General features: G+C 71.1%; 50 protein-coding genes (2 of these 50 only partly in view). 24 read left to right on the forward strand and 26 right to left on the reverse strand.

Annotated features, from left to right (window positions below):
• The 7 genes in view from IEZ09_RS03315 to IEZ09_RS03345 are tightly spaced (at most 52 nt apart) and all read right to left on the reverse strand, a layout consistent with a single transcriptional unit that may run on beyond the window.
• Window positions 1–309, reverse strand: partial view of a D-sedoheptulose-7-phosphate isomerase gene (locus IEZ09_RS03315; RefSeq protein WP_189251986.1) — the 5' portion only. It extends 267 nt beyond the left edge of the window; the window shows 309 of its 576 coding nt (coding positions 1–309); the start codon lies at window positions 307–309; its stop codon lies beyond the left edge, outside the window.
• Entirely contained in the window at window positions 306–1,505 is a 1,200-nt protein-coding gene (locus tag IEZ09_RS03320; RefSeq protein WP_189251987.1) for a glycosyltransferase, read from the reverse strand. The genes IEZ09_RS03315 and IEZ09_RS03320 overlap by 4 nt, the downstream gene beginning before the upstream one ends.
• Window positions 1,502–2,371 carry a glycosyltransferase gene (locus IEZ09_RS03325; RefSeq protein ID WP_189251988.1) on the reverse strand — a complete coding sequence of 290 codons (870 nt, stop codon included), beginning with the start codon at window positions 2,369–2,371 and terminating at the stop codon, window positions 1,502–1,504. Before IEZ09_RS03325 ends, IEZ09_RS03320 begins: the two co-directional genes overlap by 4 nt.
• On the reverse strand, window positions 2,368–3,342 hold the full coding sequence (locus tag IEZ09_RS03330) for a glycosyltransferase family 9 protein (protein ID WP_189251989.1): 975 nt from the start codon (window positions 3,340–3,342) through the stop codon (window positions 2,368–2,370). The genes IEZ09_RS03325 and IEZ09_RS03330 overlap by 4 nt, the downstream gene beginning before the upstream one ends.
• A complete protein-coding gene (locus tag IEZ09_RS03335; protein WP_189251990.1) occupies window positions 3,339–3,854 on the reverse strand; it encodes a D-glycero-alpha-D-manno-heptose-1,7-bisphosphate 7-phosphatase in 516 nt (171 codons plus the stop codon). The genes IEZ09_RS03330 and IEZ09_RS03335 overlap by 4 nt, the downstream gene beginning before the upstream one ends.
• Before the next feature lie 52 nt (window positions 3,855–3,906).
• Window positions 3,907–4,899 carry an NAD-dependent epimerase/dehydratase family protein gene (locus IEZ09_RS03340; RefSeq protein WP_189251991.1) on the reverse strand — a complete coding sequence of 331 codons (993 nt, stop codon included), beginning with the start codon at window positions 4,897–4,899 and terminating at the stop codon, window positions 3,907–3,909.
• A complete protein-coding gene (locus IEZ09_RS03345) occupies window positions 4,896–5,291 on the reverse strand; it encodes a ChaB family protein (protein ID WP_189251992.1) in 396 nt (131 codons plus the stop codon). The genes IEZ09_RS03340 and IEZ09_RS03345 overlap by 4 nt, the downstream gene beginning before the upstream one ends.
• 45 nt (window positions 5,292–5,336) lie before the next feature.
• Between IEZ09_RS03345 and IEZ09_RS03350 the strand changes: the two genes are divergently transcribed.
• Complete coding sequence (locus IEZ09_RS03350; protein WP_189251993.1) at window positions 5,337–6,689, forward strand: aldehyde dehydrogenase family protein; 1,353 nt, start codon at window positions 5,337–5,339, stop codon at window positions 6,687–6,689.
• On the opposite strand, the gene IEZ09_RS03355 is transcribed toward IEZ09_RS03350, so the two are convergent.
• Genes IEZ09_RS03355 through IEZ09_RS03380 form a run of 6 tightly spaced genes read right to left on the reverse strand, consistent with a single transcriptional unit; the run spans window position 6,673 to window position 13,273 of the window.
• Window positions 6,673–7,902, reverse strand: coding sequence for a UDP-glucose dehydrogenase family protein (locus IEZ09_RS03355; protein WP_189251994.1), 1,230 nt, complete (start codon window positions 7,900–7,902; stop codon window positions 6,673–6,675). The two genes, IEZ09_RS03350 and IEZ09_RS03355, sit on opposite strands and share 17 nt — an antisense overlap.
• Window positions 7,854–8,735 carry a glycosyltransferase family 9 protein gene (locus IEZ09_RS03360; protein WP_189251995.1) on the reverse strand — a complete coding sequence of 294 codons (882 nt, stop codon included), beginning with the start codon at window positions 8,733–8,735 and terminating at the stop codon, window positions 7,854–7,856. The genes IEZ09_RS03355 and IEZ09_RS03360 overlap by 49 nt, the downstream gene beginning before the upstream one ends.
• Window positions 8,732–9,631: a glycosyltransferase gene (locus IEZ09_RS03365; RefSeq protein WP_189251996.1), complete on the reverse strand. Its 900-nt coding sequence runs from the start codon at window positions 9,629–9,631 to the stop codon at window positions 8,732–8,734. The genes IEZ09_RS03360 and IEZ09_RS03365 overlap by 4 nt, the downstream gene beginning before the upstream one ends.
• The gene (locus IEZ09_RS03370) at window positions 9,628–11,223 is read right to left on the reverse strand and encodes a carbamoyltransferase family protein (protein WP_189251997.1); all 1,596 of its coding nucleotides are present in this window, start codon (window positions 11,221–11,223) and stop codon (window positions 9,628–9,630) included. The genes IEZ09_RS03365 and IEZ09_RS03370 overlap by 4 nt, the downstream gene beginning before the upstream one ends.
• Window positions 11,224–11,232: 9 nt before the next feature.
• The gene (locus IEZ09_RS03375; protein WP_189251998.1) at window positions 11,233–12,150 is read right to left on the reverse strand and encodes an NAD-dependent epimerase/dehydratase family protein; all 918 of its coding nucleotides are present in this window, start codon (window positions 12,148–12,150) and stop codon (window positions 11,233–11,235) included.
• A complete protein-coding gene (locus IEZ09_RS03380; protein ID WP_189251999.1) occupies window positions 12,140–13,273 on the reverse strand; it encodes a zinc-dependent alcohol dehydrogenase in 1,134 nt (377 codons plus the stop codon). Before IEZ09_RS03380 ends, IEZ09_RS03375 begins: the two co-directional genes overlap by 11 nt.
• Before the next feature lie 90 nt (window positions 13,274–13,363).
• On the opposite strand from IEZ09_RS03380, the gene IEZ09_RS03385 reads away from it, so the two are divergent.
• From IEZ09_RS03385 to IEZ09_RS03400, 4 genes are read left to right on the forward strand one after another with little or no spacing between them, the layout of a single operon-like run.
• Window positions 13,364–14,338: a cation diffusion facilitator family transporter gene (locus tag IEZ09_RS03385; protein WP_189252000.1), complete on the forward strand. Its 975-nt coding sequence runs from the start codon at window positions 13,364–13,366 to the stop codon at window positions 14,336–14,338.
• Window positions 14,339–14,372: 34 nt separating this feature from the next.
• The gene (locus IEZ09_RS03390; RefSeq protein ID WP_189252001.1) at window positions 14,373–16,655 is read left to right on the forward strand and encodes a molybdopterin oxidoreductase family protein; all 2,283 of its coding nucleotides are present in this window, start codon (window positions 14,373–14,375) and stop codon (window positions 16,653–16,655) included.
• Window positions 16,655–17,116, forward strand: coding sequence for a hypothetical protein (locus IEZ09_RS03395; RefSeq protein WP_189252002.1), 462 nt, complete (start codon window positions 16,655–16,657; stop codon window positions 17,114–17,116). Before IEZ09_RS03390 ends, IEZ09_RS03395 begins: the two co-directional genes overlap by 1 nt.
• Window position 17,117: 1 nt before the next feature.
• Window positions 17,118–18,608, forward strand: a complete 1,491-nt coding sequence (locus IEZ09_RS03400) for an MFS transporter (RefSeq protein ID WP_189252003.1) — start codon at window positions 17,118–17,120, stop codon at window positions 18,606–18,608.
• Here IEZ09_RS03400 and IEZ09_RS03405 read toward each other — a convergent pair whose 3' ends face one another.
• Window positions 18,609–19,181: a hypothetical protein gene (locus IEZ09_RS03405; protein WP_370467629.1), complete on the reverse strand. Its 573-nt coding sequence runs from the start codon at window positions 19,179–19,181 to the stop codon at window positions 18,609–18,611.
• 140 nt (window positions 19,182–19,321) lie between these two features.
• On the opposite strand from IEZ09_RS03405, the gene IEZ09_RS03410 reads away from it, so the two are divergent.
• A complete protein-coding gene (locus IEZ09_RS03410; protein ID WP_189252005.1) occupies window positions 19,322–20,803 on the forward strand; it encodes a zinc-binding metallopeptidase family protein in 1,482 nt (493 codons plus the stop codon).
• On the opposite strand, the gene fusA is transcribed toward IEZ09_RS03410, so the two are convergent.
• Both fusA and IEZ09_RS03420 read right to left on the reverse strand, forming a co-directional pair.
• On the reverse strand, window positions 20,769–22,757 hold the full coding sequence (gene fusA / locus IEZ09_RS03415; RefSeq protein WP_189252006.1) for an elongation factor G: 1,989 nt from the start codon (window positions 22,755–22,757) through the stop codon (window positions 20,769–20,771). The two genes, IEZ09_RS03410 and fusA, sit on opposite strands and share 35 nt — an antisense overlap.
• Window positions 22,758–23,008: 251 nt before the next feature.
• The gene (locus tag IEZ09_RS03420) at window positions 23,009–23,350 is read right to left on the reverse strand and encodes a hypothetical protein (RefSeq protein ID WP_189252007.1); all 342 of its coding nucleotides are present in this window, start codon (window positions 23,348–23,350) and stop codon (window positions 23,009–23,011) included.
• Between the two features lie 176 nt (window positions 23,351–23,526).
• On the opposite strand from IEZ09_RS03420, the gene IEZ09_RS03425 reads away from it, so the two are divergent.
• Window positions 23,527–26,316, forward strand: coding sequence for an AfsR/SARP family transcriptional regulator (locus tag IEZ09_RS03425; RefSeq protein ID WP_189252008.1), 2,790 nt, complete (start codon window positions 23,527–23,529; stop codon window positions 26,314–26,316).
• Between the two features lie 5 nt (window positions 26,317–26,321).
• Here IEZ09_RS03425 and IEZ09_RS03430 read toward each other — a convergent pair whose 3' ends face one another.
• The gene (locus IEZ09_RS03430) at window positions 26,322–26,948 is read right to left on the reverse strand and encodes a hypothetical protein (protein WP_189252009.1); all 627 of its coding nucleotides are present in this window, start codon (window positions 26,946–26,948) and stop codon (window positions 26,322–26,324) included.
• A gap of 51 nt (window positions 26,949–26,999) precedes the next feature.
• On the opposite strand from IEZ09_RS03430, the gene IEZ09_RS03435 reads away from it, so the two are divergent.
• The 4 genes from IEZ09_RS03435 to IEZ09_RS03450 all read left to right on the forward strand — a co-directional run bounded on the left by IEZ09_RS03435 (window position 27,000) and on the right by IEZ09_RS03450 (window position 31,336).
• Complete coding sequence (locus IEZ09_RS03435) at window positions 27,000–27,596, forward strand: SGNH/GDSL hydrolase family protein (protein ID WP_189252010.1); 597 nt, start codon at window positions 27,000–27,002, stop codon at window positions 27,594–27,596.
• Between the two features lie 68 nt (window positions 27,597–27,664).
• Window positions 27,665–28,816: a xylose isomerase gene (gene xylA / locus IEZ09_RS03440; RefSeq protein WP_189252213.1), complete on the forward strand. Its 1,152-nt coding sequence runs from the start codon at window positions 27,665–27,667 to the stop codon at window positions 28,814–28,816.
• A gap of 1 nt (window position 28,817) precedes the next feature.
• A complete protein-coding gene (xylB, locus tag IEZ09_RS03445) occupies window positions 28,818–30,200 on the forward strand; it encodes a xylulokinase (RefSeq protein WP_189252011.1) in 1,383 nt (460 codons plus the stop codon).
• The gene (locus IEZ09_RS03450) at window positions 30,197–31,336 is read left to right on the forward strand and encodes an ROK family protein (RefSeq protein WP_189252012.1); all 1,140 of its coding nucleotides are present in this window, start codon (window positions 30,197–30,199) and stop codon (window positions 31,334–31,336) included. The genes xylB and IEZ09_RS03450 overlap by 4 nt, the downstream gene beginning before the upstream one ends.
• On the opposite strand, the gene IEZ09_RS03455 is transcribed toward IEZ09_RS03450, so the two are convergent.
• Window positions 31,293–31,610: a DUF6223 family protein gene (locus IEZ09_RS03455; RefSeq protein WP_189252013.1), complete on the reverse strand. Its 318-nt coding sequence runs from the start codon at window positions 31,608–31,610 to the stop codon at window positions 31,293–31,295. The genes IEZ09_RS03450 and IEZ09_RS03455 overlap by 44 nt on opposite strands.
• A gap of 131 nt (window positions 31,611–31,741) precedes the next feature.
• Between IEZ09_RS03455 and IEZ09_RS03460 the strand changes: the two genes are divergently transcribed.
• A complete protein-coding gene (locus IEZ09_RS03460) occupies window positions 31,742–32,827 on the forward strand; it encodes a sensor histidine kinase (RefSeq protein ID WP_189252014.1) in 1,086 nt (361 codons plus the stop codon).
• Window positions 32,824–33,477 carry a response regulator gene (locus IEZ09_RS03465; RefSeq protein WP_189252015.1) on the forward strand — a complete coding sequence of 218 codons (654 nt, stop codon included), beginning with the start codon at window positions 32,824–32,826 and terminating at the stop codon, window positions 33,475–33,477. Before IEZ09_RS03460 ends, IEZ09_RS03465 begins: the two co-directional genes overlap by 4 nt.
• On the opposite strand, the gene IEZ09_RS03470 is transcribed toward IEZ09_RS03465, so the two are convergent.
• Complete coding sequence (locus IEZ09_RS03470; protein ID WP_189252016.1) at window positions 33,444–34,289, reverse strand: patatin-like phospholipase family protein; 846 nt, start codon at window positions 34,287–34,289, stop codon at window positions 33,444–33,446. The genes IEZ09_RS03465 and IEZ09_RS03470 overlap by 34 nt on opposite strands.
• A gap of 155 nt (window positions 34,290–34,444) precedes the next feature.
• Here IEZ09_RS03470 and IEZ09_RS03475 point away from each other — a divergent pair, with 155 nt between their 5' ends.
• Together IEZ09_RS03475 and IEZ09_RS03480 are read left to right on the forward strand one after the other, a co-directional pair.
• Entirely contained in the window at window positions 34,445–36,982 is a 2,538-nt protein-coding gene (locus tag IEZ09_RS03475; protein ID WP_229812209.1) for an MGH1-like glycoside hydrolase domain-containing protein, read from the forward strand.
• Window positions 36,979–38,406 (forward strand): alpha-amylase family glycosyl hydrolase, encoded by a 1,428-nt coding sequence (locus IEZ09_RS03480; protein WP_189252017.1) that lies wholly within the window; start codon window positions 36,979–36,981, stop codon window positions 38,404–38,406. The genes IEZ09_RS03475 and IEZ09_RS03480 overlap by 4 nt, the downstream gene beginning before the upstream one ends.
• Here IEZ09_RS03480 and IEZ09_RS03485 read toward each other — a convergent pair.
• Window positions 38,348–39,358, reverse strand: a complete 1,011-nt coding sequence (locus IEZ09_RS03485; RefSeq protein ID WP_189252018.1) for an AI-2E family transporter — start codon at window positions 39,356–39,358, stop codon at window positions 38,348–38,350. The two genes, IEZ09_RS03480 and IEZ09_RS03485, sit on opposite strands and share 59 nt — an antisense overlap.
• Complete coding sequence (locus tag IEZ09_RS03490; protein WP_189252019.1) at window positions 39,358–39,783, reverse strand: DUF7144 family membrane protein; 426 nt, start codon at window positions 39,781–39,783, stop codon at window positions 39,358–39,360. Before IEZ09_RS03490 ends, IEZ09_RS03485 begins: the two co-directional genes overlap by 1 nt.
• A gap of 149 nt (window positions 39,784–39,932) precedes the next feature.
• Between IEZ09_RS03490 and IEZ09_RS03495 the strand changes: the two genes are divergently transcribed.
• Genes IEZ09_RS03495 through IEZ09_RS03505 form a run of 3 tightly spaced genes read left to right on the forward strand, consistent with a single transcriptional unit; the run spans window position 39,933 to window position 42,762 of the window.
• Complete coding sequence (locus IEZ09_RS03495) at window positions 39,933–41,759, forward strand: glycoside hydrolase family 15 protein (RefSeq protein ID WP_189252020.1); 1,827 nt, start codon at window positions 39,933–39,935, stop codon at window positions 41,757–41,759.
• Between the two features lie 35 nt (window positions 41,760–41,794).
• Entirely contained in the window at window positions 41,795–42,280 is a 486-nt protein-coding gene (locus IEZ09_RS03500; RefSeq protein WP_189252021.1) for a DUF1269 domain-containing protein, read from the forward strand.
• On the forward strand, window positions 42,277–42,762 hold the full coding sequence (locus tag IEZ09_RS03505; RefSeq protein WP_189252022.1) for a potassium channel family protein: 486 nt from the start codon (window positions 42,277–42,279) through the stop codon (window positions 42,760–42,762). Before IEZ09_RS03500 ends, IEZ09_RS03505 begins: the two co-directional genes overlap by 4 nt.
• Here the strand turns inward: IEZ09_RS03505 and IEZ09_RS03510 are convergent.
• From IEZ09_RS03510 to IEZ09_RS03520, 3 genes are read right to left on the reverse strand one after another with little or no spacing between them, the layout of a single operon-like run.
• Window positions 42,728–44,017, reverse strand: a complete 1,290-nt coding sequence (locus IEZ09_RS03510; protein WP_189252023.1) for an MFS transporter — start codon at window positions 44,015–44,017, stop codon at window positions 42,728–42,730. The two genes, IEZ09_RS03505 and IEZ09_RS03510, sit on opposite strands and share 35 nt — an antisense overlap.
• Window positions 44,014–44,718 carry a hypothetical protein gene (locus IEZ09_RS03515; RefSeq protein ID WP_189252024.1) on the reverse strand — a complete coding sequence of 235 codons (705 nt, stop codon included), beginning with the start codon at window positions 44,716–44,718 and terminating at the stop codon, window positions 44,014–44,016. The genes IEZ09_RS03510 and IEZ09_RS03515 overlap by 4 nt, the downstream gene beginning before the upstream one ends.
• The gene (locus tag IEZ09_RS03520; RefSeq protein ID WP_189252025.1) at window positions 44,715–45,716 is read right to left on the reverse strand and encodes a hypothetical protein; all 1,002 of its coding nucleotides are present in this window, start codon (window positions 45,714–45,716) and stop codon (window positions 44,715–44,717) included. The genes IEZ09_RS03515 and IEZ09_RS03520 overlap by 4 nt, the downstream gene beginning before the upstream one ends.
• A 135-nt stretch (window positions 45,717–45,851) precedes the next feature.
• Here IEZ09_RS03520 and IEZ09_RS03525 point away from each other — a divergent pair, with 135 nt between their 5' ends.
• Together IEZ09_RS03525 and IEZ09_RS03530 are read left to right on the forward strand one after the other, a co-directional pair.
• The gene (locus tag IEZ09_RS03525) at window positions 45,852–46,070 is read left to right on the forward strand and encodes a hypothetical protein (protein WP_189252026.1); all 219 of its coding nucleotides are present in this window, start codon (window positions 45,852–45,854) and stop codon (window positions 46,068–46,070) included.
• 55 nt (window positions 46,071–46,125) lie between these two features.
• The gene (locus IEZ09_RS03530; RefSeq protein WP_189252027.1) at window positions 46,126–48,717 is read left to right on the forward strand and encodes a winged helix-turn-helix domain-containing protein; all 2,592 of its coding nucleotides are present in this window, start codon (window positions 46,126–46,128) and stop codon (window positions 48,715–48,717) included.
• Window positions 48,718–48,988: 271 nt separating this feature from the next.
• Here the strand turns inward: IEZ09_RS03530 and IEZ09_RS03535 are convergent, their stop codons facing one another.
• A complete protein-coding gene (locus IEZ09_RS03535; RefSeq protein WP_189252028.1) occupies window positions 48,989–50,215 on the reverse strand; it encodes a glycosyltransferase 87 family protein in 1,227 nt (408 codons plus the stop codon).
• A gap of 169 nt (window positions 50,216–50,384) precedes the next feature.
• A complete protein-coding gene (locus IEZ09_RS03540; RefSeq protein WP_189252029.1) occupies window positions 50,385–51,614 on the reverse strand; it encodes an aspartate aminotransferase family protein in 1,230 nt (409 codons plus the stop codon).
• Between the two features lie 77 nt (window positions 51,615–51,691).
• Between IEZ09_RS03540 and IEZ09_RS03545 the strand changes: the two genes are divergently transcribed.
• From IEZ09_RS03545 to IEZ09_RS03560, 4 genes are all read left to right on the forward strand, one after another.
• Window positions 51,692–52,561, forward strand: a complete 870-nt coding sequence (locus IEZ09_RS03545; protein WP_189252030.1) for a LysR substrate-binding domain-containing protein — start codon at window positions 51,692–51,694, stop codon at window positions 52,559–52,561.
• 4 nt (window positions 52,562–52,565) lie between these two features.
• Entirely contained in the window at window positions 52,566–53,549 is a 984-nt protein-coding gene (locus IEZ09_RS03550) for a LacI family DNA-binding transcriptional regulator (RefSeq protein ID WP_229812210.1), read from the forward strand.
• A gap of 100 nt (window positions 53,550–53,649) precedes the next feature.
• On the forward strand, window positions 53,650–56,460 hold the full coding sequence (locus IEZ09_RS03555) for a glycoside hydrolase family 2 TIM barrel-domain containing protein (protein WP_229812211.1): 2,811 nt from the start codon (window positions 53,650–53,652) through the stop codon (window positions 56,458–56,460).
• A 66-nt stretch (window positions 56,461–56,526) separates the two neighbouring features.
• Window positions 56,527–56,970: the start of an LLM class flavin-dependent oxidoreductase gene (locus IEZ09_RS03560; protein WP_189252031.1), read on the forward strand. The gene runs 558 nt beyond the window's last position; only the first 444 of its 1,002 coding nucleotides appear in the window; the start codon lies at window positions 56,527–56,529; the stop codon falls past the right edge of the window.

Here is a 56,970-nt window from a genome sequence, read left to right on the forward strand (position 1 = left end):
GTGTGCCGTCACCTGACGCGCGAACACCTGGTCGTAGCCGTAGTCGTTGGCGATGGCCGTGACGCTGGACGTCTCGGAGCACAACGCCAGTGCGGAGAACGCGGCGCGGTCGTGCCGATACCGCCCGACGAGCTCGGCGGTCAGGTGCTGGGCCTCCGCGGCCGATCCGCCGTTGCCCGCGGCGAGCAGCCTGCCGCCGTCGGTCAGCAGGCGGGCGAGCTCGCCGCCCCAGCGGTTGATCCGCGAGGCCTGCGCCCGCAGACCGGTCAACGTCTCGTTCAGTCCGGAGAGATGGCTTTCGACGGTCACCGAGCCACCGCCAAGCCGTCGTTCGCGGACACCCGGCGGTAGACGTGCTCGCACCGGGCCGCCACCTCGTCCCACGTGTACCGGGCGTCCACCCGGTCCTGGCCCGCGATGCCGTACGCCATGCCGCGCGAGGGATCGGCGAGCAACCTGCGCAGCGCCCGTCCGAGAGCCTTCGGGTCACGTGGCGGGGTCAGCACGCCCGTGACGCCGTGGACCACGGTGTCGGTCAGGCCGCCGACGGCCGACGCGACAACCGGTACACCACACGCCATCGCCTCCAACGGCACGATGCCGAACGGCTCGTACCACGGCACGCACGCCACCACGTCGGCAGAGCGCAGCAGCGCCGGCATGTCCGTGCGTGCGACCTGCCCGATCAGGTGCACGCGGTCCGACACTCCGTGCGCCTCGGCGCAGGCGAGCAGTCGTTGCGCCTCAGGGTCATGCCGGAGGTCGGCCGAGCCGCCCGCGATCACCAGTTCGGCGTCCGGCACCAGTGCCAGCGCGGCGATCAGGTCGTCGAACCCCTTGCGCGGCACCAGCCTGCCGACCGACACGATCCGGTGCTGCGCGGTCCGCGGTGCGACCGGGCCGACCGACTCGAACAGCTTCGTGTCCACCCCGCACGGCACGACCGTGATCTTGTTCCGCTTCAGCCCCATCGCCATCAGCTCTTCGACCTCGTCGTCGCACGTGGCCGCGATGGCGTCCACCTCGTGCCCGACGAGCCGTTCGACGGCGATCCGGTCGGTGGGGCTGGTGTCCTGCGCGCCCTGGTGACGGCGCTTCACCGTGCCCAGCGCGTGGTAGGTGTGCACGACGGGGACGCGCTCGCGGCGCGCCGCCAGCACCGAGGCCAGGCCGGACATCCAGAAGTGGCTGTGCACCACGTCCGGCCGCTGGTCCTGCCAGTCGTGCATCAGAAACCGGGAGAAGTCGGTCATGTGCGGCAGCAGGTCGTCCTTCGGGATCTGCTTCGCCGGTCCGGCGGGCACGTGCACGACCTCGTAGCCGTCCGAAGTGTCGACCCGGCGCGGCAGACCGCGCGCGTCGCGTCGCGTGTAGACCGCGACCTCATGACCACGTCGCACCAGAGCCGCCGCGAGCGCGGCCACGTGCACGTTCTGTCCTCCCGCGTCGGCACCACCCAGAGCCGCGAGCGGGCTGGCGTGCTCCGACACCATCGCGATCCTCATCCGATCACCTCCTTCAGCACCACGTCCCAGTTGCGCAGGAACGCATCGAGCCCGTACCGGGCCAGCGCGAACTCGCGGGCCCGTTTCCCTTTCTCGTGCGCGAGAGCCGGATCCGAGACCAGCTCCCGCGCTGCCGCCGCCAACTCCTCCACGTTCGTCGAGATCGCGCCCACCTCCGCGGACACGGCACGCAACGCCTCCGTCGACGCGAGCGCGACCACCGGCATGCCGATGTGCATCGCCTCCAGCAGCGAAAGCCCCAGCGACGTCCAGCGCGCGGTGTGCACGTAGACGCGGCGGCGGGCCAGTTCCCGGTGCAGGACCGGAAGTTCGTGGTCCCCCAGGCCACCGATCTGCTCGGTCCCCATGCCGAAGACGTCGACCGGTTCGAACCGCGGCAGCAGGTCGGTGCCGACGATCCGGCCGCGGCGGACCGGTTCGTTGATCACCGCGGCCGCGCGCGGGAGTTCGCCGGTGTACAGCGGACCGGGATCGACGACGCCGTGCTCGATCACGACGGTCCTGGTGGTGCCGCAGTCCCACATGAGGTCGTTGAAGTGCGTGACGTGGACGATCGTGCCGTCCCAGCCCGCCAGCGGGTGTTCTTGGCCGGGAGCGCGCGGCGTGTTGTGCTCCAGGTACACCACCGGGATTCCGACCGGTACCTGCGAGAGCTCCTCGACCCGTTGCACGACGGCGATGTCGGCGCCAGCGGAGTCCACTTCGGATAGATGAACCTCCGTCGCGGACCACGGCCGCCCGGCGAGCCCGATGCCCTCCGGCGGGCCGGGGATCAGGTAGTCGTGACCGCCCTGGACGAACGCGTGCGTCCAGGAACCGTGCACGTGCCACAGCAGAATCCTCATGCCGTCACCTCCGCAACAGCCGCGACGACGTCGGCCGGGTCGATCAGGTCGAGACACGGGTGGCCGGGTACCGGGCACTCACGGGCCCTGGTGCCGGCGCACGGCGCGTTCAGGTCGCCGAGCAGCACGTGTTTGCCGTGCGGGGCCCACCTGGACGCCGGAACGACCGGGGCGAACAACGACACGACGGGGGTGCCGACCGCGGCCGCGAGGTGGGCGGGCCCGGTGTTGCCGACGACGACGGCGTCGGCACCGGCCAGCACCCCGGCCAGCTCGCGGAAGCTGGTGCGCCCGCCGAGATCGTGTCCGCACGCGCCCGCGACGTGCTCGGTCAGCCCGGCCTCTGCCGGACCTCCGGTCACGACGACGCGATACCCGGCCGCGGTCAGCGCGACCACGGCTTTCGCCCACCGGTCAGGCGACCAGGTGCGGGCGGGCGCCGTCGCACCGGGGTGCACCACAACGTACGGACGGCTCAGTGGGGTCTTCGGCGGCTCGACCACGGCGAGACTGCTGTCCGACGCCGGGAAACCCGCCGCTCGCGCGACCTCGAGCGCTCGTTCCGCCTCCGGGATGTCCGGGTCGTCACGCAGCCGGACGTCCAGCAACGAGCCGGGGTAGTCGACCGACCGCGCGACGATCTTCGGCACACCCGCCAGCCGCAGGACGAGGGCCAGCGGCAACGGACTCTGGTGGAACGAGGTGAGGATCAGCGCCACGTCGGCGCGGACACCGTGCAGCAACGCCGTCATGGCCTCGATGTCGAAGGGGCGGACGTCCGGTGCGGGGTTCGCGATCCACGGGCACTCCCACTCGATGATCCGGGTGACGCCGGGCAGCATCTCGGCTGCCTGGACGCCGCCGGGACCGCACAGGAAGACGACCTCGCCCGCCGTCGCGGCGGCGCGCACAGCGGGTCCGGACAGCAACACGTCACCGTCGCTGTCGAGCCGGGCGATCAGGGTCCTCACCGGATCATCCCCGCCACGGCGTGCAGGTCGGGGGCGACGCGCGGGGCGCGCTCGACCTCTTCCGGCCTGGTCACCTCGGTCGGCACCAGCACCGGCACGGCGCCGGCGGCCTCGGCGGCCGCCACGTCGGCCCCGATGTCCCCCACGACGAGCGTGCGTTCCGGGCGGACCCCCAGCGCCGCACAGGCGGAAATCACCAGGCCGGGTGCCGGTTTGCGGCACGCGCACCCCTCGTCGGGGTGGTGCGGGCAGATCTGCCAGGTGCCGAACCGGCCCAGCAGCTCCTCGACCCGTGCGTTCACCGCGGCGACCTGTGTCTCGGTGAGCAGCCCGCGGCCGATGCCGGACTGGTTGCTCACCACACCGGTGCGCACGCCGTGGGTGCGCAGGTCCCGCAGGATCTCGCGGGCACCCGGCATCGGTACGACGCGCTGAGGGTCGCCGTTGTACGGAACGTCGCGAATGAGTGTTCCGTCGCGGTCGAAGAGCACCGCGTCGAAGGCCTGGTCCATAGAGGAGATTTAGCCGCCAGAAGCGGCTTGAAACGCTACTCCGCGAAGCGATTCACAGCACCGGGCTGGCCGGAACGTGTTTACCTTCCCCAATTCCCCGGACAAGTGCTTGAAGCGTCTCCTGCGCGTCGAAAGCGGGCTTCCAGCCGAGTTCCGTCCGGGCGCGGGCCGCGTCCAGCAGCGGCGCCGTCAGCGCCAGATCGACCCATCCCGGTGGAGTCGGCTGCAGACGCAATCGCCAGGTGACGTTCGCGAGTAGACGCAACAGCCACGGCGGAACCGGGAGGTGCCTTCCCCCGAGCAGCTCAGCGAGAACACGGGGAGTGACGACGGGCTCGGCCACGAGGTTGACCGGACCGTGCAGACGGTGCCGCAGGATGAGTGCGACGGCGTCGGCGACGTCAGCGGAGTGGACGAACTGCAGCACCAGGTCGTTCGGCAGCGGAAGGACCGGGATCCGGTGCCGGAACAGCGCTTTCGGCACCAGGCTGCCGAGGAAGTAGTCGTGCACCTCCGTGCCCGCGTCGGGCTGCAGGATCAGGCCGGGCCGCGGCCGGGAGATCAGCATGCTGGTCTCGTACTGGTTCAGCATGTGCTCCACGGCGGCCTTGTGCCTGCTGTAGAACGACGACGACACGCCGTCGACCGGCCACGACTCGTCGACGCGGTGGTCCTTGCGGGTCGGTGAATAGGCGCCGACGGACGACATGTGCACGAGGTGCGGCACGCCGGCCCTGGCCGCGGCGTTGAAGACGCGCGACGATCCGGCGACGTTCGTGCGGTAGAGCTCGCGCTGGTCGTGGGACGGCTGGATGAGCCACGCGAGGTGGACCACCGCGTCGGCGCCCTCGAACGCGATGTCGAGCAGCTCTTCGGCGCCGGGCTGACCGATGTCGATCGGCGTCCAGTCGACGCCCTGGTACGGCGGCGCGTCCGCGGGTGGCCGGCGGGAGATGCCGTGCACCCGGACGTCCGGCTCCTCGGCGAGCCTGCGCAGGAGGGCGGTGCCGACGTTGCCGGTCGCGCCCGTGACGACGACCTTCACGATCGCGCTCGCGCGGTCTCGCGGTTGTTCGCCTTCTCGATCGCCTCGACGAGCTCGTCCTTGGTCATCTGCGACCGGCCCTCGATCTTCAGGCGCTTCGCGATGTCGTAGAGGTGCTGCTTGCTCGCGTTGGCGTCCACACCGCCGGCCGTCTCGCCCTGGGCCGGTGTGCTGCGCTCGGCCTGCCGGTCGGACGGCCCCTTCTCGGCCTTGGCCTCCCAGTGGTCGCCGACCTTCTCGAAGCTGTGCTTGAGTGCCGAGAAGGCGGTGCGGTGCGCCCGTTCGCCTTCGCCGTACGTCTCGACGGCGGAGTCGTGCGCCTTGATCCACGTCCGCTGTGCCTTCTTCGACGAACGTGCCACCGTGCTGGGCAGTTCCTCGCGTCCGGGCATGGCTCCTCCAAGGTTTCGACCTGCGCCAACGGGTACCCGCGAGCCATGACCGCCATGCACGCCATCGATGTCCACAGCCCCCTCGACGACCAACTGGTCGGTTGGCTTCCCGCCGCCAGGGAGGACGACGTGACCGCCGCGCTCGCGGCCGCCCGCGCCGCCTGGCCGGACTGGGCGGCGACACCCGCCGCGGAACGGGGCGCGGCGGTCAAGGCGGCCGCCGCGGCGCTGCGGGAACGGGCGAGCGACCTGGCGACGGTGATCGAGACCGAGACCGGGCGGCCGTTCGCGTCGGCGCGTGAGGGCGTGCTGGCGGGTGCGGGGACGCTGGAGCAGTACGCCGAGCTCGGTCCAGTCCATCGTGGACGGTCGTTGCTCGGCTCCGCCGTCGACTTCATGGTTCCCGAACCGCGCGGCGTGGTCGTGGCGCTGACGCCCTGGAACGACCCGATCGCGGTGGCCTGCGGGCTGCTGGGTGCGGCGTTGGTGACCGGCAACGTCGTGGTGCACAAGCCGAGCGAACGCTGCCCGCACACCGGACTGCTGCTCGCCACCGTTCTTCGGCCCTGTTTCCCCGCCGGTGTGCTGCAGACGCTGGTGGGCGACGGACAGGTGGGCTCCGCACTGGTGAGTTCCTCCGAAGTCGACGTCGTCGCACATGTCGGCAGCACCGCCACCGGCCGCGCGATCGCGCAGGCTTCCTCCGCGAAGTTGTTGCTGGAGAACGGAGGCAACGACCCGTTGCTCGTCGACGACGACGTCGACCCGGTGTGGGCGGCGGCGCAGGCGGCGCTGGGCGCCTTCACCAACGCGGGCCAGCTGTGCACCTCCGTCGAACGGATCTACCTGCACAAGGCGATCGCCAAGCCGTTCCTGGAGGCGCTGTGCGCCCAGGCGCGGTCGTGGAACGAGAATCCGCAGCCGCTGGTCGACATCCGGCACCGGTCGTTCGTGCACTCGCAGGTCGCCGACGCCGTGGGGTCGGGGGCCACGGCGCTGGTCGGCGGCTCGGTTCCGGAGGGCCGTGGCGCCTACTACCCGGCGACGGTGCTGGCGAACTGCTCGTCGGCCATGCGGGTGATGTGCGAGGAGACGTTCGGCCCGGTCGCGCCCGTGCAGCTGGTGTCGTCGTTCGACGAGGGCCTGGCCGAGGCGTGCTCCGGTGAGTACGGCCTGGCCGCGACCGTGCTGACCAGCTCGATGGAGCACGCCCAGCGGGCGTGGCGGTCGCTTCCGGTCGGCACGGTGAAGGTCAACGCCGTGTTCGGCGGTGCCCCCGGTGGCGCGGCCCAGCCGCGCGGCGCGTCCGGCACCGGATTCGGTTACGGCCCCGAGCTGCTGGACGAGATGACCACGACCAAGGTGGTCCACCTCGGTCTGCCTAACGGCCTGTCCTGATCAGGTGGAACCCGGCCTCGCGCACCTTCTCCTCCGGCAGCACGTTCCTGGTGTCGAAGATGCGCGGGCCGGCCATCCGCCCGGCCAGCTCCGGCCAGTCCAGTTCGGCGAACTCCGGCCACTCGGTCAGCACCACCAGCATGTCGGTGCCCGCCGCCGCCTCCTCCGCGGTGCTCCTGGTGCTGATGTTCGGCCGGTCCTCGCCGACGCACGGGTCGTAAGCCGTGAGCTCGGCGCCTTCCTGCGCCAGCAGCCGGGCTACGACGAGCGCCGGTGAGTCGCGCAGGTCGTTCGTGCCCGCCTTGAACGTGAGGCCGAGCAGCCCGATCTTCGCGCCGTGCAGCGTCCCGAGCTCCTCGCGGATCCGGTCGACGACACGCTGGGGCTGATGGCGGTTGGCGCTCACCGCGGCTTCGAGGGTGGCGAAGTCGACGCCGGCGGCCTTCGCCGTGGCGAGCAGTGCGAGAGTGTCCTTGGGCAGACAGGATCCGCCCCATCCAGGGCCGGGCTGCAGGCACGACGCGCCGATCCGGTCGTCCAGCCGCATGCCCTCGGTGACGCCGTCGATGTCGGCGTCCAGGTGCTCGCACAGCTCCGCCAGCGTGTTGACGTAGGACAACTTCAGCGCCAGAAAGCAGTTGCTCGCGTACTTGACCAGCTCTGCGCTCGTGTTGTCGGTCAACACCGCCGGTGCCTTCGTCGGCGCGTAGAGCTCGGCCACCTCGTGGGCCTGTCGTTCGTCCTGCGCTCCGATCACGATCCGCTGGGGCCGCAGGAAGTCCTCGACGGCGTGGCCTTCCCTGAGGAACTCCGGGTTCGACACGACACCGGGGTGCTTTGCCGCCGTGCCGACCGGCACCGTCGACTTCAGCACCACGCGGGTCCCGGCCGGCACCTCGCTCAGCACCTGCTCGACCGCCGACAGGTCGGCCGCGCCGTCGGGCCCGGTCGGCGTCGGCACGCAGACGAAGGCGAAGTCCACATCGGACAACGCGGAGGCGTTGTCGGTGACGAACTCGAGCCGCTCGCGGTTGCGCGCGACCAGTTCGCCCAGCCCCGGCTCGTGCAGGCCGATCTCGCCCGCCTTCAGGGCCTCGATCTTGGCCGCGTCCGCGTCGGCGCAGATCACGCGATGGCCGAGGTGCGCGAAGCACGCGGCCGTCGTCAGGCCGACGTAGCCCGCGCCGACGACGCCGATTCGCTTTGCTCGCACAGGACACCTCCTACCGCGTCGAGAACTTCGTCCACTGTGATCCGGAGCAGCCCCGGATCGGGTTCGTCGGCGAACGTGTCGCCGGTCTCGCCGTGCCACAGCACCTGGTGCGGGCCGCGGCGCGGGCCCCAGAGACGGGGCGGGACCGGGCCGAACAGCAACACCGACGGTGTGCCGTAGGCGGTGGCGACGTGAGCCACGCCGGTGTCGCCGCAGATCACCAGGCGGGCGGTGCCGACCAGGTCCATGAGCTCGGCGAGAGTGCCGGAGAACGGCTCGGGGCCGACCCAGCGGGCCAGGTCCCGCTCCCCCGGCCCGGCGGTGACGACCACCTCGGACTCCAGTGCCCGCGCGACGGCCGCGTACCTCTCCACCGGCCAGCGCCTGGCTCCGGTGCTCGCACCGGGATGGATCACGACCGGACCGGTCCGGTCGCCGACGGGCTGCAGCCGGAAGTCGTCCGGATCGCACCGGATCCCGTTGCGCTGCAGCAGATCGCACCACCGCAGCACCTCGTGCCTGCCGACCGGCCAGTCCCAGCCCTCGTAGGTGATCAGCTCGCGCGGCCTCGTCGCGAGCAGCCTCTCGACGCTCTGCGGTCCCCTGCCGTGCAGGTTCACCGCGAGGTCCGGCCGCTCGAACGCGATCGGCGCCAGCTCCTGCGTCGGCAGCAGCCGGTCCACCGCCTCGATCCGGTCCACCGCGTCGCGCAACCACTCCGGCGCCGCCAGCGTGATCTCCGCGCGCGGGAACGCCGCCCGCAACCCGCGCAGCGCGGGCACGGCGGTCAGCAGATCACCCAGGCCGAGGGCCCTGAGCACGAGAATTCTCATGACCGCACCCGCCGATACCGCAGCTCGCCCCTCAGCCGGTGCACACAGGCGGCGGGCGGGATCAGGGCACTGGTCACCACCATCCGCACCACCTCGTCCGGTGTCCGCGGCCCTGGCGCGATCCGCTCGGCCGCGAACCACCCGGTCAGCGCGGCCCACGCCGCGCTGAGCCCCACGGCCGCGCGCCGCCACCCCAGGAGTCCACAAAGGACAGCGCAGAGGCCCGCCGCCGTGGTCACCACGTGAGTCCGGAGCCGTCCTCGCTGACCGCCGATCCGCGAGCGCCAGCGCGATCCGACCAGCCGCCGCATCAACGCGTCGTCGGCGTTCCCGCGCTGCTGGTCCACACTCGTCATGAACGTCGCGGGCTTCACCGGGTGTGTCGTGACCCGTGCGCCGCGCACGATCCGGTAACCGAGTTCCTGCACGCGCAACGCCAGCTCGGCGTCCTCGCGGTAAGCCCGCCGGAACCGCTCGTCGAAGCCGCCCGCCCGCGCCAGCGCCTCCCTGCGGTACGCCATGTCGGCGGTGATCCAGCGGGCCGTGGCGAGACCTGCCGTGCCGCGTTCGGCGTCGGTCGGGCGGCGATCAGCCGGCAGCGGCACGACGATCCTGGCCTGGCTCGCGCCCACGTCGTCGGGCAGATCGGCCAGGTCCGCGTGCAGCCGGGCCTTCCAGTCGGGCGGGATCACCACGTCGTCGTCGAGGAACGCCACCCAGTCGCCGCGTGCCTCGCGCCAGCCGGTGTTGCGGGCGGCGGCGGGGCCGAGGCCGGTCTCGCGGTCGTCCACCACGATGATCTCGCACGGTTCCGGTCCGTCGCCGGAAACCAGCGCGTCCAGCAGGACGTCCAGGTTCGGGCGGCCGACGGTCGGGATCACGACGGAATAGCTCATCGGCGCACCACGTACGGGCCGATGGCGAGCAGGTCGATCGGGGACGAGCCGAAGCACTCCAGCGCGTCGCGCGGGCTGTCGACCATCGGACGGCCCGCGGTGTTCAGGCTCGTGTTCACGACGACGGGGACACCGGTCCGCGCCTCGAACTCGCGCAGCATGCGTTCGAGCAGCGGGTCGCCGGCCACCGTCTGGGCCCGCGCGGTGCCGTCGACGTGCACGACCGCCGGGATCCGCTCAGTCCACTCCGGACGGACGTCGTGCACGAAGAGCATGTAGGGGCTGGGAATCGGGCCGCGCGAGAAGATGGCCGCGGCCCTCTCGGCCAGCACCATCGGGGCCACCGGGCGGAACTGTTCGCGGCCCTTCACGTCGTTCAGCCGGGTCAGGTTCTCGGCGAAGCACGGGTTCGCGAACAACGAGCGGCGCCCCAGCGCCCGCGGGCCGTACTCGCTGCGGCCCTGGAACCACGCCACGATCCTGTTCGCGGCGAGCGCCTCGGCCACCTCCACCGCGACGTCCGCCGGCTTCTCGAACGGCACGGCGGCGGTCCGCAGCACCGATTCGATCTCCTCGTCGGAGAATCCCCGGCCGAGATCGGCGCCCGGCATCGCCTCGACCCGGTCGGAGGAGATGGCCAGCGCCGCGCCGAGAGCCGTTCCGGCGTCACCGGCGGCGGGCTGGACCCACACCTCGTCGAACGGTCCCTCCGCGAAGATCCGCGTGTTGGCGACGCAGTTCAGCGCCACGCCGCCGGCCATCGTCAGCCGCTGTTCCCCTGTGCGGTCGTGCAGCCACCGCACCAGCTCCAGCAGCACTTCCTCCAGCCGCACCTGCACGCTCGCGGCCAGTTCGGCGTGCTCCTGCGTCAGCTCGTCGTCCTTCTTGCGCTGCTTCGCCAGGGAGTTCCAGTCCAGCGGCCGGATCTCGAAGCCGCCGTCGTGCACCAGCACATGTTCCCGCATCAGGTCGAGGTGCACCGGCTTCGCGTGCGACGCCAGCGCCATGACCTTGTACTCGTCGCTGGATCGCAGGAAGCCCAGGTGCTCGGTCAGTTCCTCGTACATCAGCCCGAGCGAGTGCGGCAGCCGTTGCGACGCGAAGGTCGTCAGCTCCTGGTCGACGTACCGCCCGGCGAGGTGGGAGCCGCACTCGCCGCGTCCGTCCGAGACGAGCACCGCGCAGTTCCCGCCGAACGGCGCGGCAAGCCCGGTGGACGCGGCGTGCGCGACGTGGTGCGGCACGAACCGCACGATCTCGGGATCCAGACCCGGCAACGACGTCGCCAGGAACTGCGGCGCCTTGCGGGCGTACGTCGTCCGCAGGTCCTCCCACGGCGCGTACTCCGCGTCCACCAGGGACGGATCGTAGGAATACGCCACCGCGTCGAGGTCGGACGCGCTCAGCCCGGCCTGCTCCAGGCACCAGCGCGCGGACAGCTCCGGCTGTTCCCACGCCGAGAACGGCACGGGGCGTTTGCCGTGCTTGCGGCGGGAGAACCGTTCCTCCTCCGCCGCCGCGACGATCTTGCCGTCGACCACCACCGCCGCAGCGGGGTCGTGGAACACCGCGTTGATCCCGAGAACTCGCATGAACTGCGGCTACCCGGCGAACTCCCGGGCAAACGAGCGAAGTCCTTCCTCCAGCGGAACGGTCGGCCGCCAGTGCAGAACCTCCTGCGCGAGAGTGATGTCCGGCCGGCGTCGCCGCGGGTCGTCGGTCATCGACTCGACGTGCCGCACCACCGACGAACTTCCGGTGACCTCGATCGTCTTGCGGGCGACGTCCAGCACCGTGACCTCGGCGGGGTTGCCGAGGTTGATCGGGCCGGGATGATCGCTGCGCGCCATCGCGAGCAGCCCGCGCACGAGATCGTCCACATAGCACAGCGACCGGGTCTGCAGCCCGTCGCCGTGCACCGTGAGCGGCTCACCGGCGAGGGCCTGTCTCAGGAACGTCGGGATCATCCTGCCGTCGTTCGCCCTCATCCTGGGCCCGTAGGTGTTGAAGATCCGCACGATCCCGGCGTCGACACCGTGTTCGGCCCGGAACGCCACCGTCATCGCCTCACCGAACCGCTTGGCCTCGTCGTAGACGCTGCGCGGCCCGATCGGGTTCACGTGCCCCCAGTAGGACTCCCGCTGCGGATGCTCCTCCGGGTCCCCGTACACCTCGCTGGTGGACGCGACGACCACGCGAGCACCCTTGCGGCGGGCCAGCTCCAGCGCGTGGTACGTGCCGAAACCACCGGCGCGCAACGTGTCCAACGGCATCCGCAGGTAGTCGGCAGGCGACGCGGGACACGCGAGGTGCAGGACGAGGTCGACGGGGCCGAGCAGGTCCAGCGGGCGGGACACGTCGGCGGCGACGACTCCCACACCGTCCGGCACGTTCTCCCGCGATCCGGTGCGGAAGTCGTCGACGCACACGACCTCCGCGCCCTCCGCCAGCAGCGCCTCGCAGACGTGCGAGCCGAGAAAACCTGCACCGCCCGTGACGACGACCCGCTCAGGCGACATCGAGCACCGTCTTCAGCCAGCCGTCCTCGCGCAGGTCGAAGGACCGGTAGGCGTCGATCGCGGAGGTGGGCTTCTCGTGCCTGGTGATGAACGCGGTCGGGTCCACCGATCCGGTCTGCACCATCGTCAGCAGGCGCGGCAGGTACCGGCGGTGGTTGCAGTTGCCCATCCGCATCGTGAGGTTCTTGTTCATCGCCTGGCCGATCGGGAAGTCGTCGAACCCCGGCGGGTAGACGCCGATGATCCCGATGGAACCGGCCTTGGCGACCAGCTCGACCGCCCAGTCCAGCGCCAGTCGCGGCGCGTCACCCGGCTTCCACTGCTCGTCCGTGCGCCGCCCCGGCTCCTCCGCGTCGACCCCGACCGCCTCGATCACGCGATCCGGTCCGATCCCGCCGGTCAGGTCCCGCACGACCTCGACGGGATCCTCCTCGTTGAAGTTCACGGTCTCGGCGTTCTGGCCGCGCGCCAGGTCCAGCCGCGACGCGATCCCGTCGACGACGATCACCCGTCCGGCGCCCTGCCGCTTCGCCGACGCGATCGCGAACTGCCCGACCACGCCCGCGCCCAGCACGAGCACGGTGTCACCGGAGCCGACCTCGGCGAGGCGTGCGCCGAACCACGCCGTCGGGAAGATGTCGGACAGCAGGATCGCCTGGTCGTCGGTCACCCCGTCCGGCACCCGCACCAGCGTCGTCATCGCGTGCGGGATCCGGGCGCGCTCGGCCTGCAGGCCGTTGACCGGCCCCGTCGCCTTGGGCCCGCCGAAGAAGCACGTGCCGGCGGAGGGTCCGTTCGGGTTCGCGGTGTCGCACTGGGCGAAGTACCCGGCACGGCAGTAGGAGCACGTACCGCAGCCGATCGTCGACGTCACCACCACGCGGTCGCCCGGCGTGAACCCGCGCACGGCGCTGCCGACCTCCTCGACGACGCCGACGGCCTCGTGCCCGAGAACCGTGCCCTCGACCATGTCCGGCATGGTGCCGCGCACCATGTGCAGGTCGGTGCCGCAGATCGCGCTGCGGGTGATCCTGATGATCGCGTCGGTCGGCTCCTCGACGCGCGGATCGGCCACCTCGTCCAGCCTGATGTCGCCCACGCCGTGCCACACGACAGCCTTCACTTCGCTTCTCCTCCCGTTTGTCGGCTGGTTCCCCCAGATCGGCGGCGCAAACACGTGTCGCCGTGGCCGTCGACGGGTAGCCGGGGGCACATGGCCGGATCCGACCGCAGCAGGTTCACCGTCCTGCTCGCCCTGCTGGCGAACGCCGGTGTCGCGATGCTGAAACTCGTCGCCGGGCTGCTGTCCGGCTCCGGTGCGCTGCTCTCGGAGGCCGCGCACTCCGCCGGTGACACGTCGACCCAGATCCTGTTGCTGACGGCGGTCAGGAGATCGGAACGGCCCGCCGACCAGCGCCACCCGTTCGGGTACGGCAAGGAGCGGTATTTCTGGTCGTTGCTGGCCGCGTTCGGGATTCTCGTCTCCGGCGCGGTGTTCTCGCTCTACGAAGGCGTGCACACGATCATTTCGCCGCACGAGCAGAGCGCCTACGTGTGGGTGAACTACGTCGTGCTCGCCATCGCGTTCGTCATGGAAGGCACCTCGCTGGTGCAGGCGACGCGGCAGGTCCGCGACGAAGCCGAGGAACACGAGCACTCGATGGCCGCGCACCTGCGCGGCACCGACGATCCGGCGCCGCGGGCCGTGTTCACCGAGGACCTCGCGGCGGTGATCGGCATCGTGCTCGCGGCGGCCGGTGTCGGACTGCACCAGCTGACCGGGTCGGCGGTGTGGGACGGGATCGCGTCGATCCTGATCGGTGTGCTGCTGGCCGTGGTGGCGGTGCTGCTCGGCCGGGTCTGCAAGGGTCTGCTGATCGGCCGCCAGGCTGATCCGCGACTCGTGCGGGCCGTCTGGGAGCACGTCGAACGGCAGCCGGAGGTCGACGATCTGGTCGACGTCCAGACAATGCTCACCGGAACGGACAAAGTACTCGTATGTGCACGAGTCGACTTCATCGACAACTATTCCGCCGGTGACGTGGAACAGGCCTGCATTCGCATCGACAACGAACTGCGCGAGCTCTTCCACGACGTCGACGAGGTGTTCATCCAGCCGGTACCCAGGACGAACGCCGATTTGCGGCAACGCGTTCTGCAACGCTACGGCAGGGTGCTGACCGACTGAGTTTCATTCCAGGAACGCCGGGTATTGCTCGTTCGTGGATCGCATCGCCGATGTATGGGGACCACGCACTCCGCACGGACGAGAGACCGACTGGCCGGTCCGGGTCGACCAGCAGCTCGCGGACGGGATCGGTGAGTCCGATGTGGACCGTTGGGTCCAGTCGGCGTGCGTGTTGTGCAGCAACGGGTGCGGCTGCGACATCGCGGTCAAGGACGGCCGCATGGTGGGTGTTCGCGGACGTGCGGCAGACATCGTCAACCACGGCAGGCTCGGCCCGAAGGGGCTTTTCGGCTCGTGGCAGGCACATCGCACGGACCGCCTCACCAAGCCGTTGATCCGCCGCCACGGCGTGCTGGTCGAAACCGACTGGGACACCGCCATGAACGAGGTGGTGCACCGGTCGCAGGAGCTGCTGGCCGAGTCCGGCCCGTCGTCGCACGGCTTCTACACGAGCGGGCAGCTGTTCCTGGAGGAGTACTACACCCTCGGCGTCATCGGCAAAACGGGCATCGGCACACCCCACATGGACGGCAACACCAGGCTGTGCACGGCAACGGCGGCAGCGGCGTTGAAGGAGTCGTTCGGCTCTGACGGCCAGCCCGCCTGCCACGCCGACATCGACCTGTGCGACGCGCTCTTCCTGTTCGGGCACAACATGGCCGCGACGCAGACCGTGATGTGGGCGCGTGTGCTCGACCGTCTCGCCGGACCGGAGCGCCCTCGGGTCGTCGTCGTGGATCCGCGCCGGACGCCGGTCGCCGAGTCCGCCGACGTGCACCTGGCGCCGTTGCCCGGCACGAACCAGGCGTTGCTGAACGGCCTGCTGCGCGCGGTGATCGAGCACGGCTGGATCGACCACGACTACATCGCCCGGCACACCCTCGGGTTCGAGGAGCTGAAGTCCACCGTCGAGCCCTACACGCCCGAGCACGTGGCCGAGATCTGCCGCATCTCCCCCGTCGACCTGCTGCACGCCGCCGAGATCTTCGGCACCTCGCGGCGGGTGCTCTCGACCGTGCTGCAGGGCTTCTACCAGTCGCACCAGGCGACCGCCGCGTCGTGCCAGGTCAACAACCTGCACCTGATCCGCGGCATGATCGGCAAGCCGGGCGGGGGCGTGCTGCAGATGAACGGCCAGCCCACGGCGCAGAACACCCGCGAGACCGGCGCTGACGGCGACCTGCCCGGTTTCCGCAACTGGGACAACGAGGAGCACGTCCGGGAGCTCGCGCGGCTGTGGAACGTCGACCCGCTGACGATCCCGCACTGGGCGCCGCCGACGCACGCGATGCAGATCTGGCGGTACGCCGAGCAGGGCTCCATCAGGTTCCTGTGGATCTCCGCGACCAACCCCGCCGTCTCGCTGCCGGAACTCGCACGCATCCGGGACATCCTGCGCAAGGAGGACCTGTTCGTGGTGGTGCAGGACGGGTTCCCCACCGAGACGACCGAGCTCGCCGACGTGGTGCTGCCCGCCGCGCTGTGGGGCGAGAAGCAGGGCACGTTCACGAACCTCTCGCGCGTCGTGCACCTGTCCGAGCAGGCCGTGGAGCCGCCCGGCGAGGCACGCAGCGACCTGGACATCTTCCTGGACTACGCCTCCCGCATGGGTTTCCGCGACCGCGACGGCGACCCGTTGATCAAGTGGAAGGACGCCGAGGGCGCGTTCGACGCCTGGCGGGAGTGCAGCCGCGGCCGTCCGTGCGACTACACCGAGCTGACCTACGAGAAGTTGCGCGGTGGCAGCGGAATCGCCTGGGGTCCTGAGCGGCTCTACGCCGACGGCCACTTCCCCACGGCCGCCGACTACTGCGAGGACTACGGCCACGACTTGCTCACCGGCGCGACGGTGACGCCGACCGAGTACAAGGCGCAGCGGCCGGACGGGCGGGCGTTCCTCAAGGCGGCCGAGTACCTGCCGCCCCACGAGCAGGCGAACGCCGAGTACCCGTTCCTGTGCACGACCGGACGTTCGGTGTACCACTTCCACACCCGCACGAAGACCGGCCGCTCGCCGGAACTGCGCCGGGCGGCGCCGGAGCCGTGGGTCGAGATGTCTCCCGAGGACGCGGCAGAGCTCGGCTTCAGCGACGGGGACGTCGTGCTGGTCGAGTCGGAACGCGGCAGCGTCGAGGTTCCGGTCCGGATTGGACGGTGCCGGGGCGGCGTGGTGTTCCTGCCGTTCCACTACGGCTACTGGGACGTCGAGCCCGACGGGCACCAGCGTGCGGCGAACGAGCTGACGCGCACCGAGTGGGACCCGGTGTCGAAGCAGCCGCTGTACAAGATCAGCGCCGTGCGGATCAGGAGGACCTGATGCACCTGGCGACCTACCTGGGACTGCTGCACACGTCGCTGCGGACGCTGGCCGGCGCGTTCCGCGAGGTGGCGAAGGGCCACGGCGAGGAGCCGGACGTCCGGAGCACCTGTGAGGTGCTCGCGAACCGGCTCGACGGCCAGGTGGAGAAGCTCGGACCGATCGTCGACCGCTACGGCGAGCACCGCGAGTCCGAACCGGAACGCCTGCACGCGGCCGAGTTCGAGCAGACCCGCGGCGGCGCCGTCGGACTGCTGCGCGACCTGCAGGACCTCTACGCGCTGGCGTCGTTCACCGACATCACCTGGACCGTCGTGGGCCAGGCCGCACAGGGGTTGCGCGACGAGGAACTCCTGAACGTCGTGAGCTCGTGCGAGAAGGACACCGCACGGCAGCTCGCATGGCTGAAAACGAGGATGAAGCAGAGCGCACCGCAGGCGCTCATCGCGGCGAGGGGATGAAATGGAAACTGGGGTGCGGACGCTGATTCCCGCCAGAATCGACAGGCTTCCGTGGTCGCCCTTCCACACCCGCATGGTCGTGGCACTGGGTGTGGCGTGGATCCTGGACGGCCTGGAGATCACCGTCGCGAGCGCGATCGCGGACACGCTGACCAAACCGGAAACCCTGCACCTGTCGTCGACCGCGGTCGGCCTGCTCGCCACCGTGTACCTGATCGGCGAGGTCGTCGGCGCGCTGTTCTTCGGCCATCTGTCCGACAAACTGGGCCGCCGCAACCTGTTCATGCTGACCCTGGCGGTCTACCTGGCCGGCTCCGGCCTCACCGCGTTCACCCTGGGCAACGGCGCGGGCTGGCTGGTCTTCCTGTACCTCACCCGGTTCATCGCGGGCATGGGCATCGGCGGCGAGTACGCGGCGATCAACTCCGCGATCGACGAGCTCATCCCGGCGCGGTACCGGGGCCGCGTCGACATCGCCGTCAACGGCACGTACTGGGCGGGCGCTGTGCTCGGCACGCTCGGCTCGTTCATCCTGTTGAACCAGGTCGACCTCTCGCTCGGCTGGCGGCTCGGGTTCCTCATCGGCCCGGTGCTGGGCCTGGTGATCCTCGTGGTGCGCAGGCATCTGCCGGAGAGCCCGCGCTGGCAGATCATGCACGGCCGCACCGAGGCCGCCGAGCGGTCGATCACCCAGATCGAACGCGAGGTCGAGGACACCGGCAGGACGCTGCCGCCGGTCGACGAGAAGAAGGCGATCGAGGTCAAGCCGGCCGAGGAGATCGGCTACCTGGCGCTGGCCCGCGTGCTGTTCCGCGAGTACCCGTCGCGCGCGGTGCTCGGAGCCACGCTGATGATCACGCAGTCGTTCCTCTACAACGCGATCTTCTTCACCTACACGCTGGTGCTCGGCAAGTTCTACGGCGTCTCCTCCGAGACCACTCCGCTCTACCTGATCGCGTTCGCGGTGGGCAACCTGGTCGGGCCGTTCACGATCGGGCACCTGTTCGACACGATCGGCCGCCGCGCAATGTTGTTCGGCACCTACGTGATCTCCGGCGCGTTGCTCGGCGTCACGGCCGTGCTGTTCTACACCGGGATGCTGAACGCGATCACGCAGACCGTCGCGTGGTGCGTGATCTTCTTCTTCGCCTCCGCCGGCGCCAGTGCCGCGTACCTGACGGTGAGCGAGATCTTCCCGCTGGAGGTGCGGGCCAAGGCGATCGGCGTGTTCTTCGCGATCGCCCAGTGCTTCGGCGCGCTCGGGCCGGTGATCTACGGCGCGTTGATCGGCACCGGCGAACACCCCGTGCGGCTGTTCGTCGGGTACCTGGTCGGCGCGCTGGTGATGATCTCCGGCGGGCTGGTCGCGCGGTTCCTCGCGGTGGACGCGGAGAACAAGTCGCTGGAGGACGTCGCGCTGCCGCTGTCCGCGACGGCACGCCGGCGTGGCCGCACCCGTGCCGAGGGCGCGGCCTCACCGTTCTCCACGTAGCTAATACACGCAGGGTGGCCGGTAACCGTCGATCCTCAGGCCCTGGAACTCGAGGTCGTTCGGCGTCTTGCCGACGAACACCAGACCGCGGGCGTCGTCGAGCGCCTCAGCGAGCGGGTAGGCGGGCTTGCCGAGTTCCGGCAGGGTCGTCCAGTACCGCTCGGCGAAGCTGAAGAACCTCTTCACCAGCCTGCCGCCGGTCGACGGGATCCTGGTGACCCACTTGTCGCCGCCGCTCCAGTGCGAGGCGGGACGCAGCTGGACGTGGAGGTCGGCCGTGGCGCGGTAGGTCATCCAGAAGCCGCGCGACTCGGTGAGGTCGGCCTGGGCCTCGAACCTGTTGCCCAGCCACACGACCATGACGTGCCAGTCGTGCGCCAGGAACTTGATCTTCGCCGAGTAGTCGTGCCTGTTCCTGGGCACGAGGATGCTGCCGGTCGCGGGCTCGGTGGCGCCTTCGCCGCTGGCGAGCCACTGTTGCAGCCGGTCGATGGACGGGGTGTCGCACTCCCTGCCGTGCGAGGCGTTGGCCGTGGCGGTGGAGCCGAGCAGGAACAGCGCGCACGCGATCACCGCGATGCGGCCGGGCGTCGAATTCAAGCGCATCTCGCGGACCGTAGCGGAAATTGGTTGAACCATTCTCCGTTCACGGTTGACCGCGTGACCTGGACAGCGGATTGTGAGGCCACCTCGCGACCGCTCACAGTGGGGTCGTGCTGCCTGCCAGATGGCTTGGATTCATCGGTGTCGTAACGGTTTTCTGCGTCCAGCTCGCCTCTCCTGCCTCCGCCTCTCCCGCCTGTCCCACCTCGGTCGACGACCGGGCGTTCGCCTCGGCGGCCGAACTGCGGGAGCTGAACGCGACGGTGGCCGGGTTCGGCGTGCGCGCCACCGGCAGCCCTGCCCACGCCAGGCTGATCTCCTGGCTGGAACGCCGTGTCTCGCGGCTTCCCGGCATGTCGGTGCGTTCCGAACGCTTCGACATCCTCCGCTGGCAACCTGGCCCCGGCTTGCTGCTGTCCGGCGGCGTGGTGCCGGTCGCGGCCGCGATCCCCTACTCGGCCCCAGGTCTGCGCTCCGGCGACCTGGTCCGCCTCCCCGCAACCGAACCCATCACCGCCGCCAACGCGCGCGGCAAGGTCGTCCTGCGCGACTTCCCCGCTGTCGACCGCGGGTATCTCGCCGAACCAGCGCTGCACCAGGACATGATCGACGCCGGCACAGCCGGTGCCGCGGGCGTCGTCGTCGCCTTCCCCTTCCCGCACGAGCAGGTCCGCGGCTACTGGGATCCGCACACCGGCACGCACTACCGCGTGCCGGGCGTGTTCGTCGGCTCCGACGCGGCGCTGGAACTCCGGCCCGGCACTCGCACGACCATCAGCGTGCTGGCAGGCCGCGCACCGGCCGTGACGCGTTCGGTGATCGCCACGCTGCCCGGCAGGAGCCCCGAACGCATCGTCATCGACACCAACACCGACGGCGTGGGCTGGGTGCAGGAGAACGGAACCGTCGCCCTTCTCGCCCTCGCCGAGCACTTCGCCGGACTCCCGCTGCGCTGCCGCCCCCGGACCATCGAATTCGTCTTCGCGACCGGCCACCTGCACCGCCCGGCGGAAGGCAGCGAGTTCCGGGCCCGCGCGCTCGACGCCGACTACGACGGCGGCGCAGTCGCGTTCGCGTTCGTGCTGGAACATCTGGGCACACGCGAGTTCCTGCCCAGCGCCGGGTCCCTGCGACCGACGGGCGCGGCGGAACTGTCGGGCTGGTTCGCGGGCAGTCCCGTGCTCGCCAGGACGGCCTCCGCAGCCCTTACCGGACGAGCGGTGGACCGCACGTTCGTGTTGCCCGGCAGCGACGTCCCGGTGCCGGACCGAGCGCCGCCGCAGTGCTCGTTCGGCGGCATCGGGACGCACTTCCACTCGCACCTCGTCCCGACGATGGCGATGATCTCGGGGCCGTGGACGCTCTGGGCGCCGTCGTTCGGTGCCGAGGCCGTCGACCACGAGCGGATGCGGCGCCAGACACTGGCCGCGGGCGACGCCGTGCTGGCCCTCGGGCCGGTGCCCCGCGAGCAGATCGCGGGGCCCTACCTCGACCTCCGGCGGGCTCGGGCGGCAGGCGCGGCCACGTGCTCCCACGACCTGCCGCCCGAGTGTGCACCTACGCCGGCGCGTAACCGGTCGGACGGGCGGTGAACGTGCCACGGCCCTGGGTCCGGCTGCGCAACCTCGTCGCGTAACCGAACATCTCGGCCAGCGGAACCGAGGCCGTCACCACCGTCGTGCCGGTCCTGGCCTCGGAGCCGAGGATCCGGCCCCGGCGCGCGGCCAGGTCACCGAGCACGCCGCCGATGCAGGAGTCCGGCACGGTGACCGTGACCTCGGCGATCGGTTCGAGCAACGTCATCGCGCCCGCCTTCAGGGCCTCGCGCAGGCCCAGGCGGCCCGCCGTGCGGAACGCCAGGTCCGTCGAGTCCTTGACGTGCGTGGACCCGTCGGTGAGCGTCACCAGCAAGCCGGTCACCGGGTGGCCGAGCGGTCCCTCGGCCAGCGCGTCCCGGCAGCCCTGTTCGACCGCGCGGACGAACTCCTGCGGCACGCGCCCGCCGGTGACCGTCGAGCGGAACTCGAAACCGGTCTCCAGCGGCTCGGTGTCGATGACGATGTGAGCGAACTGTCCAGAACCTCCGTCCTGCTTCACGTGCCGGTAGACGAATCCCGTGACACCACTGGCCACGGTCTCCCGGTAGGCCACCCGAGGCCGGCCCATCGTGATCTCGAGGCGGTGGTGCGTGCGCGCCTTCTCCACCGCGACCTCCAGGTGCAGCTCACCCAGACCCGACAACACCGTCTGACCGGTCTCCTGATCCGTCCGCACCTGCAGGGACGGGTCCTCGTCGACCAGGTGTGCCAGTGCCTCGGCCAGCCTTCCGTTGTCCGCGCTGGACTTCGGCTCGACCGCCACCGACACGACCGGGTCGGCCGACACCGGCGGTTCGAGCAGCAGCGGAGCCTCCGGCGCGCACAGGGTCGCCCCCGTGCGAGCCGACTTCAGGCCCACCACGGCCACGATGTCACCGGCGACAGCCGTGTCGACCGGCGTGTGGCGATCGGCCTGCACCCGCAGGATCCTGCCGATGCGTTCGGACCGGCCACCCACCAGGACCGTCTGTCCTTTGTGGAGCGTTCCGGAGTACACGCGGACGTAGGTCAGCCGCCCGGTGGCGGTGGAGTTCACCTTGAACACCAGCGCCGCGAACGGTGCTTCCGGATCCGCCTGCCGTTCCTCGCCGCCGACGCCCCGCACCGGCGGAACGTCCACAGGGGACGGCAGGTAGGCGATCACCGCGTCCAGCAACGGCTCGACGCCCCGGTTCCGGTACGCCGAGCCGCACAGCACGACGGTTCCGGTGCCACATCGCGTCACTTCCCGCAACGCTTCGGTGAGCGTCTGCTCCCCCAACGCTCCGTGCGCATAGAACTCCTCCAGCGCCTTGAGGTTCAGCTCCGCCACCGTCTCCTCCAGGAGGCGGCGACGTCGTCGTGCTTCTGCCAGCAGGGTTTCCGGAACCGGACCTTCGACGAGGTCCGGTTCCCAGGTCAGCGCCCGCATGCGGACCAGGTCGACGACACCGGCGAACCCGTCCTCGGCCCCGATCGGCAGCTGCACCACCAACGGCACGGTGTGCAGCCGCGTCCGCAGCGATTCCACGGCCTTGTCGAGATCCGCGCCCGCCCGGTCGAGCTTGTTGACGAACGCGATCCGCGGCACGCCGTGCCGATCCGCCTGGCGCCACACGGACTCGCTCTGCGGCTCCACCCCTGCCACGCCGTCGAACACCGCGACGGCCCCGTCCAGCACGCGCAACGACCGTTCGACCTCGTCGGAGAAGTCGACGTGTCCCGGCGTGTCGATGAGGTTGACGCGATGCCCGTCCCACGTGCAGCTGACGGCCGCGGCGAAGATCGTGATGCCGCGGTCGCGTTCCTGCGGGTCGAAGTCCGTGACGGTGGTGCCGTCGTGGACCTCACCGCGCTTGTAGGTGCTGCCCGTGGCGAACAGAACTCGTTCGGTCAGCGTGGTCTTGCCCGCGTCGACGTGGGCGAGGATGCCCAGGTTGCGGACAGCGTTCAACGTGATCGTGCGCATGGCTCAAGTGCCTTCTCGGTGCGAAAGGACTTACGAGGTCAGCGCGATGACCTGACGAACACTCCGGTTCGTCAGACACTCCGGTGCCCGGCGCGCAGCGAGCAGCCGGGGTGCGAAGACACGAGGATCACGTCGAAACGGGACGGGGGAACGACAACGGCGGTACGCACGGCCGGTCTCCCCTCGTCACTCGGTGATGTTGATCGTGGAGTGTAGACGGACGAGCGCAGCCGCGAAACGGTTTTACCGCATCAGGGGCGGGCCCAGCTCGAGCACGGGTCCGGCCGCCCGCTGAGGTCCTCGCACACGCGGAAGCGGTTGACCCGGCCGAACGTCGCGTTCCCGCAGCCGCCGGCCGAACCGTTGCCGTCGTTGACGCGGCTCGTTCCGGTGTTGGTCTCGAACTGGCCGTAGACGCCGTTGCCATCGCGCTCCATGTCGCAGACCTCGACCCACGTCCCGTTGGACGAGGCGTAGTTCGCGCCGAGGTAGACACGCCCGAACACGCCGACGTCGGCGGAGCTCGCGGGTGTCATCGCGATGCCCGACGCCAGAACGACCCCCAGCGCGGTGATGGTGGAAAACAGCCTCATCGTTCAGCCCCTCTTGTCGTAGGTCGACGAACCAGGAGGCGGCCCTTCCCCCTGGTGAATCCCTTGGGCCGCCCCGGGATTCACAATGCGCGGCCGTTCGTGTGAACCTCTTGCGAGGTTTCTGCATTGCCCTGGTCACTGCGCTATCCCTGTGGTTCGGGGAGGGAGAGACGGGCATGGCGGTGGAGATCGTTCTGCTGGGCGAGGTTTCCGCGCGCGTCGACGGGAGGCCGGTTGATCTCGGGCCGTCCCGCCAACGGTGTGTGCTGGCGGCACTGGCGGTGGACGCGGGCCGGCTGGTGCCCGCGGACCGGCTGGTCGAGCGGGTGTGGGGTGCGGACACACCCCGGCGAGGGCGGGCCACGCTGCACAGTCACGTCTCGCGGCTGCGCAAGGCCTTTGGCGGCGCGCTGCCCGTGGTGCACCGTTCCGACGGCTACGTCCTGGAGGTGGAGGCGGAACAGACCGTCGATCTGGTCCGCTTCCAGGCGCTGCGCGATCGGGCCCGCCGCGCGGACGACGCCGAGCAGGTGGCGCCGCTGACCGAGGCGCTGGCGTTGTGGCGCGGGGAGCCGTTGACCGGGGTGAACGGCGAGTGGGTGGAAGGCGAGCGCGACCGCTGGCAACAGGAGCGGTGGGCCGCCGAGCACGACCTGACCGACGTCCTGCTGCGCCTGGGCCAGGGCGAAGAACTGGTGGCGCAGCTGTCGGCACGGGCCGCGCGGCACCCGCTGGACGAGCGGGTGGCCGGCCAGTTCATGCTGGCGCTGCACCGCGCCGGACGCACCGCGGACGCCCTTGCCCACTACCGGCAGGTGCGGGAACGCCTGGCGGAGGACCTCGGCACGGACCCCGGCGCCGCACTCCAGGAGCTGCATCAGCGCATCCTCGACACCGATCCCGCGCTCACCCCACCCGCCACTGCTCCTGGCGGCAGATCAGCGCCGGTGCCCCGGCAGTTGCCCGCACCGCCGCGGTGGTTCACCGGCCGCGGCGCCGAACTGGCCCGCCTGGACGAGGCGCTCGGCGGGACCTCCGGCACGGTGCTGATCTCGGCGATCGGCGGAGCGGGCGGGATCGGCAAGACCTGGCTGGCCCTGCGGTGGGCACACCAGCACGCCGAGCGGTTCCCCGACGGGCAGTTGTTCGTCGACCTGCACGGGTTCAACCCCACGGAAGAACCGATGGCGCCGGAGTCCGCGATGCGCGGGTTCCTCGACGCCCTCGGTGTCGACTCCGGCCGGATCCCGCCGGCCCTCGACGCCCAGGCCGCGCTGTTCCGCAGCCTGGTCGCGGACCGCCGGATGCTGATCGTGCTCGACAACGCCGCCACCACCGAGCAGGTCGTGCCGCTGCTGCCCGGCAGCCCGTCCTGCACCGTGCTGGTCACCGGCCGCGCCAGGCTCGTCTCCCTGATCGACCGGCACGGCGCCCGCCACCTGCAACTGGACGCGCTGCCGGGCGCCGAGGCCCGTGCCCTGCTGGCCGCACGCCTCGGCGCCGACCGAGTCACCGCGGAACCCGCCGCCGTCGACGACCTGGTCGAGCTGTGCGGTGGCTATCCGCTGGCCCTGTCGATCACGGCCCGCACCGCCGTCACCGGTACCCCGCTGGCCGAGGTGGCGGCCGAGCTGCGCGAGCTGGGCCTCGCGACGCTCGACCACGACACCGACCCCGCCGCCAGCCTGCCCGCCGTGCTGTCGTGGTCGCTGCGCCGGCTCACCGACGAGCAGCGCACCGTGTTCGGGCTGCTGGGTGTCGCGCCCGGCCCCGACACCACCCTGCCCGCCGTGTCCGCCCTCACCGGTCTGCCCGCGGCCAGGGCGCGCAAAGCGCTGGCAGCGCTGGAAGAGGCCTCCCTGCTCGAACGGCAGCCAGGTGGCCGGTACGCGATGCACGACCTGGTCCGCGCCTACGCCGCCACCACCGCCCACGACCTGCCTGACGACGTGCGGGAGGCGGCCCTGGTCCGGGTGATGGACTTCCACCTGCACACCGCCTGCGCCGCCGACCGGCTCCTGGAGCCCCAGCGCCCGCTGCTGGAACCCACCCCGCCCGCGCCCGGCGTGCACCCGCACCCGCTGGCGGACGCCGCGGCCGCGACGGCCTGGCTGCGGGCCGAACGCCCCACCCTGCTGGCCACCCAGCGCGCCGCCGCCGCCCTCGGCCGCCACCGGGTCGTCTGGCACCTCGCCTGGGCGCTGAACACCTTCCACCTCCGGCAGGCGCACCGGCACGACGGGATCGCCGCGTGGCGTGCGGCGCTGGACGCCGCCACGCACCTCCCGGACGACCCCTTCCTCCGCAGCTGTGCCCACCGGCACCTCGGTTACGCCTGCGCACAGCTGGGTCTGCGGGAGGAGGCCGCCGCGCACCTGGATCGGGCTCTTTCCCTGGCCGTGCAGCAGAACGACGCCACCGAACAGGCCCACACCCATCTGATCCTCACGTACGTGTCGGAAGGGTGGGGAGACAGCAGGAAGGCACTCGAGCACGCCCGGCAGGCCCTCGACCACTACCAGTCTCTCGGCAACCCGCTGTGGGAAGGCGAGGCGCTCAACGCGGCTGGCTGGTGTGCCGCGCAGCTGGGTGATCTCGACACGGCTCGCGACCTCTGCGGTGCCGCCCTCGCTCTGCAGCGGCACCACCGGTTCACCGAGGGCGAGGCGACCACTTTGGACAGTCTCGGGCTCATCGCACACCGCGCGGGCGACCACCGGCAGGCCCTCGACCACTACGAGGAGGCACTCGCGCGGTACCGCACGCTCGGCAACGCCTACCAGGTCGCCAACACCCTGGAGAACCTCGGCCACCCCCACGCCGCCCTCGGACAGGACGACCAGGCCCGCAAGACGTGGCAGGAAGCGCTGGAGCTGTTCCGGGAACAGGGCCGCGACAACGACGCCGAGCGGGTGCGCGGGCAGCTCGACGCTCTGGACGAACAGAGCCACACCGCGCGCCGGTGACCAGTTCAGCGACTCAGAAGAGCCCGCGTCCTGGCCGCGACGGTGCCGACAACCGGCCACAGCTCGTTGTCCGCCCAGTTGGCGACACCCGCGGTCGCGATGGTGCCGAGGAGTTCGCGCAGCTCGCGGACCGCGTCCACCTCGTGCTGATCGCGGAACACCTCGCCGAGCTCGAACGAGAGCTTCGGGTTCATGACGTCCTGGACGGCCCATTGCTGCAGGACGTGTCCCGGCAGCACATCGGCGAGCCGGTGGTAGAACTCGGCGCGTTTCAGCGGGCGCCGCACTCCCGCGTGGATGGCCGCGTCGCGCGCCCACCACCCGGCGACCTTCTCCGCTTCCTCCCGCGACTCCCACTGCCTGGGCACGCCGCGCTTCCACTCCTTGGTGAGCGCGCGGTGCACGACGGGCTGGTAGACCCCGCGGACCCGGAAGTTCGTCAGGTGCACCCGAGGTACGACCATCGTGCACAACGGCCCAGGGCTGCCGCGGTGCCGGCCGACCACCATCAGGTCCTCCCCGCCGTCACCCCATTGCGGCGGCAGCACCCACAGCTTCGTTCCCTGCGAGAAGTGCTTCAGATCGGCGGCGGCCACGTTCGCGACCACGCACCACCCCAGCAGCTCGTCCACCGTCACAGTCTGGCGCGGAACACCGTTCCGGCGCTCGCCGTTTTACCTGGCATGCGACTGCGATTGCTCGGCGACTCCATCGCCGCGGGTGTCGGCAGCACGCGTCGCGAGGACACCCTCGGACCGTTGCTCGCCGCACGGCTGCGGGCGGCCGGGCACGACGTCGACCTGAGGGTGCACGCCGTGCCGGGCGCCCGCAGCGCCGACCTGAGCACGCAGGTGCGGGCCGCGATCGCGGGCGGTGTGGATCTCGCCGTGGTGGTGATCGGGGCCAACGACCTGACGAGGTTCGTTCCCGCGCACGTCGGTGCCCAGCAGCTGCACGACGCCGTCGCGGACCTGCGACGCGCAGGCGCCCACGTCGTCGTGGCCACGGCACCTGACCTGAGCGTGGTCGCCCATGTACCGCCCGCGTTGCGCGGCCTCGTGTCGACCGTGAGCCGCGACTACGCGCAGGCGCAGCTGCAGGCCGTCATCCGCGCGGGTGGCGTGGTCGCCCACGTCGAACGCGTCGTCACACCCCAGTTCGCCGCGGACCCGTCGCTCTTCGCCGCCGACCGCTTCCACCCGTCCGCCGCCGGCTACCGCGCGATCGCCGCCGCACTCGGCCCCGCGGTCGAGGCGGTCGCCGCGGAACATCGGGTCTGACCGATTGCGATCACGGCTCCGGCGTCGTACTGTCCGCACTAAGTTCAAGCATTGAACGAATGAGGTGGATCATGACGGCGCCCACTCCGGCGGACAAGTTCTCCTTCGGTCTCTGGACCGTGGGCTGGCCGGGCCGCGACCCGTTCGGCGACGCCACGCGGCCGGACCTGGACGTGGTCGAGGCGGTGCACCGGCTCGCCGAGCTCGGGGCCTACGGGATGACCTTCCACGACGACGACCTGTTCGGGTTCGCGGCGACGAACCGGCAGCAGCAGATCGACCGGCTGAAGGCCGCGCTCGACGAGACCGGTCTCGTCATCCCGATGATGACAACCAACCTGTTCACCCACCCGGTGTTCAAGGACGGCGGCCTCACCAGCAACGACCGCGGCGTGCGGCGGTTCGCGCTGAGGAAGATCCTGCGCAACATCGAGCTCGCGGCCGAGCTCGGTGCGAAGACCTACGTGTTGTGGGGCGGGCGCGAGGGCTCGGAGTACGACCTGGCCAAGGACGTGCGGGCGGCGCTCGACCGGTACCGCGAGAGCCTCAACCTGCTGACCGGGTTCGTCACGGACCGCGGCTACGACATCCGGTTCGCGTTGGAGCCCAAGCCGAACGAGCCGCGCGGCGACATCCTGCTGCCGACGATCGGGCACGCCCTGGGCTTCATCTCGACGCTCGACCAGCCCGACCTGGTCGGCCTCAACCCCGAGGTCGGCCACGAGCAGATGGCCGGGCTCAACTTCGTGCACGGCATCGCGCAGGCGTTGTGGCAGGGCAAGCTCTTCCACATCGACCTCAACGGCCAGCGCGGCATCAAGTACGACCAGGACCTCGTGTTCGGCCACGGCGACCTGATGAACGCGTTCGCGCTCGTCGACCTGCTGGAGAGCGCCGGGTACGAGGGTCCGCGGCACTTCGACTACAAGCCGTCGCGCACCGAGGACATCAAGGGCGTCTGGGACTCCGCCGCGGCGAACATGCGGACGTACCTGCTGCTCAAGGAGCGCGCCGCGGCCTTCCGCGCCGACCCCGAGGTGCAGGAGGCGCTCCAGGTCGCGGGTGTCTCCGACCTGGGCAAGCCGACCCTGGGCGAGGGCGAGTCCTACGAGGACCTGCTGAAGGACGACAGCTTCGACCCGGACAAGGCGGCCGAGCGCGGCTTCGGGTTCGTGCGGCTCAACCAGCTCGCGCTCGAGCACCTCACCGGGGCGCGCTGACATGACGCTCGTCGCGGGCGTCGACTCGTCGACGCAGTCGTGCAAGGTCGTGGTGCGCGAGGCGGAGACCGGCAGGCTCGTCCGGGAGGGTCGGGCGACCCACCCGGACGGCACCGAGGTCCACCCGGACCACTGGTGGACGGCGCTGCAGTCGGCCATCCAGCAGGCCGGCGGGCTTGACGACGTCGCGGCGCTCAGCGTCGCCGGGCAGCAGCACGGCATGGTGTGCCTCGACGACGACGGCAACGTGGTGCGGGAAGCGTTGCTCTGGAACGACACCAGGTCCGCGGCAGCCGCCGCGGACCTCACCGCCGAGCTGGGCGCGCAACACTGGGCCCAGCGGATCGGGCTGGTGCCGGTCGCGTCGTTCACGATCACCAAGCTGCGCTGGCTCGCCCAGCACGAACCGGCCAACGCCAAGCGCACCGCCGCCGTCTGCCTCCCGCACGACTGGCTGACGTGGCGGCTGCGCGGCACCGGCGACCTCGCCGACCTCGTCACCGACCGCTCGGACGCGTCCGGCACCGGCTACTTCGACTCCACGGCCAACGAGTACGTGCCGGAGCTGCTCGAACGCGGTTTCGGCCGCGCCGACGTGGTGCTGCCGCGCGTGCTCGGGCCCGCCGAGTTCGTCGAGGGCCCGGTCCGGCTCGGTGCGGGCGCGGGTGACAACGCGGCCGCGATCCTCGGCGTCGGGGCGGGCACGGAGGTCCTGGTGTCGCTCGGCACGTCCGGCGTCGTCACGGCGGCGAGCGACGTGCGGGCGGCGGACGCCTCCGGCATCGTGGCGGGCTTCGCCGACGCGACCGGCCGGTACCTGCCGCTGGCGTGCACGCTCAACGCCGCCCGCGTGCTGGACGCGACCGCCCGGATGCTGGGCGTCGATCTAGCGACGCTCAGCGATCTCGCGCTGTCCGCCCGGCCCGGTGCGGAAGGCGTCGTGCTGGTGCCGTACCTCGAAGGCGAACGGACGCCGAACCTGCCGGACGCCACGGGAGCGTTGCACGGCCTGACGCTCACGAACGCGACGCCCGCGAACATCGCGCGCGCCGCGGTGGAAGGCATGCTGTGCGGTCTCGCGGTCGGCCTCGACGCGCTGGCCGGGCAGGGTGCCGACGTCACCGGTGTCCTGCTCGTCGGCGGGGCGGCGGCCTCCCCCGCGGTCCGGGAGATCGCGCCGACGGTGTTCGGGGTGCCGGTGACGGTGCCCGCGCCGGGCGAGTACGTGGCCGACGGCGCGGCACGACAGGCGGCGTGGACGCTCACGGGCGGAACGACCCCGCCGGAGTGGCAGGGGTCGGAGAGCAGCCGGTACTCCGCCGACGGCGTGCCGGAGATCCGAGCGCGGTACGCGGAGGCCGCGCAGCGATACTTGGCTCGATGACCACCGTCGACCACCTGCGCCAGGTCCGCCTCGGCAACCTGCGGACGGTCCTGCTCGCCCTCGTCGACCGGCCGGGCTCGCGGGCCGACCTCGCGGCCCGCACCGGGCTCACGAAGGCGACCCTGTCGAACCTCACGGAACCGTTGCTGGCCAACGGAATTCTCGTCGAGGAACCGGCCACGCTCGCCGGGATGGGCAGGCCGTCCAAGCCGTTGCGCTTCCACCCCGACGGCCCGGTCGCGGTCGGCGCGGAGATCAACGTGAGCCACCTCGCCGTCGAGACCCTCGGCCTCGACGGCGAGACGCTGCGGCGCGTGCTCGTTCCCACCGACATCCGCGACGCCACCTCGGACGAGGTGCTCGACCGGGTCGCCGAGCTGATCCGCGAGATCATCCCGGCCCGGCCGGTGCTCGGTGTCGGTCTCGCCGTGCCGGGCGTCGTGCACGACGGCGTCCTGGTCAGGGCGCCCAACCTGCCGAAGCTCGTCGGCGCTCCCCTCGCCGCGGACCTCGGCCTGCGCCTGAACCTCGACGTCGAGCTGGACAACGAGGCGAACCTCGCCGCACTGGCCCACCTCTGGCCCCGCCATCTCGCGGGTGAGGACTTCGTGCACGTCTCGGCGGACGTCGGCATCGGCGCGGGCGTGGTGCTGCACGGCGAGGTCTACCGCGGTGTCAGCGGTTTCGCGGGCGAGCTCGGTCATGTCGTGATCGAACGCAACGGCGTCCGCTGCACGTGCGGCAGCCGTGGCTGCGTCGAGCGGTACGCGGGCCTCGACGTCATCCTGCGCGAGGCGGGACGCCGTCGGCTCGACTCGCTCGCGAAGGCCCTCGACGCGGGCGATCCCAAGGCCCTCAGCGCGGTCAAGGCCGCGGGAGAGGCGCTCGGGGTCGGCCTCGCCACGCTGATGAACCTCTTCGACGTGCCGACCGTCGTGCTCGGCGGCAGCTACGCCGTGCTGCACGAGCACCTGAGCACGGCCATTCAGTCCGAAATGGACGCCAGGGTGCTCGCGGGCGGCGAACGGCACACCACGCTGGTCGCCTCACCGCTCGGTGAGTTCGCCGTCGTGCGCGGTGCCGCCGGGCTCGTCACTCGACGCGCGGTGCAGCAGCCCGAGCGCCTTTTCGCATAGCCCGCCAGCCGAGCGCCGCGGCCACCACGCCCACCACCAGCGAGACGTAGCCGCCGACGATGCCGTAGCCGGTGCCGGGGCCGCCCTTCGCCATGAGCACGACCACCACACCGAGCACCACGCCGACGACCCCGCAGGCCACGGCGACAACTCCTCTGCGCCGCGCGAACACGCCGATGCCCACACCGGCCAGTCCGGCCACGATGCCCACCAGCGACCAGGCGCGTCCGGCGGTCAATCCGTACGTTTGAGCGGCAATCTGGGAAAGAGACATGGCATGAGCTTGTCCGCCGCACGACCGCACGTCGTCGTGCGCGCGCAGACAATGTCTACTGCGGACGCAGTAGGCCCGATGTCATCCCAGCGCACGATCTACCAGTGCGAACAGGGGTTTAAGGTGCACGCATGAACAAGATCTGGCTGGACTGGGTGATCGCCGCCGGGGTGGCGGCCAGCCTCGTCGTGGCCGGACACCCGGCGAGCCCGCTGGGCTACGCGCTGCTGGCCGCCGGAGGTTTGGCGCTCGTGGCCCGCCGGACGGCACCGATCGCCGTGCTGGCCGCGACCGGGCTCGCGGCGCTCGGCTACCAGGCGCTCGGCTACGACGTGCCGGTGATCGCGTTCCTGTTCGCGGTGTACTCGACGATGAGGGCGGGCCACCGCGTCGTCACCGCGGCCGGTTCCGTAGTGATGCTGGGGCTGCTCCCCCTCGCGGCGCTCGTGTCACCCCGCGATCTCACGACGGCCGAGGCGTTCGCCCAGTCCCGCGACGTCCTGCAGATCGCCTGGCTGATCGCCGCCGCGGCCGCCGGTGAAGCCCTCCGCCAGGCCGAACAGCGTGCCGACGAAGCCGAACGCACCCGCGAGGAGACCGCGCTGAGGCGTGCCAACGAGGAACGCCTGCACATCGCGCGCGAACTGCACGACTCGCTCACCCACCAGATCTCGGTGATCAAGCTCCAGGCCGAGGTCGCCGTCCACCTGGCCCAGAAGCGCGGCGAGGAGGTCCCCGAGTCGCTGCTCGCGATCCGCGACGCCGGCCGGGAGGCCGCCAGGGAGCTGCGCGCGACCCTGGAAGCGCTCCGGGACGACGACAAGAACCCGCCACACGGCATCGACGACGTCCCCGCCCTGGTCCAACGCGCCAGATCGACCGGTCTCGACGCGCAGCTGACGATCGAGGGCGAGCGCAACGACGTGCCCGCCGCCGTGGAGCGGACGGCGTACCGGATCGTGCAGGAGTCGCTCACCAACGTCGCCCGGCACGCCGCCGCCGCGACCGCGCGGGTCCGCATCGACTACCGGCCGGACGCGCTCGTGATCCAGGTCGACGACGACGGCCGCGCAACCCCTGACGCCGCACCGAAACCCGGCGTCGGTCTGCTCGGCATGCGCGAACGCGTCACCGCTCTCGGCGGCAGGCTCGACGCCGCGCCGCGCACCGGCGGCGGCTTCACCGTCCAGGCCGAACTCCCGGTGGCACAGCCGTGATCCGCGTCCTGCTGGTCGACGACCAGCCGCTCATCCGCAGCGGCTTCCGCGCGTTGCTCGACGCCGAGGACGACATCGAGGTGGTCGCCGAAGCCGCGGACGGCCTGGAAGGTCTCAAACTCGCCAGGGAACACCTGCCCGACATCGCCCTGGTCGACATCCAGATGCCTGTTCTGGACGGCATCGAGGCGACCCGCCGCATCGCCGCCGACCCGTCGCTCGCGGGCGTCCACGTCGTGATCCTCACCAACTACGGCCTCGACGAGTACGTGTTCAACGCCCTCAAGGCCGGTGCCGCCGGCTTCCTCGTCAAGGACGTCCAGCCGGAGGACTTCCTGCACGCCGTCCGGGTGGCCGCCCGCGGTGACGCGCTGCTCGCCCCGTCGATCACCCGCAGGCTCATCGACCGGTACGTCAGCCGTCCGCTCCACCCGAACGGCGACATCAGCGGCCTCACCAACCGCGAACGCGAGGCCGTCGTGCTGGTCGCCCGTGGCCTGTCCAACGACGAGATCGCCGACCACATGGTGATCAGCCCGCTGACCGCGAAGACCCACGTCAACCGCGCGATGATGAAGCTGCACGCCCGCGACCGCGCTCAGCTCGTCGTGATCGCCTACGAGACCGGCCTGGTGGTCCCGCAGGCCTGATGCCGCGGGCTGGTGGGGCAGCCCGCGGTCAGCCACTCGCGGGTGCTCGCGTACGCCGCGTCGATCAGTTCACGGGCGTGCCGGAAGTCCGCGGGTGACACCCGCAGCGGGCAGAGCGGCGGCACGACCCGGAGTTCGACCAGCTCCCGATAGCGTTCGACGTCCGCCTCGAGCCGGTGGTTGACCAGCAACGTCAACGCCTGCAACGCGACGCCGACGGCACTGCGCGGCGGTGAGGTCAGCGCGCACGCGTAGCCGGTCGGCAGCACCCACACCTGATCGGCGCCGAGCTCCACCGCGTGGGAGACAGGGGTGTTGTTCACGGCACCACCGTCCATCAGATAGCGGCCGCCGAGGTTCAGCGGCGGGAACACGGCGGGGATGGCGGTCGAGGCCAGCACCGCGTCGACCGCGGGTCCCTTCGACAGCAGCACTTCCGCGCCGGTGAGGACGTCGGTCGCGCCGACGTGCACTCCGATCTCGGTGTTCGTCAGGTCGATCGGGCCCAGCGAGCGGTCCAGCAGGCGGCGCAACCCGGTGTTCGGCACGAGGTGGTCGCGCAGCCCCAGCAGGCCGAGCAGGCCGCGCACCGGACGGACGGGGAAGACGTCGCTGCGGCGCAACGACACCCAGTGCGAGACCAGAGAGTCCACATCGGACGGATGAAGGGCGAACCACACGGCGTTGGCAGCGCCCACCGAAGTGCCGACAACGAAGTCCGGGCGGACGTCGGCCTCGGTGAGCGCGGCCAGCATGCCGACCTCTGTCGCGCCCAAGCTCCCACCGCCTGCGAGCACGAACGCGGTCGCCATCACCTCATCCTCCTCGCGCACGGCCCGTGCAAGCGAGGGGCCAACTCGTCCCGCACGGGTGGCCGGGTGCCGCCGAACCATCCGCGCGGGGTGAACCGGCACGCCCGATCTCCCGGCCAGCCTTGGGTTTCCCGGTGAGACGAGAGGTGGGCGACGTGGAGAAGCAGAGGCTGCAGAACGCCGGTCCGTGGCGCAGGTGGGGGCCGTACCTGAGCGAACGGCAGTGGGGCACGGTCCGCGAGGGGAACGACGCCGGGGACGCCTGGACGTCGTTCACCCACGACCAGGCCAGGTATCGGGCCTACCGGTGGGGTGAGGACGGGCTGGCCGGGTTCAGCGACGACAAGCAGCGCGTCTGCCTGGCGCTCGCGTTGTGGAACGGCGCCGACCCGATCCTCAAGGAGCGGTTGTTCGGCCTGACCAACGGCGAGGGCAACCACGGCGAGGACGTCAAGGAGTGCTACTTCTACCTCGACGCCACCCCGACCTCCTCGTACCTGCGGATGCTCTACAAGTACCCGCAGGCGCGGTTCCCGTACGAGGACCTGGTCGCCACGAACGCCGCGCGCACCCGCCTCGATCCCGAGTACGAGCTCCTCGACACGGGAGTGTTCGACGACGACCGCTACTTCGACGTCGTCGTCGAGTACGCGAAGGCGGGCCCGGAAGACGTCCTCATGCGCATCACGGTCCACAACCGCGGCCCCGAGGACGCGACGCTGCACCTGTTGCCCACCTTGTGGTTCCGGCACACGTGGTCGTGGGCGGGTGACGTCCGCATGCCGTCGCTGCACGTCTGCGAGCCGGGGACGGTGCGAGCCGAGCATCCCGATCTCGGCGTCCGGTGGTGGTACGTCGCACCGCCCGCGCCGATTCTCGTCACGGAGAACGAGACCGACGACGAGCGCGTGTTCGGCTCGCCCAACGTCACCCCGTACGTGAAGGACGGCATCGACCGCGCGGTGGTGCACGGCGATCTCAGCGCGGTCGCCGCGGACGGGGTCGGCACGAAAGCCGCTGCCCACCACGAGTTCCGCATCGGGGCGGGGCAGAGCGCCACGGTCAGGGTCCGGCTCACCGACAGCAGCCTCGACGAGCCCTTCGAGGGCTTCGACTCCGTCGTCAGCGAGCGCCGCGGTGAGGCCGACGACTTCTACGACGAGGTGCTCGGCGGCGACCCGCGCGACGACGAACGGCTGGTGTGCCGGCAGGCGCTGGCTGGGCTGCTGTGGTCACAGCAGTACTACTCGTTCGACGTCGAGCGCTGGCTGACCGAACGCGGCGTCGATCCACTGGGAGCGGACCAGAACTGGCGGCACCTCGTCGCCGACGACGTCATCGTCATGCCGGACAAGTGGGAGTACCCGTGGTTCGCCGCGTGGGACCTCGCCTTCCACGCCGTGCCACTGGTGGTCGTCGACCCGGAACTGGCCAAGCAGCAGATCGAACTGCTGCTCGGCCGCCGTTACCTGCACCCCAACGGCCAGATCCCGGCCTACGAGTGGAACTTCGGCGACGTCAACCCGCCGGCGCACGCGTGGGCGGCGTGGTTCGTCTACCAGCACGACCACGACAAGGCGTTCCTGGCGCGCGTGTTCCCGCCCCTGCTGCGGGCGTTCTGCTGGTGGCTCAACCGGAAGGACGCCGACGGGCGCAACCTGTTCCAGGGCGGGTTCCTGGGCCTGGACAACATCGGGGTGTTCGACCGCAGCGCGCCGCTGCCCACCGGCGGGCGGATCGACCAGGCCGACGGCACCGCGTGGATGGCGTTGTACTGCCAGAACCTCATCCAGATGGCCCTGGAGCTCGACGAGGTGGAGCAGGCGGCGAGCCTGCTGGAGAACCTCGCGTGGATCGCGGCCGCCACGAACCACGTCGGCAGCGGGTTGTGGGACGAGGAGGACGGCTTCTTCCACGACGTGCTGCGGCATCCGGACGGCACCGCCACGTCGTTGAAGATCCGCTCGGCCGTCGGGCTGCTCCCGCTGGCCGCCGCGACCGTGATCGGCTCCGACCTCAGGAGCAAGCATCCCGACCTGGTCGACGGCATGCGGGAGTTCCTCGACCGGCATCCGGCGGTGCGGGCCGCGTTGTGGGGGCACGGCGCGCAGACCGACGCCACCGGCCCCGTGCTGTTCTCGCTGTTCGACGAGAGCCGCCTGCGCCGCATCCTCACGCGGATGCTCGACGAGCAGGAGTTCCTGAGCCCGCACGGCATTCGCTCACTGTCGCGCTGGCACGCCGAGCACCCGTACTCGCTCACGGTCGACGGCGTCGAGCACCGCGTCGCGTACCTGCCGGCCGAGTCGGACAGCGGCATGTTCGGCGGCAACTCCAACTGGCGCGGCCCGGTGTGGTTCCCGATCAACGTGCTGGTCATCAGGGCGTTGCGGCACCTGCACGAGTACTTCGGCGACGACTTCACCGTGGAGTGCCCGACCGGTTCCGGGCGGCACCTGACCCTCCGCGGGGTGGCACGGGACATCGGCGACCGCCTGCTCGGCACCTTACTGTCCGGTGTGGACGGTCGTCCGGTCCATGGTGGACAGACGCGGTACCGGGATCCGCACTGGCAGGACCTGCCGTTGTTCTACGAGTACTTCCACGGCGACAACGGCGCGGGCATCGGCGCGAGCCACCAGACCGGGTGGACCGCGCTGGTCGCCCTGCTGCCGCGGGAGGTGGCGCGATGAGCTGGCCGGAGCAGCCCGTGATCTACGAGATCAACACCGCGGTGTGGCTGGGTGAGCTGTCCCGTGCGGCGGGCCGCGAGATCACGCTCGGAGACGTGCCCGCGTCCGCCTGGCACGCGGTCACCCCGGCCGGAGTCGACGCGGTGTGGCTGATGGGCGTGTGGGAACGCAGCGTGCTGGGCCTCGCGATCGCCAACGCGCATCCCGGCCTGCGGGCGTCGTTCCGCGAGGCGCTGCCGGATCTGCGCGCGGAGGACGTGGCAGGCTCGCCGTACTGCGTCCAGCGCTACGTCGTGGCCGACGCGTTCGGAGGCGACGAGGGCCTCGCGAAGGCCCGTGCCGAACTCGGGGCGCGGGGCGTGCGGCTGATCCTCGACTACGTGCCGAGCCACGTGGCACCGGACCACCCTTGGGTCGCGGATCATCCGGAGTTCTTCGTCCGCGGGACCGCCGACGACTACACCAACGACCCGCGGAGCTGGCTCGTCGTCGGCGGGAACGTGCTGGCACGCGGCAAGGACCCGTACTTCCCCGCGTGGCCGGACGTCGTGCAGCTCGACGCCTTCTCCCCCGCCTTCCGCGCGGCCGCGACGATGACGCTCGGCTCGGTCGCGGCCCGCTGCGACGGCATCCGCTGCGACATGGCCATGCTCGTCACCAACGAGGTCTTCGCCAGGACGTGGCACAAAACGCCACCGGAGCAGGACTTCTGGCCGGAGGTCATCGGCGCGCTGCGGGCTCGGCACCCGGAGACCGTGCTGATCGCGGAGGCGTACTGGGACATGGAGTGGACGTTGCAGCAGCAGGGTTTCCACTTCTGCTACGACAAACGGCTCTACGACCGGTTCATCAGCGGCAGCGGGATCCGCGATCACCTGCGGGCCGACCCCGCCTACCAGGCGCGGCTGCTGCGATTCCTGGAGAACCAGGACGAACCGCGCATCGCGAGTGAGCTGCCGCCCGCCGCCGCACGGGCCGCCGCCGTCGCGATCGCGACACTTCCCGGCGCGACTCTGTGGCACGAAGGTCAGTTCGAGGGCAGGCGGGTCCGGCCGCCGGTGTTCCTGGCCAGGCGGCCGGACGAACCGCTCGACCACGACCTGGCCGCGTGGTACCGCAGGTTGCTCGCGGTGGTGCACGACCACCAGGTGCGGCTCGGTGAGTGGCGCCTGCTCGAGGCCGAGGGCTGGCCGGACAACCAGTCGTGCCGGCGTCTGCTCGCGTGGACGTGGACGGCCGCCGGCGGTGCCCGGCACGTCGTGGTCGTGAACTTCTCCGACCAGCCCGCGCAGGGACTGCTTCCCGTCGAGCTGCGCCGGTACACCGATCTGCTCGACGGCATGGTGTACGAGCAGGACGACGACCTCAGTCCCCTGTACGTGGCACTGGAGGCGTGGGGATGTCACCTGTTCGCGGCGGCCTGAGCAACGCCGCCGCCCACCCCGCCGCCGGGTCGATGTCGACCAGCACCACCTTCACCAGCACGGTGAGCGGCACCGCGAGCAACGCGCCGAGCGGGCCGAGCACCCAGGCCCAGAACACCAGGGCCAGGAACGTGACGGTGGTCGACAACCCGGCGGCGTCGCCGGTGAAGCGCGGCTGGATCAGCGACTGCACCACGAAGTTCAGCACCCCGTAGAACACCAGGACGGCCAGCGCCCCGCGCGGGCCCTCCTGCACCAGCGCCAGCACCCCCGGCGGCACCACGCCGAGGAGGAAGCCGATGTTGGGGATGTAGTTGGTGACGAACGACAACACGCCCCACAGCACCGCGAGCGGGATGCCGAGCAACGCCAGCGCCACCGTGTCCAGCGTCGCTACGACGAGCCCGAACACGGTGGTGACGAGGACGTAGCGGCGGGTCCGGCGGACGAACTCCACCAGCGCCTCGCACAGCCGCGGCCGGTCCGCCGCGATCTCGGCCAGCCGCGAGCCGGCCCAGCCCACCTCGACACCGAGGAACAGCAGCAGTGCCAGCAGGAACACCAGGCTCGTGGTGAGGCTCGCCAGCTCCGTGAGCAACCCGCCGATCGCTCCGACGAGCTGACCGCGGTCGATGCCGCTGATCACCCGCTCGGCCCGCACGACCAGTTCCGCACGGGCGAACTCGGGCAGCATCGACGCCAGCCGCATCCCGGACACCGCGACGGTGACGGCGACGACCGCCAGCACGCCGTAGACGAGCACGACGACCGTCAGCGTCGCGAGCCACGGCGGCGCCCCGCGGCCGCGCAGCCACCGGTGCGCGGGACTGATCGCGATCACGACCAGCAGCGCCAGCAGCGCCGGCGCCACCAGCCACGCGACCGCCCGCACTCCGGCGACCACCACGACCGCGGCGGCGCCACCGAGCAGGATCGTGAGTGCGCGCGGCATCAACGGTGGTGTGGTGACGACTCGAACTTCGTCGTGGCCGTCGTGGTGTCCGCTTCCGATCCGTGCACGACCACGGCCCAGATCACCGTGACGCACAGTGCGATGACGATCGTGGACCACAGCGGGTGCACCGACACGAACGCCAGCTGCGCCACCGCGTTGATGACCGCGAGCACCACCGCGACCACCCTGGCCCACGCGGCACCGGAGAGCAGCGCGCCGCCCGCGAGCGCCACCAGGATCCCGATCAGAAGGGTGATCCAGCCCCACGCGGTGAGGTCGAAGACGAGCACCTGCTCCTCGGTCACGACGTAGTACTCACCGCGGAACAACGCCACCAGCCCCTCAATGGCGTTGAACGACCCCATGACGATCATCATGATGCCTGCGAACCAGATCCAGCCGAGCCATCCTGTCTCCCGCATCGTGCCTCCGTTGTCTCGCCGATGGTTGCGCGGCCACCGTGGCACCGGCGCACACAGCGGATCTTCACCCGTCGCGTGCGAGAGGCGGCGTGGTGCTCCGCCCCGGCGGGTGAAGACCCGCGCGGACCCCGCCGGTGAATCTCGGCCGCATGACGACACAACCCCCGTACCCGCTGATCGCCGACCACGGGCTGATCGGCGACCTGCAGACGTCCGCGCTGGTGTCCACCGATGGCACCGTGGACTGGTTCTGCCTCCCGCGGTTCGACTCGCCGTCCGTGTTCGCCTCCCTGCTCGACCGGCAGCGCGGCGGGTTCTGCCGCATCCGGCCGGCGGACGGCAGCGGTCCGGGACGACAGCTGTACTTCCCCGACACGGCAGTGCTGATCACCCGGTTCATGACGGCGGAAGGCACAGGTGAGGTCGTCGACTTCATGCCACCGCTGCCGGACGAGGACGCGACGGAACGGCACCGGCTGGTGCGGATCGTGCGGTGTGTACGTGGGCGCATGACGTTCGAGCTCGAGGTGGCACCACGGTTCGACTACGGCCGCCGTGCGCACCGCGCCCGCCTCACCGATGACGGGGTGACCTTCGAGTGCGGCCAGTTCGGCCTCGTGGTGCACGCCGTGCGCGAGCCGGGTGATCCCCGGCTGGCCTCCGGGGCGATCACCGGCACGCAGGACCTGCGCGTCACCCTCCCGCTGGTCGAGGGCCAGGCCCGTGGTGTCGTGCTGGAATCCGGCACGGCGGGACCACCTCGCGCCGTGCCGGCCGCCGAGGCACGGGAGCTGTTCGACGCGACCGTGCTGTTCTGGCACGGCTGGCTTTCCCGGTCGACCTACCGCGGCCGGTGGCGGGACGCGGTCGACCGGTCGGCGATCACGTTGAAACTGCTGACCTACGCGCCCACCGGTGCGTTGATCGCGGCTCCGACCGCGGGACTGCCCGAGCAGGTCGGCGGCGAGCGGAACTGGGACTACCGCTACACGTGGGTGCGCGACGCGTCGTTCGCCGTCTCGTCGTTGCTGCGCCTGGGTTTCACCGAGGAGGCGACCGCGTTCGGACGGTGGCTCACCCGGCGGTCAGAGGAGGGCTGGCCGCTGAAGGTGATGTACGCCGTGGACGGGTCGGCGGACCTCGTCGAACACGTGCTGGAGCACTTCGAGGGATACCGGCGGTCGAGCCCGGTGCGAGTGGGCAACGGCGCAGCGGACCAGCTGCAGCTCGACATCCACGGCGAGTTCCTGGACGGCGTGTACGCGGCGCACCTCGCCGGCCTGCGGATCTCCCACCGAGGCTGGCACGCCGTGCTCGAACAGCTGGAGTGGCTGGCGCAGAACTGGGACCAGCCGGAGGAGGGGATCTGGGAGACGCGCTCCGGGCGCGCCGACTTCACCTACGGACGGGTGATGAGCTGGGTCGCGTTCGACCGCGCGATCCGCATCGCCGCGGCGGAAGGACGGCCGGGACCGGTGGAGCGCTGGCGTTCGGTGCGCGACCGGATCTACGGCCAGGTGTGGGAACGTGGATGGGACCGCCTGACCGGGGCGTTCGTCCAGCGGTACGGGGACTCCGCGCTGGACGCGTCGTTGCTGCGGTTGCCGCAGGTCGGGTTCGTGGCACCGCGCGACCCGGTGTGGCTGGACGCGTTGCGCGCCATGGAGTCGCTCGTGCACGACAGCCTGGTGCTCCGCTACGACACCGAGGCCGCACCGGACGGGCTGCGCGGGTCCGAGGGCACGTTCTCGTTGTGCACCTTCAACTACGTGACGGCGCTGGCGTTGTCCGGGCGAGCCCGCGAGGCGCGGCTGGTGTTCGAGAAGATGCTGACCTACGGCAACCACCTCGGGTTGTTCGCCGAGGAGATCGGGCTGACCGGCGAGCAGCTCGGCAACTTCCCGCAGGCGTTCACCCACCTGGCGCTCATCGACGCGGCCATCACCCTCGACGCGCAGCCCACCCCGCACGGGTGAGGACCGCGGCCGGGTCGGAACCGCAGAGTTCGGCCATGGCCACTTTGACCGTGTGGAAGTTCGACACCTCCGACGGAGCGCGCCTCGCGCTCGACCTCCTGCGGAAACTCCAGGAACAGCAACTGATCACCGTCCGCGACGCGGCTTACGTCTACTGGGAGGCCGATGCCAAACGCCCGAAGACCAAGGAGCTCGGGAAGCTGACCGGCGCCGGCGCGCTCGGCGGAGCGTTCTGGGGCCTGCTGTTCGGGCTGATCTTCTTCGTCCCGGTGCTGGGCGCGGCGATCGGCGCGGGCGTCGGCGCCCTGGCCGGGTCGTTGTCCAGAGCGGGCATCGACGACGACTTCGTCAAGGACGTCCGGGAGAGCGTCACGCCGGGCACGTCGGCGTTGTTCGTGATGTCCGAGCACGCGGTCGTCGACCGGGTCGCCGACCAGTTCAGGCAGACCGGAGCCACCCTGGTCACGACCAACCTCTCGGTGGAACAGGAAGAGCTGCTGCGGGAGACGTTCACGTCTTGACCCGCGCGGTGATCTCGGCGGTGGTGCGGCCGGCAGCGACTGTCGGGGTGCTGTTGCTGGTCTACTACCGCCTGCCGATGGACCAGCCGGAGGACGGGTACACCGTGCTCCGGCTGGTCTGCGCTCTGCTGCTGGTGCTCGTCGTGCTCTGGTGGCAGATTCGGATGATCGGGCGGTCCGCGCACCCCGGCTGGCAGGGCGTGCAGGCGCTCGCCCTCGTGGTTCCGTTGTTCCTGCTGGTGTTCGCCCAGGCGTGCTTCGTGCTGGCACGCCATCAGCCCGGCAGCTTCACCGTTCCGCTGAGCCGCACGGATGCCCTGTACTTCGTCGTCACGGTGTTCGCCACCGTCGGATTCGGTGACATCGCACCGGTTTCCGCTGCCGCTCGCGTTCTGGTGACGGTGCAGATGATCGCGGACCTGCTCGTCGTGGGCGTGGCGCTGAAGGTCATCCTCGCGGCGGTTCGCCGTCGCTCCGGATGAACAGCGCGAGCACCAGGCCCACCGTTGCGATCAGGACCAGCAGCGTCAGTGCCGCGCGGTACGGATGCCCGGCCCCGGTGAGAACGGAGCCGACGAGCGCCGTGCCGAGCGACGAGCCGAGGTTCGAGACCGCGCGCGACACCCCGGACACGTCGGCCTGGTCGGCGTCGGGCCACCGCGACTGCACGACGTTGACCGAGGCCGTCAGCATGATCCCGATTCCGGCTCCGACCAGGAACAACCCGACCGGTTGCTGCAGGGTGCCTGCGATCGTCACGAGGAAACCCACGCGGATCAACGTGCGCTGCGAGTGGCGCTGGGCCAACCGGCCCGCGAGCGCCGAGGTGGCGAGCAGGCCGATGGTGGCGGGCAGCAGGGCGAGGCCGGTGCCGATCGCGGTGAGGCCCTCTTCCTGCTGCAGGTGCACGGAGAGCACGAAGAACGTGCCCTGCAGCACCAGCCACTGCACGAGCTGCGTGCCCAGGCCGAGGTTGGACGTGCGGTCTCTGAACAGCTTCGGATCGCACAGCGGGTTCTCGGCGAGGCGGATGTGCACCGCGAACAGCGCCAGCACCACAGCTCCCGCGGTGAGCAAGAGCCACGTGCTGACTCCCCAGCCGTTCACGTTGGTGCGCAACACGCCCAGCACCACCAGGAACAGGCCCGTGCCCGACAGGACCGCGCCCAGCAGGTCGAACCCGTTGCGCTGCCCTGCGGTCCTGGGCAGGTTCCGCGCGAGCACGATGATCACCGCAACCACCAGCACCTGCACGACGAACGAGGCGCGCCAGCTCAACGTGCTCGTGATCAGGCCGCCCAGCAACGGTCCCGCCGCCGCGCCCAGCCCGCCGGCGCCGGAGACCATCCCGAAGCCCTTCGCCCGCGCCGTGGCATCAGCGGCGAGCGCCGTGACCAGGATGTAGATCGGCGGGATCATCAGCGCCGAACCGACGCCTTCCCCGATCGCGTAGCCGACCAGCAGCAGACCGGGACCGGGGGCGAACGCGGCGAGCAGCGCGCCCGTGCCGTAGATCGTGAGGCCCAGGACGAAACACCGGCGCCGGCCCCAGATGTCGGTGAGCTTGCTGCCCGGCACCATCAGCGCGGCCATGACGAGGGTGAACAGGGTGATCGTCGTCTGGACGCCGGTGATCGTGGTGCCGAGGTCCTCGGCGATCGTGCTGATGGCGACGTTCATGTTCGTGGCGGCGTAGCTCGCGATGAACTGGGCCAGCGCCAACGGGAGGATCTTCACCCGCTCTCCCCCACCCGCAGGTGCCCCGCCGCCTTGCCCAGCAACGCGTGCACCACCCGCAGCACGTCCGCCACCCGGTCCCGGTGCTCCCGCAGCACCTCCACCTGCCGCCCGGCCTCCCGCACCATGCGGTCGGCCCGCAGCCGTGCCGTCTCCTCAATCAGCCGCGCGTCCCGCAGGCTTTCCCTGCGCCGCAACGCCAGAGCCAGCTCGAAGTCCTCCTCCACCTGGGCCCGGTGCCGGGCGGCGGCGTCGTCCAGCGCCCGGCGGCGTGCCTCACCCTCGCGCACCAGCCGGGACATCCGTTCGCGGGTGGTGGCCAGCAGGTCGAGGTGTTCGGCGTGGATCTGCTGGGCGGAGGCCCACACGTGGTCCTCGATCGCACCGGCCCGTTCGACGATCGCGGCGGCCTCCGCGAGGGCGGCGTCGACGGCGTGGCGGAGACGTTCCCCCACCGAGTCCGGCGAGAGCGGCTGACGGCACAGGCGGTCGATCCGGTCCTGCAGCGCGCGGTTCTCCGAGCGCGCGGCCTCCAGGTTCCGCGCCAGGGACTCCGCCCGCGCCTCCGCGGCGTCGCGATCGGCGCACAGCAGGTCGAAGTCGCGTTCGGTCTCGGCCACGTAGCACTGGACCTGGTCGCGGCGGTAGCCGAGCCACGCGACGTCGAAGCCCGGGCGCAGCGGTATCAGTTCGGCGGTCATGAGCGCACCAGGGAGAGCTGCGCGCGGCAGAGTCCGCCGATGCCCTCGAACGGTGCGGACGGGGTGCCCGTGGTGATCACGTGCACTCGGGTGCCGCTGAGCAGTGCGGCGCGCACCGCCACGTCGGCCAGCAGGCCGCACCGGCGGGAGGGAGACCAGCCGCGGGCCACGTCGGTGGGCGCGGGGCCGTACCAGGCGGTGGCCGTGACGTCCTCCGGGTAGCCGACGATGAGGTCGTCCAGGCGGCCCGCGGCGAGCGCGGCGAGGGTGTGGTCGGCCCCTTCCACCGAGAGGTTCCTCGCCCGGCCGCGGTCGTTGAAGTCGGCCAGGACGCCCTCGGTCCAGGACCGCGCCGCCGCCCGCGTCTCGGCGGCGATGCGGCTCGGGGTGAGGTCGCGGCCGGTCCACCGCACCACGACGTCGCGGCGGACGGGGGCGGGCAGCGCCTCCCACAACGCGCCCACCACCTCGTCCTCCCCCGCCACCACCAGCAGCCTGGCCTCCTGGCGGCCGAGCATCTCCGCGCACGCCGCCGCGGCCGAGCGCACGCCGGGCAGCCACTGGAGTTCCGGGTAGTTCAGCGAGATCCGTTCGCCGCCCGCGGCCAGGTCGGTGCAGCACCGCCCGGCGGTCACGGCGACGCGCGGCGGACGTTCCTGCAGCCAGGCGAGCACCGGCAGGACGTGGGCGGGTGAGCTGAACCAGGCCAGGTCCAGGTGACGCAGGCCGGGCGTGTGGAAGACGCGCGGCGGCAGTTCCTCACCCGCGAACGCGACGAGCGTGTCCGCGGCCGGGTAGAGGGAACGGGCCCGCTGCAGCACCTCGCCGATCGCGGCGACCACGTCGGCACCCGCGCCGTCGCAGCGCAGCTGGTCGGCCAGGCGGTGCCAGCGTGCCCGCCACGCCCGCAACGGGCTCGAGCCCAGGTACACGGACGCCACGGGGCGGGTGGGACGGACGACGTCGACGAGGTCGGGCAAGGAGAGTCGGTGGCTCATGCGGCCCAGGTTCTGCGGCCGGGACCACCCGCTGCTTCACCCTCGGCAGGTGAACCCCCGTGCCGCGACCGCCCGTCGCGGAGGAGGCAGGAGACCGGGCAGGGCGAGCAGCGTCGGCGGCGGAGGTGACCGATCTTGAGCCGTCAACCCGACCGTTCCCGCTCCCGTCGCATCGTGTTCGCCGTGGCGGTGTTCATCGCGGTCGTCGTCAGCGGTACCGGCGACGACTGCGAGCCGTCCGGCACGACCGGGGTGATCGCCACGCTCGCCCTGCTGCCGCGGCTGATGGGCCTGGTGGGCAGGGGACTGTGGCTGATCTCCGCTCCCGGCAGGGCGAACGAGTGCCCTGGGTGATGCGGTTCGATCACGCGATCATGCCTCGACCAACCCCATCGGGAGAAAAGCCGCAATGTCCGACAGTTCGGAGTGTGAGCCGCACAGCCCCGAGACCAGTCAGGCGAAGCTGCGACCGCCTGCCGCCGCGACACCGCTCGTCCCGCGCCCGCAGCTTCTGTCCACAGTGGACGATCACGTGTCGTCCGCCCCGGTCACCGTGGTCACCGGTCCGGCGGGCTGCGGCAAGACGACGCTGCTCGCCGAGTGGGCGCGCCGCCGCGACGATCACGTCGCCTGGCTGACGCTCGACGAGCACGACAACGATCCCGTGCGACTGCGGGCCGCCGTCCGGGACGCCCTCGCCCTGGCCGACACCGTTGTGTTGACCGAGCCGGGTTTCTCCTCAGCGGTCATCGCCGCGTTCGACCAGGCGGGCGAGCAGCGGTGCCTGGTGCTGGACAACGTTCACGAGATCCGCGACCCCGGCGCGCTCGCGAGCATCGACCAGCTCACCCGCACCCCACCCGACCGGCTCCGGCTGGTCCTGCTGGGCCGTTTCCCGCCACCGCTGCACCTCGCGCGCCTGCACCTGGAAGGACGGCTGCGCGAGGTGCTGCCGCAGGAGTTCGCCTTCGACCGCGCCGGCACCGAGGCGCTGCTCGCCGCGCACGGGCTCCAGCTCTGCGCCGACGACGTCGACCAGCTGCTCGCGCAGACGGAGGGGTGGATCGGCGGGCTGCGCTTCGCGATCATGCGGATGGCCACGACCGGGGCCAGACCGGGCGACCTGCTCATGTTCGCGGGCCTCGACCAGGTCGTGAGCCGGTACCTGGGCGAGGAGGTGCTCGCGCGGCAGCCGCGACCGGCGCGGGACCTGCTCGTCGCGACCAGCGTGTGCGACACCGTCAGCGCGGAACTCGCCGGTGCGCTCACCCGGCACGCCAGCCCCGGTGTCGTGCTGGACGCGCTCGAACGCACCAACTCGTTCGTGAGCAGGCTCGAGAACGCACCCGAGTGGTACCGCTGCCACCCGGTGCTGCGCGCGCACCTGTCGGCCGAACTGCGCCGGTCGCGGCCGGCCGACGAGGCGTCGCTGCACCGGACGGCGGCCCACTGGTACCACCGCAACGACGAGCCGTCCGTGGCGCTGCGGCACGCGTTGCAGGCCGGTGACGACCAGCTGACCGCCGAGATCGTCGAGCACTCGGTGCTGCCGGAGGTGTTGCGGGAGGGCAGCGGCCGGTTGCGGGCGGTGGTCGAGGCGGTGCCCGGTCACGTGCTGGCGAGGCCGCAGGTCGGGGTCGTCGCCGCGCTGGTCGCGATGGACGCGGGTGATCTCGCGGTAGCGGACAGGGTGCTCGCCGCGCTCGGCGGTGAGCCGCTCGAGCTGCGCCAGGACCGGGTGCGGGTGCTGCACGCGACGGCGTTGCTGCGGCGTGGCCGGTTCGACGCGCGACTCGGCGAGGCGTTGCGGGTGATGGCACGCACGGCGGCGGGGCGTGGCGGCACCGATGCCGAGGTCGCGGCGTTGCTGAACCGCGGGGTCGCGGCGATGCTGTCGGGAGATCACGCCGGCGCGGAACGCGATCTGGTGCGGGCGGCGGCGATCGCGCGGCAGGAGCGGTTCGACCACGCGGTGCTGGACTGCCAGGTCCACCTCGCGGCGCTGACCAGCGCGTCCGGTGACATCCTCGCCGCGGCCAGGCAGGCGGGCGAGGCGCTCGAGTTCGCCGAGGAGAAGGGCTGGCAGTCGCACTTCGTCTGCGCGCTCGCCTACACGCTGGTGGGAGTGCAGGCCTACCTGCGGCTCGACGACACCCGGGCGGCCGACCTCGCGAGCCGTGCGGTGCGGGCACTGGGCGACCGTCCCGACCCGGCGACAGGACTCGCCGTGTCCACTTTGGACGCGGCGGTGTCGTTCCCGACGGCCGGTGATCCGCGGGCTGTCGTCGGCCGCATCCGCGCGCAGTGGCAGGACGTCGCGCAACGGCAGGTGATACCGCCGGTCATCGCGCACATCGCCCCGGCCGTGCAACGGATCGCGTTGCGTTCCGGCGACGAGCAGTGGGCGTCGGCGATGCCCGACCAGGTGGAGGCGATGTTCGGGCCGTGCGGCGAGCAGGCCGTGCTGCGCGCTGTCGTGCAGACCCACCACGCCCGCGCGGCCCAGGCCCGCAAACTCGTGGAACCGTTGCTGTCGGGCGAACTTCCCGCCCTCGCGGCACCGACGGTCGTGGACGGCTGGCTGCTGGAGGCGGTGCTCGTCGACCGGTCCGGCGACCAGCGGCGCGCACACGAGGCCCTGACGAAGGCGCTGGCCGCGGCGGAACCGGTCGGCGCGCTGCGTCCGTTCTTCAACGCGGGCAAGCCGGTGCGCGACCTGCTGGCCCGCGGCGCCGGCCGGTTCGGCAGGCTGGAGTCGTTCGCCACCACCACGATGACCGCGTTGCCCGCCGCGTCCACCGCCTCCACCGACGTGCTCACCAGCCGCGAGCGCGACCTGCTCCTCGAACTGCCGTCCATGCGCACCACCGAGGAGATCGCCGACTCGCTGTTCGTCTCGGTGAACACGGTGAAGACCCACCTGCGCGGCATCTACCGCAAGCTCGGTGTGAACCAGCGCCGCGACGCCGTTCTCGCCGCGCGCAGGCTGGGCTTGATCTAGCCGCGATTGGCCCCTTGGGCCTGGTCAGCCCAAGCGCCACACTTGATCCACGCGAGCGGCGCCGACACGATCGCCCGGCTCGTCTCACTCGCCACCGGCGAGAGCCAATTCCGCGCCAACGGCACCCCCGGCCGTGTGCAGCTGTGGGCTGCGCACGACCGGGTGGGGTGCCACCAAACCAGGCCCGGCAGGCCTAACATGGAGTCATGGGCACCAAGACCCTGGAGTTGACCGACGAGGAGTTCGTCCTCCTCCGGCACGCGCTGCGCCACTACCTCTCGGAGTTCGGCCACGAGGAGGCCGACATCGTGCGGAAGGCGCGGGCGCTGCTCGGCAAGCTGCCGGAACCGGCTACCAGGTAACGGGCCGGTTCCCCGACCTCGACGGGTTCGCCCGGCGAGCGGTGCCGCACGGCCTGCACCACGCACCAGCCGAGAAACCCGAGCCCGAGCCACACGTAGGTGTTGCCGATCAGGTGCTGCCACCAGGTCCACGCGAGCTCCTGGTCGCCGGTGGCGGGCAGGAGCCAGTGCGGGCCGACCGCGAACACCGCCCCTGCCGCGATCCTCACCCAGCCCCTGAGCACCAGCAGCGCGGGTGCGATCCACACCCAGTGGTGCGACCACGACACCGGCGAGATCAACAGCCCGGCCGCGGCCACCGCCAGCACCGCGGTGAGGTCGTCGCGCAGCCGCGGCAGCACGAAGACGAGCACCGCCAGCACCAGCAGGCACGACACCGCCCACACCGGCACCGGTGCGCCGAGGCGGAACAGCAGGCCGCGCAACGACTGGTTGGCGGTGTAGGCGAGACCGCCGACGCGCGACGGGTCGAGCATCGCGTCGAACCAGAACCGCTTCGACTCCCCCGGCGCCAGCACCCAGCCGATCAGACCGGCCACGGCGAAGGTGCCGGCTGCCGTCAGCGCGGGCCGCCATCGCCTGCGGCACAGGAAGAACAGGACGAAGATCGCCGGTGTCAGCTTGATCGCGGCGGCGAGGCCGACGAGCATCCCCCGCGGCCACGGTGTGCGCGGCAGCAGGCAGTCGGTGGCGACGAGGCCGATCAGGATCAGGTTGATCTGGCCCAGGTCCAGGGTGACGCGCAGGGGTTCGAGCAGCAGGCACACCGCCGCCAGCCCGAAACCGGCCCACGGCAACGAGATCCGCGACGCCGCCGCCTGACACGCGGCCGTGAGCAGTGCGATGCCGCCTGCGGTGAAGAGGGCCGCGGTGACCACGAGCGGCAGCGCGGTGAGGCCGCTGAACAGCATCGCCGCGAACGGCGGGTAGGTGAACGGCAGACCGAGCGGCCCGGTGAAGTCCTCGCCGTAGAGGCCGGCGCCGGACCACCACGCCTTCCCGCCTTCGAGGTAGACCCGCAGGTCGAGAACACCGTCCTGCAGGCTCCGCACGCACACCCAGACGAGGAGCCCTGCCGCGACCACGGCCCAGACCCGTCGCAGGTCGACACGCGTCAGGACACTCTGTTCCAGCACAGGTCACCCTCTCGTCCACCGGAAGTCCGATGTGGACGAGCCTGCTGCCGGAGGGGGTCCCGCCGGATCGGCCCGAGAGCCGGAAGATCATGGCCGTTCAGCCGACAACCCTGGGCGTGGTCAGCCGTTCGGCTGAGGTCAGGAAGCCACGACGTGCGCGGTCGCCAGGTCAGCCGACAGCCCCGATCGCTTCGTCGAGGATGCTCAACCCCAGCGCCAGTTCCTCCTCGGTCGCGGTGAGCGGCGGCGCGATCCGGAACACCCCGCCCATCCCGGGAATCTGCACGATGTTCATGTGCAGCCCCAGCTCCAGGCACTTCCGCGTGATCGGCGCGCTCAGGCTCTCGTCCGCGATCTCCACCCCCACCAGCAACCCGCGCCCGCGCACGTCGGACACCAGCGGGTGGCGAGCAGCGATGTCGTTCAACCCGTTGCGCAGGAACGCCCCGAGCTTCGCCGCCTGCTCGTCCAGCCGTTCCTCCTCCAGCACGTCCAGCACCGCGTTCCCCACCGCCGCGACGAGCGGATCCGACACGTGCGTGGTGAAGAACAGGTAGTTCCGCGCGTGCGCCTCCTCCTCGATCTCGGCCGAGGTGATCACGGCGGCCAGCGGCAGCCCGGCGCCCAGGGTCTTGGACAACGTCAGGATGTCCGGCACCACCCCGTCACGCTCGAACGCGTACCAGGTCCCGGTGCGGCACAACCCGGTCTGCGCCTCGTCGAGGATCAGCAGCATCCCGCGCTCCCGGCACTTCGCCGACAACGCGGCGAAATACCCCACCGGTGGCTCCAGAATCCCGCCGGAGCTCAGGATCGGCTCGACGATGCAGGCGGCCAGGGACCCCACGGACTGCGCGTCGATCAGGTCGAACGCCAGATCCAGCTGCGTCTGCCAGTCGCCCGACGGTGCCGGAATCGCGAAGTTGCCCGGCGTCGCCGGGCCGTAGCCCTTGCGGCCCGCGCTGTAGGTGGCGGCCGCCGCGGCTGCCGTCATGCCGTGCCACGAGCGCGCGAACGACACCACCTCGTGCTTGCCCGTCACGAGTTTGGCCATGCGCAGCGCGGCCTCGTTCGACTCGGCACCGGTCGTCAGCAGCTGCACCTTCGACAGGGACGGGGGCAACGTCGCGGCGAGGCGGCGGGCCAGGTCCACGACCGGGCGGCTCAGCATGCCGCTGAACAGGTGGTCCAGGTTCGCGATCTGCCGCCTGACGGTCGAGACGATGCGCGGGTGCGAGTGGCCGAGGATGGCGCTCATCTGGCCGGACGTGAAGTCGAGGATCCGGCGGCCGTCCTCGGTGAACAGGAAGCTCCCCGACGCGCTGTCGATGATCTCTCGCGTGAACGTGCCCCCGTAGCGGACGAGGTGGCGGTCGACGTCATCCCAGAAGGTGTCCATGCGAACGACGCTACGAACCCGCGAGCATCAGGTCCATCTCACAATTCCACGCCTGCTGTTCGGAGATACTGCACAGCATGACGCTGAACCCGTGGCGCCTGCGCCTGCTCAGCCAGCTCGACGCGCTGGGCACCGTGCGGGCCGTGGCGCAGGCCGCGAACCTCAGTGCGTCGAGCGTGTCGCAGCAGCTCGCGGTGCTCGAGAGCGAGACGCGCACGCAACTGCTCGAACGGACGGGGCGGCGGGTGCGGCTCACGTCGGCCGGGCTGATCCTCGCCAGGAGGGCGCGGTCGATCCTCGATCAGATGGACGCCGTCGAGGCCGAGCTGCGCGGCCTCAACGAGGAGCCGTCGGGCCGCGTCCGGCTGGGCGCGTTCCAGAGCTCGATCCACATGCTGGTAGTCCCCGCGCTCCAGCGGCTCGACCACCCTCATCTGCAGGTGGAACTGGTCGAACTCGAACCGCACGCCAGCATGCCCGCGCTGCTGGCGGGCGAGGTCGACGTGATCATCACGACCACCGACTTCGTGGAACTGCCGGTGCCGCAGGACATCGACGTCGTGCCGCTCACGACCGACCCGATCGTGCTGCTCTCGCCGCCCGGCCAGCCGAAGACCGATCTCCAGGCCTGCAAGGACGAGCCGTGGGCGTTCGACATCCCCGGCTCCTACATGGCGAACCTCGCGACGCGCCTGTGCCGGCAGGCGGGCTTCGAGCCGAGGGTCGTCGGCCGGTTCAGCAACTACATGCTGACGCTCAAGCACGTCGAGGCGGGCCTGGCGGTCGCGGTGCTGCCCGCCCTGGCCGTCGATCCGCGGTTCGACGTCGCCAGGAAGGAGCTGCCGGTGACGCGGAGGATCACCGCCGCCGTGCGCAGGGACTCGCGCGCCGCGATCACCGTTGTGCTGGACGCCCTGCATACTCGGTCGCAGTCGGACGAGAGGTGATCACGTGAGCAAACGCGTGACGATCAACGACGTCGCGCGGACCGCCGGGGTCTCGCGGCAGACGGTGTCGCGTGCGCTCAACGACAAGGGCGAGATCGACGGCAGCACCAAGCAGCGGGTCCTGGACGCCGTGCGGGAGCTCGGGTACCGGCCGAGCCGGTTCGCCCGCGGGCTGGTGCGGCAGGACACCACCACCATCGGCCTCGTCATCCCCGATCTGCTCAACCCGTTCTTCACCGAGGTCGCCGCCGGGGCGCTGGAAGCAGCGCGGGCACGCGGCTGGCACGTGATCGTCTACGACACCGCAGGCAGCGTCGAGGAAGAACGCGGCACGATCGAGGTCGTCGTGTCCCAAGTGGACGCCGTGGTCGGCTACTTCAGCCTGGCGGAGTCCGAACTCGACGCTCACCTGAGCGGCATGCCCGCCGTGCTGATCGGGCGCGAGCACCGGACGCCGCGGTTCAGCTCGATCCGCATCGAGGGCGCGGCCGGGGTGCGCGAGGCGGTCGACCACCTCGTCGCCAAGGGACATCGACGGATCGGCATGCTCGACTACGAGGGGCGCGCCGAGCCGAGCATCCGGCGCGCGTGGTTCGCCGACGCGATGAACGCCCACGGGCTCGCGGCAGATGCCGTCGGCAACGCCGTGCAGTCGGTGGACGGCGGTGCCGAGGCGCTGACGGACCTGCTCGCGAAGCACCCCGATCTCACCGCCGTGTTCACGTTCAACGACATCATCGCCGTCGGCGCGCTGCGGGCGGCCCGGCGGCTGGGCAGGGCGGTGCCGGACGACCTGGCGGTGGTCGGGTTCGACGGGCTCCAGCTCGGCACGGTGGTCGATCCGGCGCTGACGAGCGTCGCGCTCGACACCCGCCGCGTGGGTGCGCTCGCGATCGAGCAGGCGGGCAGGCTGCTGGCGGGCGAGCCACAGCTGCCGTCGGAAGAACTGCTGGTCAACGCCGTCCTTCTGGTGCGCGAATCCACCTGACGCCTTGACAGGCGCAGACGTCGGTGAGCATGCTTCCAAGCGTCCCGTGAACGTTCACGGGAGCGTTCACGGACCGATTGCGGGTTCGAAAGGCTGGGTCGTGTACATCGAAGACATGGGTCCTGGCACGGGTGCGTTGCCCCCGCGCGCCTTCTTCACCTCGGACGCGCCGTCGCTGTCCCTTGACGGGACCTGGCGCTTCCACCTGTCACCGTCGCTCGCGGCGGCGCCGCAAGACGTGGAGCGCGAGGACTTCGACGACAGCGGCTGGGGCACACTCACCGTTCCCGGGCACTGGCAGCTGCAGGGCCACGGCTCGCCCGCCTACACCAACGTCGTGTACCCGTTCCCGGTCGAGCCGCCGTTCGTGCCGTCGGAGAACCCGACGGGCGATCACCGGCTCAAGTTCGACCTGCCTTCGGACTGGCCCGCCGACGAACCGGCCGTGCTGCGGTTCGACGGCATCGACTCGTGCGGCCGGGTGTGGCTCAACGGCTCCGAGCTCGGCGTGACGCGCGGCAGCAGGCTGCCGTCGGAGTTCGACGTCGGCCACCTGCTCCGCCCGCAGGGGAACGTGCTGGTGGTGCGCGTGCACCAGTGGTCGTCCGGCAGCTACCTCGAAGACCAGGACATGTGGTGGATGTCCGGCATCTTCCGCTCGGTCACGCTGCTCTCGCGGCCGCGTGGCGGTGTCGCGGACTACCACCTCCGGGCGTCGTACGACCACGTCTCCGGACTCGGCACGCTGGCGCTCGACGCGGCTCCCGACGTGTTGGTCACCGTGCCCGAGCTGGGCGTGCACGACGCGCGGACCGCCGAGGTGCCGGTGGAACCGTGGAGCGCCGAGAACCCGCGTCTCTACGACGGTGTCGTGCACACCGCCACCGAACGGGTGCCGGTGCGGATCGGGTTCCGCACGGTCGCGATCGAAGACGGCGTGATCACGATCAACGGCTCGCGCGTGGTGTTCCGCGGCGTCAACCGGCACGAACACCACCCGCGGTTCGGGCGCGCGGTGCCCCGCGAGGTCATGCTCGCCGACGTGCTGCTGATGAAGCGGCACAACGTCAACGCCGTCCGCACCAGCCACTACCCGCCGGACCCGCACTTCCTGCAGCTGTGCGACGAGCACGGCCTGTGGGTGATCGACGAGTGCGACCTGGAGACGCACGGGTTCGGCGGGCTGGGCTGGGCGGGCAACCCGAGCGACGACCCGCGCTGGGCCGAGTCCTATGTGGACCGCATGCGCCGGACCATCGAGCGCGACAAGAACCACCCGTCGGTCGTGATGTGGTCGCTGGGCAACGAGTCCCACACCGGCCGCAACCTCGCCGCGATGGCGTCGTGGGTCCGCGACCGCGACCCGTCGCGTCCGGTGCACTACGAGGGCGACTTCGAGTGCGAGTACGTCGACGTCTACAGCCGCATGTACGCCTCCCACGAGGAGGTCGACCAGATCGGCCGGCGCGAGGACACCAACGCCCGGCGCCGCACGCTGCCGTTCGTGCTGTGCGAGTTCGCGCACGCGATGGGCAACGGCCCCGGCGGCATGCTCGAGTACCGCGAGCTGTTCGAGCGGTACCGGCACGTGCAGGGCGGGTTCATCTGGGAGTGGATCGACCACGGCCTCGAAGCCGACGGGCACTACGCGTACGGCGGTGACTTCGGCGAGACGATCCACGACGGCAACTTCGTGATCGACGGCCTGGTCTTCCCCGACCGCACGCCGTCGCCCGGTCTGCTGGAGTTCGCGAAGGTCTTCGAACCGGTGCGGATCACCGGGACCGCGCAGGGCATCCGGGTCGAGAGCCACTACGACCACGTGTCGCTGGACCACCTGCGGTTCGACTGGGTGTACGAGGTCGACGGGGTGGAGGTGGCGAGTGGTGCGCTCCACGTGCCTCCGGTGCCTGCCGGTGGGCACGCGGACCTCGACGTCCCGCAGCTCCCCGAGGCTTCCGGCGAAGGCTGGCTGACCGTCCGCACCTCCCTGGCCGCGGCCACCACCTGGGCGGAAGCCGGTCACGTCGTCGCCTGGGGCCAGATCGCCGTCGCGGAAGCCACGCCTCCCACCCCCGTCGGCGCCGTGGAACAGGTGAGCACCGGCGACGTCCTGCGGCTGGGACCCGGCGAGTTCGACCCGGCCACCGGCGTGCTGACCAGGCTCGGCGATCACGCGGTCGACGGCCCGCGCCTCGACCTCTGGCGTGCGCCCACCGACAACGACCGCGGCTCGGAGCGGCCGGAGGAACGCGCCTGGCGCGACGCGGGCCTGCACCGGCTGCAGCACCGCGTCATCGAGGTCGGCGTGCAGGAGACCGCCCTGGTCGTCCGCACCCGCGTGGCACCGCCGGCGGTCGGCTTCGGCATGTTCGCCGACTACCACTGGACCGCCGACGGCGACCGGCTGCGCCTGCGGCTCGACGTCACGCCCGACGGCGAATGGCCGTGCACGATCCCGCGCCTCGGCCTCCGCCTGGCCCTCCCGGCCGAGCTCGACGCGGCCGAGTGGTTCGGCGCCGGTCCCGGCGAGGCGTACGCGGACAGCCGCCAGGCCGCCCGCACCGGCCGGTTCAGGTCCACTGTGGACGAACTGCAGACGCCGTACGTCTTCCCGCAGGAGAACGGCAACCGGGCGGACGCGCGCTGGCTGCGCCTCACCGCGCACAACAGCGGCATCCAGGTGAGCGGCGAGCCGGTGTTCGACTTCACCGCACGGCGCTGGACCAGCGAGGACCTCGACGCGGCCAGGCACACCGACGAGCTGAAGCCGCGCGAGCACGTGTACCTGAACCTCGATCTGGCCCAGCACGGGCTCGGCACGGCGTCGTGCGGGCCGGGTGTGCTGCCGCAGTACCGGCTGCACGCGCAGAAGGCGAGCTTCTCCGTCGTCTTCACCCCACTGTCCTGACGTCCCAGCATGTGGACCTAGTTGAAATGTCACCTAAGCTCGGGAGGAGGACTGAAGGAGGGTTCCGTGCCGCGGAAGTCAGAACCGTTGCGGAAGCTGGGTTTTCTCACCATCGGGCTGTTCGACGAGCACAACCCCGCACCCGGCCACCAGAGCACGCTCGAGATCATCGAGCTGGGCGAGGAGCTGGGGTTCGACAGCGCGTGGGTGCGGCATCGGCACCTGCAGTTCGGCATCTCCTCGCCGGTCGCGATCCTCGCGGCGGCCTCCCAGCGCACCAGCAGGATCAGCCTCGGCACCGCCGTGATCCCGCTGGGCTGGGAGAACCCGCTGCGGCTCGCCGAGGACCTGGCGACCGTCGACGTGCTGACCGGAGGCCGGCTGAACCCCGGCGTCAGCGTCGGTCCGCCGATGTACTACGACGACGTCAAGCACGCGCTGTACCCGCAGACGGCCGATGCCGAGGACTTCAGCTACGACCGGCTGCGGCGGCTGCTGGACTTCGTCGGC

The organism is Lentzea flava (assembly GCF_014648475.1).
Taxonomy (GTDB): Bacteria; Actinomycetota; Actinomycetes; order Mycobacteriales; family Pseudonocardiaceae; genus Lentzea; species Lentzea flava.

Excerpts from the sequence above, each read along its gene's own strand:
- IEZ09_RS03320 (WP_189251987.1), bottom strand. The coding sequence starts at position 1,505 with ATGAGGATCGCGATGGTGTCGGAGCACGCCAGCCCGCTCGCGGCTCTG.
- IEZ09_RS03325 (WP_189251988.1), bottom strand. The coding sequence starts at position 2,371 with ATGAGGATTCTGCTGTGGCACGTGCACGGTTCCTGGACGCACGCGTTC.
- IEZ09_RS03335 (WP_189251990.1), bottom strand. The coding sequence starts at position 3,854 with ATGGACCAGGCCTTCGACGCGGTGCTCTTCGACCGCGACGGAACACTC.
- IEZ09_RS03345 (WP_189251992.1), bottom strand. The coding sequence starts at position 5,291 with ATGCCCGGACGCGAGGAACTGCCCAGCACGGTGGCACGTTCGTCGAAG.
- IEZ09_RS03350 (WP_189251993.1), top strand. The coding sequence starts at position 5,337 with ATGACCGCCATGCACGCCATCGATGTCCACAGCCCCCTCGACGACCAA.
- IEZ09_RS03360 (WP_189251995.1), bottom strand. The coding sequence starts at position 8,735 with ATGAGAATTCTCGTGCTCAGGGCCCTCGGCCTGGGTGATCTGCTGACC.
- IEZ09_RS03365 (WP_189251996.1), bottom strand. The coding sequence starts at position 9,631 with ATGAGCTATTCCGTCGTGATCCCGACCGTCGGCCGCCCGAACCTGGAC.
- IEZ09_RS03370 (WP_189251997.1), bottom strand. The coding sequence starts at position 11,223 with ATGCGAGTTCTCGGGATCAACGCGGTGTTCCACGACCCCGCTGCGGCG.
- IEZ09_RS03375 (WP_189251998.1), bottom strand. The coding sequence starts at position 12,150 with ATGTCGCCTGAGCGGGTCGTCGTCACGGGCGGTGCAGGTTTTCTCGGC.
- IEZ09_RS03385 (WP_189252000.1), top strand. The coding sequence starts at position 13,364 with ATGGCCGGATCCGACCGCAGCAGGTTCACCGTCCTGCTCGCCCTGCTG.
- IEZ09_RS03395 (WP_189252002.1), top strand. The coding sequence starts at position 16,655 with ATGCACCTGGCGACCTACCTGGGACTGCTGCACACGTCGCTGCGGACG.
- IEZ09_RS03400 (WP_189252003.1), top strand. The coding sequence starts at position 17,118 with ATGGAAACTGGGGTGCGGACGCTGATTCCCGCCAGAATCGACAGGCTT.
- fusA (WP_189252006.1), bottom strand. The coding sequence starts at position 22,757 with ATGCGCACGATCACGTTGAACGCTGTCCGCAACCTGGGCATCCTCGCC.
- IEZ09_RS03420 (WP_189252007.1), bottom strand. The coding sequence starts at position 23,350 with ATGAGGCTGTTTTCCACCATCACCGCGCTGGGGGTCGTTCTGGCGTCG.
- IEZ09_RS03425 (WP_189252008.1), top strand. The coding sequence starts at position 23,527 with ATGGCGGTGGAGATCGTTCTGCTGGGCGAGGTTTCCGCGCGCGTCGAC.
- IEZ09_RS03435 (WP_189252010.1), top strand. The coding sequence starts at position 27,000 with ATGCGACTGCGATTGCTCGGCGACTCCATCGCCGCGGGTGTCGGCAGC.
- xylB (WP_189252011.1), top strand. The coding sequence starts at position 28,818 with ATGACGCTCGTCGCGGGCGTCGACTCGTCGACGCAGTCGTGCAAGGTC.
- IEZ09_RS03450 (WP_189252012.1), top strand. The coding sequence starts at position 30,197 with ATGACCACCGTCGACCACCTGCGCCAGGTCCGCCTCGGCAACCTGCGG.
- IEZ09_RS03455 (WP_189252013.1), bottom strand. The coding sequence starts at position 31,610 with ATGTCTCTTTCCCAGATTGCCGCTCAAACGTACGGATTGACCGCCGGA.
- IEZ09_RS03460 (WP_189252014.1), top strand. The coding sequence starts at position 31,742 with ATGAACAAGATCTGGCTGGACTGGGTGATCGCCGCCGGGGTGGCGGCC.
- IEZ09_RS03470 (WP_189252016.1), bottom strand. The coding sequence starts at position 34,289 with ATGGCGACCGCGTTCGTGCTCGCAGGCGGTGGGAGCTTGGGCGCGACA.
- IEZ09_RS03480 (WP_189252017.1), top strand. The coding sequence starts at position 36,979 with ATGAGCTGGCCGGAGCAGCCCGTGATCTACGAGATCAACACCGCGGTG.
- IEZ09_RS03485 (WP_189252018.1), bottom strand. The coding sequence starts at position 39,358 with ATGCCGCGCGCACTCACGATCCTGCTCGGTGGCGCCGCCGCGGTCGTG.
- IEZ09_RS03490 (WP_189252019.1), bottom strand. The coding sequence starts at position 39,783 with ATGCGGGAGACAGGATGGCTCGGCTGGATCTGGTTCGCAGGCATCATG.
- IEZ09_RS03495 (WP_189252020.1), top strand. The coding sequence starts at position 39,933 with ATGACGACACAACCCCCGTACCCGCTGATCGCCGACCACGGGCTGATC.
- IEZ09_RS03500 (WP_189252021.1), top strand. The coding sequence starts at position 41,795 with ATGGCCACTTTGACCGTGTGGAAGTTCGACACCTCCGACGGAGCGCGC.
- IEZ09_RS03515 (WP_189252024.1), bottom strand. The coding sequence starts at position 44,718 with ATGACCGCCGAACTGATACCGCTGCGCCCGGGCTTCGACGTCGCGTGG.
- IEZ09_RS03520 (WP_189252025.1), bottom strand. The coding sequence starts at position 45,716 with ATGAGCCACCGACTCTCCTTGCCCGACCTCGTCGACGTCGTCCGTCCC.
- IEZ09_RS03530 (WP_189252027.1), top strand. The coding sequence starts at position 46,126 with ATGTCCGACAGTTCGGAGTGTGAGCCGCACAGCCCCGAGACCAGTCAG.
- IEZ09_RS03540 (WP_189252029.1), bottom strand. The coding sequence starts at position 51,614 with ATGGACACCTTCTGGGATGACGTCGACCGCCACCTCGTCCGCTACGGG.
- IEZ09_RS03545 (WP_189252030.1), top strand. The coding sequence starts at position 51,692 with ATGACGCTGAACCCGTGGCGCCTGCGCCTGCTCAGCCAGCTCGACGCG.